Genomic DNA, 56,896 nt, shown 5'->3' on the forward strand with positions numbered 1-56,896 from the left:
GCTATAGCGCAATCAACTTAATAGATTGAGAAATATTATTTATTTCAAACCATGCACCCAACAAAAAGGACGCCTTTAGCGTCCTTGTTTTGGATGTCCACAACCCTGTTCGGGTAAGGACTGGGGTCTTATGAAGCCGATGCCGGATCAGGTATGTGCTTGATGGCGTCGTGCTGATGGTCTTGCATTTTATCTTTATGCTTGATGACCTGGCGATCAAGTTTGTCTACCAGTGCATCGATTGCTGCATACAGATCATGCGCCAGACTTTCAACGTGGATATCTTTACCGCTGATATGCAAATTAATGTCGGCTTTGTGTCGTTTATCCTTTTCCCGGAGCTTGTCCACCGTCAGGATGACGGCGATATCAATGACCTGGTCGAAATGCCGCCTGATACGTTCTAGTTTGGTATGTACATATTCACGAATTGCAGGAGTTACTTCGACGTGGTGTCCACTGATGGTGAGATTCATACTGTGCTCCTATAGTGATGTTACTTGCTGTAACGATACGCCCTCGGCCTTTATTTGCCTTGAGCTAAATCATATATAGCAATTCAAACCGTGATTACAAGGACTAATTACAAAGATTTACGCAAACTGACTGGTGGGATTTTGAGGGCTTCACGGTATTTGGCAACTGTCCGTCGGGCAATTACCATGCCCTGTTCACCCAGCATGTCTGCAATTTTGCTATCAGAGAGTGGGCTTTTCTGGTCTTCTGCTCCTATCAACTGCTTGATGAGTGCACGTATCGCGGTGGAAGATGCTTCACCCCCTGTTTCCGTCGCGACATGGCTGCCGAAAAAGTACTTCAACTCAAACATGCCATGTGGGGTCAACATGTATTTTTGAGTTGTTACACGTGAGATAGTGCTCTCGTGTAATCCTAGTGTATCAGCAATTTCGCGCAAAACAAGGGGGCGCATTGCAACAGCACCATGCGTGAAAAAATTGCGTTGCCTTTCAACTATCGCTTGTGCAACGCGCAATATCGTCTCGAAACGTTGCCGCATATTCTTGATGAGCCAGCGGGCTTCCTGCAATTGTGTACCCAGGCCTGCCTCACCGCGGTTTTGCTTCATGATATTGGCATACATGCTGCTGACCCGCAGCCTGGGCATAACATCCTGATTCAGCATGACTTGCCAGCCGTTATCAGATTTTCTGACGATGACATCAGGTACGACATAGTCTGATTCATCAGCAGCAAAGGCAATGCCTGGACGTGGCTGGCACAGGCGGATAATGGTTTGTGCATCGCGCAAATCTTCATCATCGCAATCAAGAATTTTCTTGAGTTTGGTGAAATCTCTTTGTGCAAATAAAGCCAGTTGTGTTTCAACAATTTGCAATGCCAGCCTGCGCGTCACAAAAGCCACTTTGGGCATGCGCCTGATTTGCAGGGCCAGGCATTCAGACGGGCTGCGTGCACCAACGCCTGCCGGGTCAAAGCTTTGCAACATATTGAGGGCAAACGCCAGCTCTTCTGGTTCTACATAAAGTTCCAGTGGCAAACTGGCATGTATTTCATCTAATGTTTCGGTCAGGTAACCATTATTGTCGAGCGCGTCTATCATCAGCTCGACCAGGGCACGGTCACGCGGTTCGCGCAGGTTAAGACGCATCTGTTCCAGCAGATGCTCACGCAGGGTGATGTGGGCTGCACCCAGTTGCGGGCGGCCATCTTCATCATCGCCAGATTTGCTGCCATGCTGCACGTCATCAAAGCCCCAGTCTTCTTCGCTGGAGGTGGTGCTGTCATTACTGATCACGGTTTCTGCATCAGCCGGGGCTGGTTCTGCAGATTTGTCGCTATCGTCCCTTGCGGCGGGTGCTTCCATACCGGCATCAGCAGAAGTGCTGCTGGTGTTGATGGCACCATCGGCCAGCAGGCGCACGGCGTGATCAAGCGGGTCATCGACGCGCTCAAGCATGGGATTGTCGGTCAGCAGCGTCTCCAGCTCCTGATGCAATTCCAAAGTCGATAACTGCAATAATCGTATTGATTGCTGCAATTGCGGCGTTAAGGCCAGATGTTGTGAGGTACGTAGTTGCAGGCTTTGTTTCATGATGATTCCCGTCACATCCGGAAGTGTTCTCCGAGATAAACGCGACGTACAGATTCATTTTGTATGATGTCGTCAGGCTTGCCGCTGGCGAGTACCGCGCCTTGATTGATGATGTAGGCGTGGTCGCAGATACCCAGGGTTTCACGTACATTATGGTCGGTGATCAGCACGCCGATGCCGCGTTCCTTGAGGAAGCGCACAATGCGCTGAATTTCGATGACGGCGATAGGATCAACACCGGCAAAGGGTTCATCCAGCAAGACAAAGCGGGGATTGGTCGCCAGCGCGCGGGCAATTTCCACACGGCGGCGTTCACCACCAGAGAGTGACAGGGCCTGGCTTTCGCGTATCTTTTCGATTTGCAAATCTGCCAGCAAGGCATTCAGTCTTTGCTCAATCTTTTGGCTGCCCAGGTATTTGCCTTCGCTGTCCTTTTGCAATTCCAGTACAGCGCGGATATTGTCTTCTACCGTCAGTTTGCGAAACACCGATGCTTCCTGTGGCAGGTAAGACAGCCCAAGTACGGCGCGCTCATGAATCGGCAATTGCGACACGTTGATATCATCAATGATGATATCGCCAGCGTCCGATGGCACCAGACCCACAATCATGTAGAACGAGGTGGTTTTGCCTGCGCCGTTCGGCCCCAGCAAACCCACCACTTCACCACTTTTCAATAGCAGCGATACATCGCGCACCACCTGGCGCGCACCATAGCGTTTTTGCAAACCCTTGACGAGCAAGGTGCTGGACTTTGCTGTCATCTTAATTGGCCTGTTTTTCTTGTTTTGGTTGCAGGATGATTTTCAGGCTGCCTGAGCCATCGACGTGCTGGCCACTGGTAGAGTTTGTGCCAACTGCAATATCGTTTTTGCTATCGTAGGACAAATACTCACCTTCTTGTTCCTGGGTAACGCGTTTGCCTTCGAGGTAGCGCACCTTGGCCTTGGAAATGAATTTGACGATTTCGGTACTTTGATTGTATTCAGCACGGTCAGCTTCGCCATCTACCCACAGATCAGGTCCGCCGTCGCGCTTTTGGCGGAAGGTGACCTTGCGGCTGCTACCACCTGTCAGGACTACAAACTGGTCGCCATTCGGCGCTTCGGTAACGACGGCATTTTCTGCTTTAACAATCAGAGTGCCGCGCACCAGGGACACACCCTTGGACAGTCTGCGCACGCTGGTCTTGCCATCACTCTCGCCATAACCGGCTTCGATGATAGTTTCCTTGTTGCTGTCGGCTTTCTCTGCATTGGCAGATACACAAGCCAGACCCAGGAACGCCAGGCTGATTATGCGGGCGATGGAGTATTGAGCATTTTTCATATACATATTCGCTTTCTGAACTATTTGGTTTTAACTGCCGGGGCTGCTTCACGCTTGTTGAGCTGTATGCGGACTTTGCTCAGCAGTGACAGATGTTGCGTAGAATTGTTTGCCAGCATGCCAGTTGCAGTCGATGTGGCTTTACCGGTCGTGATAGAAATCGGCTTGTCTGTTTTGACGATATCTTCATCTGGCAACAACAATAGATAATCCGACTTTACGTGTACAAATTGTGAACTGAGTCCTTCGGGTCTTTCCATGCTGACGTTGTCATATAAATGAACTTCATCATGATCGCGTTTTGGTGTGACCAGCGTGGATTTTTGAGCTACGACAGCCAGGTCGGCACGCAGGTGCAGCGGCGGCCTGTCCTGATCAAAACTATTGATCTGGGGATGTTTGATTTCTATATTGTCCGTGCGTGGCAAATGCACCAGGCTGTCGCCGGTGATGTGGTAATTGGCCTTGCCATTATTCGACAATCGTATGAAATTAAATTTTTCCACGTAATAGTCAGGTGCCGATCTTGCTGAGCTGCGGTTTTGTTCGTCATCCGCATGACGTCGTATGACTTCCATGATCCAGATGGTGCCCATGGTAGTGATGCCCAGCAGGATCACGGCCAGCCAGATGCGGAAGCGGTCTATGGTCATTTGGGGTTTCATGTCAGATATGCTTGTAAAGCCTGTTCATATTTACCCTGAGCGCGCAGGATGAAGTCACAGACTTCGCGCGCAGCACCCTGGCCACCGCTGGCTTTGGTAATGTATTGCACACGCAGTTGTACTTCGGCATGGGCATTCGGTACGCTGGCGGCAAAGCCTGTGCGTGTCAGTATCGGTAAATCGATCACATCGTCACCGATAAAGCCGCATTCTTGCGCAGGAATATCCAGCTTCTCCAGCAGGTCAAGAAAAGCGCTTTTCTTGTCATGGATGCCCTGGCAAACATGGCTGATGCCCAGATCAGCCGCCCGCTTGCTGACAATGGCTGATTGCCTTGCACTGATGATGGCCGTGACGATGCCTGCCTGTTGCAAGAGCTTGATGCCCTGGCCATCAAGCACATTAAAGCACTTCATCATTTCGCCTTCTGGCCCGAGATACAGGCTGCCGTCGGTCAGAATGCCATCCACATCAAAAATCATGAGCCGGACTTTGCTGGCTCTTTCTACCGAATCTACAGAGTTATTCATCAAATCACCTTGGCCCTGGTCAGGTCATGTATATGCAAGGCACCCACCAGTTTGCCGCTGTCGTCAGCGACCAGCAACTGGTTGATGCGGTAAGTTTCCATGACTTCGACAGCTTCTACCGCCAATTGTTCAGGGCGTATGCGACGTGGGGCACGATTCATGACATCGGCAATGCGCAACTGGGTAAAGTCACGTGTGCCATCCATCAGGCGGCGCAAGTCACCATCGGTGAAGATGCCCAGCACTTGCTGCTGTTCATCCACCACGGCGGTCATCGCCATGCCTTTTTTGGTGATTTCCAGCAGCGCAGTTTTCAGGCTGGTTTCCGGGCCGACTTGCGGTATGGCTTCATCAACACGCATGACATCCCTGACATGTGTCAGCAAACGGCGACCGAGTGAACCACCAGGGTGCGAACGGGCAAAGTCTTCTTCGCGGAAGCCACGCGCATCCAACACAGCGACCGCCAGTGCATCGCCCAGCGCCAGCGTGACTGTGGTGCTGGCCGTTGGTGCCAGGTTCAGCGGGCAGGCTTCTTTGTCGACATGCAGGTTCAGGTGGATATCGGCCAGCTTGCCAAGGCTGGATTCCGGATTGCCCGTCATGGCGATCAATTTCACACCCAGACGCTTGATGATGGGCAGGATGGACATCAGCTCTGAAGCTTCGCCAGAATACGAGATGGCGATGAATATATCTTGCTGTGTCACCATGCCCAGGTCGCCATGGGCTGCTTCAGCCGGATGGACAAAAAACGAGGGTGTGCCGGTAGAGGCAAAGGTTGCGGCTATCTTGCGTGCAATATGGCCAGACTTGCCTATGCCAGAAACAACAACCCGACCGTGGCATGCAAGCAACATACTGACAGCGTCAGAAAAGCCTGCAGCATCGCCATTGCCCAGGCGTTTTTGCAGGGCAAGCAGGGCGTCAGCCTCGATTTGCAGGGTTTCACAAGCCAGTTTCAGGGCGCGCTGTGCTGCGACAGCAGCGTCTGTCGTGGGTACTTGTTTAAAAGTTAAAGGTGCATTCAGTTCATTCATGCCGGAAGTATAAACGAAATCCTCAAAGCAAAAACTTTGCCAGTTGTAACGTAATGAATAATGTTTGCCCAAAAGCAGGATAGCAGGGCGATAAATCGGCAATAATAGGCGACATGACAGGACTGGATACTACACTTTTACTGCTGGCCGCTGCCGTCTTGGGCGTGGTCGCTTTCCGCATGCTGCAACTGCCACCCATGCTGGGTTATCTGGTGGTGGGCATACTCATAGGCCCGCACGGTATGGGGGTGGCTGAAGACAGCGCCGTCACGCACGAGCTGGCTGAGTTTGGCGTGGTCTTCCTGATGTTTTCCATAGGGCTGGAATTCTCGCTGTCCAAGCTCATGGCCATGCGCAAGGCGGTATTTGGCCTGGGCATGGCGCAAGTGCTGGTCACGATACTGACCAGTATGGTATTTGGCTGGATAGCCAGTCGCTGGCTGCCAGGCATGTTCCAGATCAGCTGGGAAGCCTCATTTGCCCTTGGTGGCGCACTGGCGATGTCATCGACGGCCATCGTCTCCAAAATGCTGACAGAAAGGCTGGAGCTGGAAAGCCTGCATGGCAGGCAAATCATCAGCGTGCTGCTGTTCCAGGATCTGGCCGTGGTGCCGTTGCTGATACTGGTGCCCGCGCTGGCATCCAAATCACCTGACCTTGGCAAGACCCTGGCGCTGGCAAGTGGCAAGGCTGTCGTGGTATTGATTTTGTTGCTGGTAGTCGGGCAAAAACTCATGCGTGCCTGGTTCCATATCGTCGTCAAACGGCGCTCGCAAGAGTTGTTCATGTTGAACCTTTTGTTCATTACCCTGGGTGCTGCCTGGCTGACCGAGAAAGCCGGTTTGTCGATGGCGCTGGGTGCCTTTGTCGCTGGCATGCTGATTTCAGAGACTGAATACCGTCATCAGGTGGAAGAAGATATCAAACCCTTCCGCGATGTCTTGCTGGGCCTGTTCTTCATTACCGTTGGCATGTTGCTCAATGTGCGGCTGGTGTATGAACAGTTCTGGCTGGTGCTGTTGTTGCTGACCGGGCCGGTCCTGTTGAAATTTGTGCTGATTGCCGCTCTGGCCCGGGCCTTTGGCAGCTCCACCAGCGTGGCCATGCGCACGGGCCTGGGGCTGGCGCAGGCCGGTGAATTTGGCTTCGTCCTGCTGAACCAGGCGGGCGGCTTGCAACTGGTAGACCCGATGCTGGTGCAATTGATTTTGGCATCGATGGTGATATCCATGCTGATCTCACCCTTCATCCTGGCCAAGTCCGATGCCATTGTCATGAAGTTCTCTGCCAATGAATGGATGATGCAATCGCTGGCCCTGACCCAGATCGCCGCGCGCACCATGACCACCAAGAAGCATGTGATCATCGCCGGTTTTGGCCGCAGCGGCCAGAGCCTGGCACGCATCCTGTCTGAAGAAAATATTGATTACCATGCCCTTGATCTTGACCCTGACCGTGTGCGCGAAGCGCAGACTGCCGGTGCAAATGTTTCGTATGGCGATGCCGCAAGGCGTGAAAGCCTGCTGGCGGCGGGTGTCAACCGCGCCTCGGCACTGGTAGTGACTTACACCAGTACCGCATCGGCCCTCAAGGTTTTGCATTTCGTCAATGAAATGAACCCCAGCCTGCCTGTCATTGTGCGCAGCCATGATGATGTAGACCTGGATAAACTCAGGGCTGCCGGTGCCACAGAAGTGGTGCCAGAACTCATGGAGGGCAGCCTGATGCTGGCCTCCCACGCCCTGGTCATGCTGGGCGTGCCCTTGCGACGTGTGGTGCACAGGGTGCAGATAGCGCGTGAGGCGCGTTATGAATCCCTGCGCGGCTTCTTCCATGGTGCCAGCGATGCTGCTGACAGCCCTGAAAGCATGCAAATACGTCTGCATACCGTGGTTTTGACCGATAATGCCAATGCCCTGGGGCAGCGGGTGGCCGATGTCAAGCTGGCTGAACTGGAAGTGGATATCCATACGGTCCGTCGTGGCAAGGCCAGGCTGGATCAAGTCGATGATATCGTTTTACAGAATGGCGACGTGGTTGTTGTCAGGGGAACTTCCGAAGCAGTCGCTAGAGCAGAGCAGCGGCTGTTAAAATAGCGGGTTATTTTTAAAAATTGAAGGACATGCTCGATGTTGAATCCGGCCGAATACATTAAACAACATATACGCACTGTGGAAAACTGGCCACAGGAAGGCGTGATGTTCCGCGACATTACCCCCCTGTTGCAAAATCCTAAAGTATTCCGCGTGCTGATTGATATGTTTGTGCATCGCTACATGGATGAAAAGCTTGACGTCGTGGCTGGCCTGGATGCGCGTGGCTTTATCATCGGTTCTGTCCTGGCCTATGAGCTGAACCTGGGTTTCGTCCCTATCCGCAAGAAAGGCAAGCTGCCTTTCCATACTGTCTCCGAGCAATATGAGCTTGAATACGGCAGCGCAACGGTAGAACTGCATTCCGACGCCTGCAAAAAAGGTGACCGTGTCGTCCTCATTGATGACCTGATCGCCACTGGCGGCACCATGATGGCAGGCAAGAAATTGCTGGAACGCCTGGGCGCAACCGTAGTAGAAGGCGCAGTCATCGTTGACTTGCCCGAACTGGGTGGCTCAAAAATCATCCAGGACAGTGGCCTGCCATTGTTCACAGTCTGTAATTTCGACGGCCATTGATAGGCTGGCTGATATTTAGCTGATATTTAGCTGATATTTAGCTGGTATTTACTCACATGCATCAGTTTCACATTGCCAATGTAGACCCAGCCTTGCCCGAGGCTGCGGCTTTACTGGATGAACTCTGTGTCCGCCTGGCTGAAATTACCGGCAGCAGCGGGCGTTCCTCCTTTGATGCTGAGGATGTGCGCGTGCCGGGTGCCTTGTTTGTGCTGGCCCGTAATGCTGATGGCAAGGCAGTGGGCTGCGGTGCTTTTCGGCCCATGGGTGAAGGCGTGGCGGAAGTCAAACGCATGTATGCGCAGGTAGCAGGTGTCGGCCTGGCTGTATTGACGCATCTGGAAGCTGCTGCCAAAGAATATGGCTATCTGAGACTGCGTCTGGAAACCCGTCTGGTTAACCAGCGCGCTGTTGCCTTTTATGAAAAACATGCTTATTACCGCATCCCCAACTTTGGTAAATATGTGGGCAAGGCAGAGGCAGTCTGCTTTGAAAAACAACTGAATCACCCTGAAAACCAGTCCTGACAGTGATTTTACTGATTTCTTTGCTTATTTATTTAACAATGCAAGAAATCAGCAAAAATGCCGGAGCTGCGCTATACTTCAATTCTTCCAAGGAGCGTTGCGACGAGAACTACGAGTTTTTGCCAGGCTTGGGATATCCATAACCGCGCTCACGTTACTTTTTTCATCAGAAAGGAGGGCGTGATGAACGCCGTCGTAACAAACACATCCAATACTTCCCAAGATTTTTTTGTTGCTGACCTGAGTCTGGCTGACTGGGGCCGCAAGGAAATCCGCATTGCTGAAACAGAAATGCCAGGCCTGATGGCTATCCGTGAAGAATTCGCGGCTACCCAGCCTCTGAAGGGTGCACGTATCACCGGTTCCCTGCACATGACTATCCAGACTGCCGTGTTGATCGAAACACTGCTGGCCCTGGGCGCAGAAGTGCGCTGGGCATCTTGCAATATCTACTCCACACAAGATCACGCAGCCGCAGCGATTGCTGCTGGCGGCACACCAGTGTTCGCTTTTAAAGGCGAAAACCTGGATGAATACTGGGATTTCACCCACCGTATTTTCGAATGGAAAGACGGCGGCTATTCCAATATGATTCTTGATGATGGCGGCGATGCGACATTGTTGCTGCATCTGGGCACGCGCGCAGAAACAGATATTTCTGTACTGGCCAACCCAGGTTCAGAAGAAGAAATCTGCCTGTTCAACGCGATCAAAAAACACCTGGCGATTGATGGCACCTGGTATTCCAAACGCCTGGCAGAAATCAAGGGCGTGACAGAAGAAACGACTACTGGCGTACACCGCCTGTACCAGATGCACAAAGACGGCAAACTGGCTTTCCCTGCTATCAACGTCAATGACTCCGTCACCAAGTCCAAGTTCGACAACCTGTATGGCTGCCGTGAATCCCTGGTCGATGGCATCAAGCGTGCAACTGACGTCATGATCGCTGGCAAGGTCGCCGTTATCGCCGGTTACGGTGATGTAGGCAAGGGCTCTGCGCAAGCCATGCGTGCCTTGTCTGCACAAGTTTGGGTAACTGAAATCGATCCTATCTGCGCATTGCAGGCTGCGATGGAAGGCTACCGCGTCGTGACCATGGAATATGCTGCTGAACACGGTGACATTTTCGTGACCACAACAGGTAACTACCACGTCATCAGCCACGCACACATGCTGAAGATGAAAGACCAGGCCATCGTTTGCAACATCGGTCACTTCGATAATGAAATCGACGTTGCCGCATTGAAGCAATACACCTGGGAAAACATCAAGCCACAAGTTGACCACGTGATTTTCCCTGACGGCAAGCGCATCATCTTGCTGGCAGAAGGCCGTCTGGTTAACCTGGGTTGCGGCACTGGTCACCCATCCTATGTCATGAGTTCTTCTTTCGCTAACCAGACTATTGCGCAAATCGAATTGTTTGCTAATACTGCGAAATATCCAGTCGGCGTCTACACTCTGCCTAAACACCTGGATGAAAAAGTCGCGCGTCTGCAATTGAAAAAACTCAATGCACAACTGAGCGTGCTGACAGAAGAGCAGGCTGCCTATATCGGCGTGAATCAAAACGGCCCTTACAAGCCAGATCACTACCGTTATTAATCCACGATAGCGCCTGTCCGGGTTTGCAGCTTGCAGTTTGAAGCTTGCGTACCCGGGCGGGTGTGCAATGAAGCTGTATCTTGTGGCTACAGCTTCATCCCTCTACAACAGGAGCATGTATGCGTTTACTGGCAACCTGGTTGATCAATGCGCTGGCTTTGCTGGCTATTCCTTATCTCATTTCCTCAGTACAGATCGACAGCTTTGCTACGGCACTGGTCGTGGCAGTCGTGCTGGGCCTGGTGAATACCATCATCCGTCCCATCGTCGTGATACTCACTCTGCCGGCGACGGTATTGAGCCTGGGCTTGTTTATCTTTGTCATCAATGGCTTGCTGTTCTGGGGCGTGGCAAACATGGTGGATGGCTTCCATGTCACCGGCTTCTGGGCTGGAGTAGGCGGGGCATTGTTATACAGCGTGATCTCCTGGGCACTTTCGACCTTATTGTTGCAAAATAAAAAAGATGAAGACGCCTAATTTCAGCATAGAATTTTTTCCGCCCAAGACGGCGGAAGGCACGGAAAAGCTGCGTGTCACACGCGCCAAACTGGCCGAACTTAATCCTAAATATTTCTCTGTCACTTTTGGTGCCGGTGGCACTACCCAGCAGGGCACGCTCGATACCGTGACCGAGATACGCCGCGAAGGCCACGACGCCGCGCCGCATCTGTCCTGCGTTGGTGGTACGCGCGAATCGATACGGGCCATCCTGAATGATTTCAAGGCCAATGATATCCGTCGCCTGGTGGCATTGCGCGGTGACTTGCCCAGTGGCTATGGCATGGGAGGTGAATTTCGCTACGCCAACGAGTTGGTGGAATTTATCCGCGCCGAGACTGGTGACTGGTTCCATATCGAAGTGGCAGCCTATCCTGAAATGCATCCACAGGCACGTTCGCCGCAAGATGATCTGAACAGCTTCGTGCGCAAGATGCAGGCGGGTGCCAACGCTGCGATTACCCAGTATTTTTATAATGCCGATGCCTACTTCCGTTTTGTTGAAGAAGCACGCAAGGCAGGTGTCACAGCACCTATCGTGGCAGGCATCATGCCCATCACAAATAGCACGCAGCTACAGCGTTTCTCTGAAATGTGCGGCGCAGAAATCCCGCGCTGGATACGTTTGAAACTGGCCAGTTATGGCGACGATACTGCATCCATCAAAGCCTTTGGCCTCGATGTGGTAACTGCTATGTGTGAACGTCTGCTGGCAGGTGGCGCACCTGGCTTGCATTTCTATTCCTTGAACCAGGCGGCAGCGACAACAGCTATCTGGCAAAGACTGGTTTAGTAGAGGCTGCTCATTGCAATACTATCCCCGTCAGAAATGATCTGCCGGGGATTTTTTTACTTCAGGGTTTTTGCAGTCATGGGAATCTACTTCGCTATTCTTTTCCTCTTCATTGCCGTAGCCTGGACGTTCTGGTCTGTAGTGGAACTTTTCAGGGCCAGTCAAAGCGTGCACTGGCCCACTGTGCAGGCGAAAGTCAGGGTGTGCAAAGTACAAAGATATTTCCATGCCATGACGGGTTACAAAGATAATATAGGGCAGGCATGGAGTTTCCAGATGCTGTATGACTACAGCGTCCACGGCCAGGCTTATCAGGGATACCGGCCATTTTTCTGTGGCGGGCCGAGCAAGCGGGTTGCCAGGAATATTGTCGCCAAATATCCTGAGGGCAGTACTATTACCATCTCCTACCACCCAGAAAAGCCTGGCCTGAGTGTATTGATCCCCGGGGTGACCCGCTTTGCCTGGGGTACGCTGCTTGCGGGCCCCTTGTTGCTGGTGCCAGCTTATATTGCCTGGCGGCTTTTCTAAGAACCTGCTTACGATCTTAAGCGCGAGCGCAATGGGAGTCCACACGGGACTCATGTACTGCTCTTCATCCCGCTGACGCTCGTTACAGATCGTAAACAGGTTCTAACGCAAACCCAGCCACAGTCCTAAAGGTACGAATAGTACGGCGGCGGCATTGCCGAGCAAAACGATAGACGCAACCTTGTCAGGTTCCTGTTTGTACTGCTCTGCCACCATGAAGCAAAATACTGCCGGTGGCAGTGCCGCAAACAGATACATCTGGCCACGCTGGGTTGCCGTCAGCGGCAAGATAAATTCCAGTATCCCGGCTACCAGCAAACCTGCCAATGGGCAGACGACGGCACCTGCCATGCCTATGCGCCAGCTGGCAAAATTGATGTCCAGCATACGCACACCAAGCGCAAACAGCATGATGGGTATGCAGGCATCACCTGTCATTTTCAAGGCCAGGAAAAGCGTGGGCTGTAATGGAATATGGAAGACCGCAAACAGCATGCCCGCCGCCATTGCCAGCATCATGGGGCTCAGCAAAAAGCGCCAGGGATTATCCTGATGATCGGGATGACCATGCTGGATGATGCGTATGCCCACCGTGAAATATACCAGGTTGCAAGCCATGAACAGTGCCACCGCCGCCGACAGGCCGCCAGTGCCAAAGGCCAGAGCTGCCAGTGGTAAACCCATATTGCCGCAATTGTTATACATCATCGGCGGCACAAAACTGCGCACGTCATAACCCAGTAAACGCGCCACCGGCCAGGCCAGCAAGCCTGATCCCAGGGCAATCAGGACACCTGCCAGTATCAGCCACAGATTGTGGGCCACATCAAATTCCTTGCCTGCCAGCGCAGTGAAAATCAGCAGGGGGCATAGCACGTCCATGCTGATACGGTTGACCGACACCATATCTGCCGCCGCTGCCGGGCCCTTGCGCCGTGCATAGGCATAACCCAGACCTATGATAATAAACACAGGAAGGATAATGGAAAGTATGCGTTCTATCATGCTTGGGTTTGCCAGGAAAAATGAGGGGATGGTTTTAGAAGCTGTTTGCGATCTGTAGCGAGCGTGCGTCAGCGGGGTCAGCGTCACAAAACCGCAGCGCAAAAAGCGGAATGTACTTGAGTACATGAGCATTTTGAGCAGCGCATGAGCCCCGCGTGGACTCTAGTTGCGCTCGCGCAGTAAGATCGGAAGCAGGTTCTTAGTTCTTTTCACAAGAGTGTAGCTCTTTTGCTCTCCTTGCGCTGTGGCAGAAAACACAGATGACAAGATTTCATGTGAGCCGGATTAGCCATGGCTTGATCCACGTCAAGAGCAGACTTGCCAGTTTTCTTACAATAAAGCTTCACAGCGTATTTACACCTAAGGCATGCGGGGCTCAATTGGCGATAGAACTTTTTAATGATGGCAAACACATCTGCGTGATGTTCAATGATCTGCTGGATGACACTGCAGACCACGCCGTCCAGGCCAACCAGTTTCTTGTTGTATCCGATGGCGAGGGTGCCTTGATCGACCCTTCCGGTAACCTGACTTACAACGCGCTGCTGGTAAGCCTGCACAAGTATCTGCCCAAGAAAGACCTCAAGTACCTGTTTGCTTCGCACCAGGATCCAGACATCATAGGCGCACTCGACAAGTGGCTGATGGGGACGAATTGTGACTTGTATGTCTCCAAATTATGGTCGCGCTTTGTCCCGCATTTTTGCAATTTGAACCGTGCAGAAGGCCGCATTGTCGGCATCCCCGATGAAGGCATGCCGGTGCGTTTGCGCGACACCATCATCCATGCCGTGCCTGCACATTTCCTGCATGCAGAAGGCAATTTCCAGTTCTACGACAGCAAATCAAAAATCCTGTTTTCTGGCGACGTCGGTGCTTCCATGGTCGATGCGCATGACATAGAATCGGCCATCACCACCAAGGCACAATTCCTCGATCATGTGCATACCATGAGTGGTTTCCATAAGCGTTATATGGTGTCCAACAAGGTGTGCCGCCTTTGGGCAAATATGGTCAGGAAGATGGATGTGAATATGCTGGTGCCCCAGCATGGCCGTTACTTCCAGGGGCGTGAAGCAATCACGGCGTTTCTTGACTGGATAGAAAACCTGCAATGCGGTATCGATCTGTTCACGCAGGAACACTACCGCTTCCGTGGGTAAGCAGACGAATTGCTTTTGTAGGAGCGGCTTCAGCCGCGAATGCGTGATACGGCAAGAATGTTCGCGGCTGAAGCCGCTCCTACGACGGAAATGAAGCCTGACTAGGCTTTACCGGTTTTGAGCACTGCATAATTGAGTGGCAGGGCCGTGGTGTTCTTGATGACTTCCATCACAAAGCTGGAGCTGACATCCTGCAAGTCAGCCACTTTCACCAGCTTTTTATACACCTGATCAAAGCCTGCCATGTCAGGCACATAGACTTTCAGCAAATAGTCTATCTCGCCACTCATGCGCAAAATCTCGACAATTTCAGGGATGGCACTGACACCGGCAATAAAGCGCTGCATCCACTTCTCATTATGCTGGGCTGCCTTGAGTGCCACCATGACTGTCAGACCCAGGTTCAGCTTGACTGGATCACACAGCGTGACCTGCTGCTTGATCACGCCATCCTCCTGCAGTTTTTGCACACGCCGCCAGCAGGGCGTGACTGACAAATGCACGGCCTGAGCCAGATCAGCCAGTGCAATTGATGCATCTTTCTGCAAAATATTCAGGATTTCTAGATCAATTTTGTCCATATTTTTCAATTTATAGGAAATTTTTCTAAAAATAGCATGAATTCTTGAATAATTTGGTAAAAAATTCTTTCTGCCTGTTGTTAGCATCTGTCCTGTACTACCCCTCATGCAATCAAGGTCTTTCACAGATTGTTTATGTTGGGGGTAAAAAATCAGCAAATACAGAAACGGATGTTTTATGAACTTAGTCGAAACCCAATTGCAAACTGCCACCCGTCTGACTCATGCCGGTCGCAAAGGCAAGGATCATGCGGCCTTTGTCAATCCATCCGTGGTGCGTGCGTCGACCATGCTGTTTCCTGATGTGACCTCTTTGAAAAACGCCTGTGGCACACGCCGCGCTTATGGCCGCCACGGCAATGAAACCACACAGGCACTGGAGCAAGCCCTGTGTGCAGCAGAAGGCGCTGCTGCCTGCATGCTGACGCCTTCAGGCCTGTCCGCCGTCACCACTACCTTGCTGGCCTTGCTGCAACCCGGTGATCATTTGCTGATGGTGGATACGGTGTATGACCCTACGCGCCTGTTTTGCGAAGGTATGCTCAAGAAAATCGGCGTCACAACCACTTATTACGACCCGCTGGTTGGCCGCGGCATTGCAGAACTCATGCAATTCAATACCAAGGTGGTGTTTGTTGAATCACCAGGCTCCCTGACGTTTGAAGTGCAGGATATTCCCGGCATTGCCGCTGCTGCCCATGCGCGTGGCGCTGTCGTCGTGTCTGACTCTACCTGGGCCACACCGATAGGCTGGGATTCATTTGATCTGGGTATCGATGTCTCCATCCATGCTGCCACCAAATACATCGTTGGTCATTCCGATGCGCTGATGGGTGCGATCCTGACCACAGCTGCGCTGGAAGAGCGCATACGTGATACCTATCGCCAACTGGGCATGACCATAGGCGCAGATGATGCGGCGCTGGCCTTGCGTGGTTTGCGCACCCTGGCAGCCCGTCTGGCAGCACACAGGGAAAGCGCCCATGTCGTGGCACGCTGGTTACAAGAGCAGCCAGAAGTGGCAGAAGTCTTGTATCCGCCTATGCCAGGCAGCCCTGGCCATGAATTATGGAAACGTGATTTCAAGGCGGAATATGCCTGCGGCCTGATGGGTGCAGTTTTCCGTGCCGACGTCACAGAACAACAAGTTGCCGCCCTGATAGACCGCACCCGTCTGTTTGGCATAGGTTTTAGCTGGGGTGGTTTCGAGAGCCTGATCTTGCCGACCAGCCCGGCATCGTATCGCACAGTCAATGCCGATAAATGGCAGGCACCCATGTTACGCCTGCATGTGGGCCTGGAAGCAGTACAGGATTTACTGGCTGATCTTGAGCAAGGCTTTACTGCCCTGCGCAAAAATCAGGAGATGGGGCGCGAACGTGCTTATCTGAAGGCTGTGATCTGAAACTGCCTTAACCGTTCACCCACTGTATTGCCTTCCTGAAAATGCCGGAAGGTGGAGGAGTAAAGGCTTCGGCATTGCTGGTAGTTGGTTCATCCGGTTCCAGATGACGCATCATGCTTAATGTGTGTTGCTGGCGTATCAGGCCCTGGCGGTTGATGGTGGCGATGGTGTTGGCAATTTTACCGGCGGCATCGTCAAGATCGAATTCATAGAATTCTTCACCGCGTTTGCCACGGCGCTGTTGCTGAAAGGTTTTCAGGATTTCATCTAGCGCCTGGCCGCAGTCCTTGGTATGCAACTCGAACACGCATTCATAGACGCCAGGTATCAATTGTTGCTGGTCACGATTGAGTTCCATGGCCTTGGAGACGCCAGAACGGCGGGTAGCACCGATCTTGTACAGACCCTGGCGCAAGCCATCGTTTTGCAAAATGTAGATAGTGCCTGGCGTGCCATGCATGAATTGCGGCTCGCGCGGCAAAGTCCTTTGAGGGCGGTAGGAAGTAGTCATCTCTTAACCTGACATTTTGTAAAGGGATGAAGAAGAGTCTACAAAATATGTACCTGGTTTCAGGCGCGGAATAAGAGGGTGCTTTGCACTCTGTTTGTGGATTAAAAATCTGGATTAGAAGTTTGGCAGTATTGAATTACCACCATCCTGTTTGCTTCCCGCTCAGGATCTTCAGCCCGTTGGCCCTGGTCAGCGGGCTTTTTTTATAGTGTTCACGCTTTGTCATGCGCTTGTCATGTCCAGCTACTACCATGCGCCAGTCCTGAAAAGTTTTACCTCCAAAGGTCGGGATACTTGCCCGCAGAGCGATCTGCGGGCTTTTTCTTAGTGCTGGTGATCTGGTTTTGTCCAGTTTGGGCTACTGTGTTGTTGTCGTAGCTGGTAGCGGTGCCGCCGCTGCCGGTGCATCCCCCATGTCCAGCGTGCGTACCCCTGCACCATTGAGGAATTCATTGAACATCCAGTCACCCTCGGCATTGCTGATGCCTTCGGGTATGGCACGGGCTACTTCAGGCTTGCCAGCCAGTGCCACGCGCATGCTGTCTATCCAGATAGGCAGGGCAAGGGTAGAACCAAATTCACGGCCACCCAGGCTCTTGGGATCGTCATAGCCCATCCAGGCTACTGCCACCACATTGCCTGCATAACCGGCAAACCAGCCGTCGACAGCTTCGCTGGTGGTGCCAGTCTTGCCCGCCAGGTCGCGACGGCCCAGTTTCGCCGTGGCGCTGGCACCAGTGCCGCTGCGCACCACTTCACGCAACATCAGGTCAGTGATATAGGCATTGCGTGCGTCAATGACGCGTGATTCTTCCTGGGCCTTGGCAGGCGGTTTGTTTTCAAACAGTACGACACCTTTGCCATCCACCACCTTGCTGATCAGCCAGGGGCTGACGGCATAACCGCCATTGGAGAATACTGCATAGGCCGACGCCAGTTGCAGCGGCGTTACTGAGCCAGTACCCAGGGCCATGGTAAGGTTGGCCTGGTGCTTGTCCTTATCAAAACCAAAGCGCGGCAGCCAGGCCTTGGCCTGATCGACGCCTATGGCTTTCAGTATGCGTACCGATACCACGTTCTTGGATTGCGCCAGCGCAGTGCGCATGGTGATGGGGCCATCATATTTGCCATCATCATTGCGCGGGTCCCAGCGCAGATTGCTGTCCGATGTTTCCGAGAGTTGCACGTCATTGATCAGGGTGCCGGGATAAAAACCTTTTTCCAGCGCAGCAGAATAAATGAAGGGTTTCAGGCTGGAACCAGGCTGACGCCAGGCGCTGGTCACATGATTGAATTTCTTGCGGTTGTAATCAAAACCACCCACCATGGCGCGGAAAGAACCATCGTCTGCATTCAGGGCCACGTATGAACCTTCAACTTGCGGGATTTGCGTGATGGTCCAGCGTTTCCCGGCATCCTGCATGACCCGTATCACGGAACCAGGGCGTATCTTGATGCCTGCCTTGGCCTTGTCGGTCAGCGCAGCAGCGGCAAAGCGCAAGCCATCGCCAGTGATTTCTATGCTGTCACCGGATTGCAGTTCCGCCTTGACGATCTTGCCGGATGCCTGGGTCACCACAGCCGCCAATATCTTGTCATTGTCAGGATGCTTGCGCAAGATCTGGTCTATCGCATCGTCGCGCTCATCTTCATCGGCAGGCAATTCTATCTGGGCTTCAGGACCATCATATCCATGGCGCTGGTCATACGCCATGATATTGCGGCGCACGGCTTCATACGCAGCATCCTGCTCTGCCTTGTTGATGGTGGTGTAGACCTTGATACCCTTGGTGTATGTGTCTTCTTTATATTGCGCAAAAATACTCTGGCGTACCATTTCTGCGACATAGTCAGCATGGGCATCGAACTGCTGACCTTTGACGACCTTGATTTCTTCTTTGGCCGCAACTTCCATTTGCGCTTGCGTGATGAAGCCATTCCTGACCATGTTTCTCAGGACCAGTAATTGTCTTTGCTTGGTCTTTTCAAAATTGACGGCAGGATTATGCCTGACCGGGTTTTGCGGCACACCTGCCAGCATGGCAGCTTCTGCCAGCGTCAATTGATCGAGCGATTTGCCAAAGTAGGTTTTGGCCGCACTGGAAAAACCATGACTGCGCTGGCCCAGGAAAATCTGGTTCATATACAGTTCCAGAATCTGGTCCTTGCTCAGTGCGTCTTCGATGCGGTAAGTCAGCAGGATTTCTTTCAGTTTGCGCGGCAGTGACTTTTCATTACTCAGAAAAAAATTGCGTGCCACCTGCATGGTGATGGTTGATGCACCCTGATGAAAACCGCCACGCAAATCTGCCAAGATGGCGCGGGCTGCACTGCGGAAAGAAATGCCACCATGCTCATAAAAACGCTCATCTTCAATCGACAGGATGGCATTCTTCATGACAGCAGGAATCTGCTTGATAGGCACAAAATCGCGATGCTCTTCACCAAACTCACCGATCAGGGCATTGTCAGCGGTGTAGATACGTAATGGTATTTTGGGACGGTAGTCAGTCACTGCTTCCAGTGTTGGCAAACCAGGCGCGACGACAAAAAATATAAAGGCCAGGCCTGCCAGAAACAGGGTGGTACAAAGGCTGAGGCCAAACACTATCCACTTCTTCATGCTATTCCTTACTCTTCCAGGGTTTGCAGCAAATACAGGCGCTGGTATATGCCCTGATTTACCTGCATTAATTCTTGATGATTACCTTGCTCTGCCAGCTTGCCGTGGTTCAGCACGATGATGCTGTCGGCATCGCGTATGGTAGAAAGCCTGTGGGCAATCGCGATGATGCTGACCTTGCCGCGCAATTCTGTCAGCGCAGTTTGTACTACCTGTTCGGTTTCACTGTCGATATGCGAAGTCGCTTCATCCAGGAACAGGATGCGCGGCTTGCCTGCCAGTGCACGGGCTATTGCCAGCAATTGTTTTTGTCCAGTGGACAGGCGAGCACCACCTTCACCCAGTGGCGTATCGTAGCCATTTTCCAGTTGCAAAATAAAATCATGGACATGTGCCGCCTTGGCCGCAGCGATGATATCTGCCTCACTGATGTCACGCCCCATGGCGATATTTTCACGCGCATTGGCTGCCAGCAAAAATGGTTCTTGCGGCACCAGCCCGACCTTTTCACGGAAGTGCGCATCCGTGATGCTGGCCAGCGGCTGGCCATCGACTTCCATGCGGCCAGACTGAGGTGTATAAAAACGTAGCAAGAGACTCAGCAGGGTGGATTTGCCACTGCCAGTATGGCCGACGATGCCATAAAAACTGCCCGCAGGGATATCCAGGCTAAAGTCATGCAAGACTGGCCGCGCAGGGTCATAACCAAAATTCACTTTGTCCAGCGTCAGATGGCCCTCAGTAATGCGCGCATCGCTGCTGGCCTGTACATGCTGGTGTTCATTGAGCAGCTTGTTGACACGCGCAGCAGAAACCACGGCTTGCTGTATCTGGCCAAATTGCAGGGTGATCTGTATCAGCGGCTCCACGACGCGGGCGATGTAGCTGACAAAGGCATACAGCACACCTATCTCCACACCAGAAAAACTGCGCTGGCTGAAAGTGAAAATCACCACCACCAGCAACAGCGAATTCATCAGGTCCAGTGCCGGGCGCAACAGCCAGGCATTGGCGCGCAATTCATCCAGCCTGGCGGCGTAATGCAATTGATTGGTTTTGGCAAAGCGCTCACCAAAGCGGCGTTCGGCATTGCTTGCCTGCAGCGTGCTCATGCCATTGATGCTCTCTGCGACCTGGGCATTGATTTCACTGCGCAACTGGCGCGCCTTGCTGACGGCTGGCGCACTCCAGCGCTGGTAAAACCAGACGATGATGATGACTGCCGGTATCAGCATGAGGACGATGAGCATCAAACGCCATTCCAGCAGGGCCATGGCAGTAAGTGCACCAAGAACGACGATGGAACTGTCGAGCATGACGAACAGCACCTGCACATACAGATTCTTGACTGATTCAGTGTCATTCGTCACGCGGCTTACCAGTTGCCCGGTAATCGCCTTGTCAAAGAACGCCATGGGCAGGCGCAGTACATGTCCATACACTTGTTCACGCAAGCGCCGTACTGAACGCATGGCCACGCCAGCCAGCCGTGTCAGTTGCAGGTAGCGCAGCCAGGTCGCGCCCCAGCCCGTCAATACATAAGCTGCCAGCAGGGCGATGACCATGCCCATGTCCATCTGGTGCGGTAACAGGTAACGGTCTATGAAAGCCTTGCCCAAAAACGGGCCAACCGCTTCCAGGGCAGCGGCGATCATTAAAAAGAAGACGCCCAGCCAGACATGGCGTTTTTCATCGCGGGCTGCGTGCAGCAGCAAATGCACTGCCTGTTTTTTCTCTGACATGGCAGCGGGTAATTGTTTGGTATCAGGCTGCATCCAGGCTTGCTTCCAATTGTTGATAACGCCATTGCGTTGCATACCAGCCATTCAAATCCAGCAAGGCCTGGTGATTGCCCTGTTCTATGATTTTGCCTTCGCGCAAAACCAGGATGTGATTGGCTTCCAGTACCGCACTCAGGCGGTGGCTGACGATGACGGCACTGCGTTCAGGATGTTCTTGTCGCAGCTCTGCCAGATGTTGCAGGATATGCGTTTCGGTTTGCGTATCGACTGCTGACAGGGCATCGTCAAGCAATAATAAAGGGCTGGCCGTCAACAGGGCACGGGCAATGGCCACGCGCTGTTTCTGGCCGCCAGACAGGGTGACGCCACGCTCGCCTACCAGCGTGTCATAGCCATGCGGGAAGCGTTGTATATCATCATCCACCGATGCCAGTTGTGCGGCCTTCATGACCTCGGCACGGCTGGCGGCAGGATTGCTGAGCGAGATATTGTCAGCAATCGAAGCCGAGAACAAAAACGGTTCCTGCGCCACCCAGTTGATAGACAGGCGCAGGGCCTGCAATTTATAGTCTGCCAGCGCATGTCCACCCCATTGCACCAGGCCTTGCTCAGCTTCGATCTGGCGCAGCAACAGGCGCACCACGCTGGATTTGCCTGAGCCGGTAGGGCCAACTATGCCCAGGGTCTGGCCCGGCGCAATACGCAGGCTGATGTCCTGCAAGGCTGGCCTGGTCTGTCCAGGGTAAACAAAGCTGACCTTGTCCACAACCAGATCACCGGCAGGTGGCGTGCCCAGCTTGCCCTCGTCATTAACGCTGAGTTCCTGCGTCAATACCGGCTCCAGCCGCGCCCAGGCCGCCTTGCCGCGTTCCAGCAGCGACAATACCCAGCCAGCAGCAAACATAGGCCAGATCAATTGGCCCAGATACATGGAAAAGCTGGTCAAGGCACCGATGCTCATTTCACCATGCCAGACCAGGTAACCACCAACACCCAGCGTCAGCGCACCTGCGGCAGTCAGTGAAAGCCCTACTGCAGGTTCATAGGCAGCTTCCCAGCGTTGCGCATTCAGGCTGGCTGCGGCAGCGTTTTCTGCCAGTTCGGCAAACTGCGCGGCGCTGCGTTGTTCCAGGCCCAGGGCGCGCAGGGTGCGCACGCCGGATAAGGTTTCCTGCACCTGGTCATTAAGTTTGCTGAAGCGGTCAAGGGAATCGCGTGAAGCGTCCTGTATATGATGGGTAATGTGCTTGAAGGCCCAGGCCATGAAAGGGAAGGGCAGCAGGGCCGCCAGTGCCAGCCGCCAGTCCACGCCCAGCAACATCATGCCTATCACCAGGGCAAAGGTCATGCTGCCATCAAAACCGGCCAGCGCAGCTTCACCTGCTGCCAGTTCTATGGCGTCAGCATCATTGGTGCCCAGCGCCATCAGGTCGCCAGTTCTTTGTTGCTGGAAGAAGCGCGAACCCTGCACACTAAGACGCTCATACAAACGGGTACGCAATTGCATGCCCAGTTGATAAGAAGCGGTAAATAATTGCGTGCGCCAGCCTACCCGCAGGAAGTAGATAGCCAGGCCCATGCCCAGCAGCCAGGACAGTTCCCACATCAGGGCTGTGTTGTCAAAACGACCCGCCACCATGCCATCGATAATCATGCCGACACGGCGTGGTATCAAGACCGTCATGACGGCAACGGCAAACAGCATCAGGCCAGCACTGATGTATTGACGCCAGTGCTGGCGGATAAATTGCGCTAAAAGCTGGTACAGACTCATGGAAGGTTCAGACCAATAAGACAGAAAATGGTTGCATGCATCAAGTCTTTGACTGATGGCAAAGCGAGAAATGATACAGTATCCTTGGATCCAGGCTTTGTTCACCGTAACTTTGATTGCTGTAATGTTAACTGTTGGGTGTGCATTGATGACACATTGATTTCACTTGGATACCTCAGGCAATTTAAGTACTACAATGAAAACGATCATAGTATTTATCCATAAACATGCAATTTCATCCCGAAGACCAGCCAGGAAAAGCAGTTTGTGCCGACTGGCAAATCAGTTTTAACGGCCAGCGCATGCTGTACGAGCAAGTCAGACCCTGCCTGGCTGGTCTGCTACGTGCACAGCATGTGGATGAAGATATCGTCGATGATGTGCAATTGATTGCAGAAGAAGTGCTGGTAAATGTCCTGAAGTATGGCGCACCCGAGCAAGACCCTGCATTAATCAAACTGGATGTGCATCTGCAAGAGCGCGAGATCGTGCTGGATATGGTGGATAATTCCTATGCCTACAATCCCGGTCACGGCCTCAACCAGCCTGATCTGGACATGGATTTTGCTGATCGCCCCCTTGGTGGCCTAGGCCTGTATCTGGTGAATGCCCTGGCTGATCATATTGATTACAGTTATGCACACGGCCAGAATAATTTGCACATACGTAAATTTCTCGTTAAACCCTGAACACCTGCAAGTCAAACGATAGAGGACACACAGTGTTAGAAATTTCCATCGATGAAACGCAACTGCCTACCGCCAGAATAGACCTGGCTGGCAGCCTTGACACCAGTACCGCCGCCGACCTTGAACAGTTTTTTACCCGCAGTGTCAGTGAGGACGTCAAAATCCTGGTCATGAGCATGGAAGCACTGACTTTCATCTCCAGCGAGGGTTTGCGGGTGCTCGCCAAAATACGCAAGACCATGCGCAATCACGGCGGCACGACTTACTTTGTCAACCTTAGTCGCCAGGTGCAAAAGGTATTTGAAATCGTGCGGGCTGCGCCCTTGAATGAGATATTTACCAGCACCGCCGAGCTGGATGCCTACATGGCTGATATGCAGCGCAAGGCAGTTGAAGATTAATAGGACTTACGCAAAACCGCCCCAGCTGCGTTGCAGCGCCTAGCCGTACTAAAGTACTGTCTTCGTCGCTGACGCCTTGCTGGGACAATTTTGCCTAAGCCCTAATTTAAATAAAGCATAAAACGCTGATACTGGCATCAGCGTTTTGTTTTTATGAAAAGCAAAAACGGAAATTTTTTGTAATTTTAGAATTGAATTCTTGGCAGATCTGGAAACCTAGAGGTTTACTTCTCCCGCAATTGCCTCAGAGCACTATATAATTCGCAACCTCATTATTGTAGTCTCCATGCTTGTTGCAAAATAATCCGGCCTGATTGCGTCGGCCCCTGGTATTACCTATACTCAGGCAATGTCTGCGCGCTTCATGAGCGCGACACTAGCCCATCTTTTGCAACAGCCTCCAAACAAATGCTTCTTACATGCTGAAAAAGCATAAGGAAATCATATGAAATTGCGCTGTATTCTCCAGGCTGGCGTTTTTGCGTCGGCTGCCGTTATTGCACAGGTGTCAGTGGCTGACACTTTTGATCGTATCAAAAAAAGCCAGACCATCAATATCGCTTATCGCGAAGCTGCATTACCATTTTCTTATTTGTCAGAAAACAAAGCCCCTATCGGTTATACGATAGATATCTGCACAAAAATGGTCGATGCACTCAAGAAGGAATTGAAGCTGCCACAATTGAAAATCAATTTTATTCCCGTGACAGCAGATAACCGCATCCAGGCCATGACTTCAGGCAAGACTGATATGGAATGCGGTTCTACCAGTAATACTGCAGAACGCCGCAAGGAAGTCGATTTCACCATACCGCATTTCTTTTCCACTCTGCGCATGATGGTCAATACCAGTTCAGGTATCAAGAACTGGCCAGACCTGAAAGACAAGAAAGTCGTTTTCACCAAAGGCACGTCAACTGATAAATTCGTGCTGGAGCGCGACAAGGTGCGCGCCCTGCATATGAAACTGGTCGAGGGCAAGGATCATAGTGATTCCTTCAACATGCTGGAAACCAGTCAGGTCGATGCCTTTGCCCAGGATGAGGCCATCCTGTTTGGCTTGAAAGCCAAGGCCAAAGACCCGTCCAAACTGACTATCGTTGGCGACCCTCTGGCTTCAGAAGCCTATGCCATTATGCTGCCAAAAGGTGATGCCGCATTCAAGAAAGCCATTGATGCCGAGATGGGCCGCATGATGGCAGATGGTGAAATCACCAGGCTGTATGAAAAATGGTTTACCAAACCCATACAACCCAAGAATATGAACCTGGCCTGGCCCATGGGTTCTTTGTTGAAGGAAACCATACGCTTCCCTTCCGACAAGGTAAATTAATACGCTGCATCATGAAACAAAAAAGCCCGTGGTTCAAACTGAACCACGGGCTTTTTTGTTTGCAAGAGGCTGATGCAGGTAAACCCCGCCAGCCTCCCGTATTTACTTAGTGCACTTGCACAGCATCATTGTCACGCTTGAGCATATTCCACAAGAAGGTATAAGTGATCGCACTCATGTCAGCACGTTGTGCATTGTTGGCTGCACCACCGTGGCCACCTTCTATGTTTTCATAGTACCAGACGTTCTTGTGACCCTGGTCCATCATCTTGGCTGCCATCTTGCGCGCATGGCCAGGATGTACGCGGTCATCACGGGTAGAGGTGATGAACAGTACATTAGGATAAGTCACACCTGCCTTGACATTCTGGTAAGGAGAATATTTGGAGATGTAATCCCATTCTGCAGGCACATCAGGATTACCATATTCACCCATCCATGAAGCGCCGGCCAGCAACTGGTTGAAGCGACGCATATCCAGCAAAGGCACCTGGCTGACCACGGCATTGAACAAGTCAGGACGCTGAGTCAGGGCAACACCGGCCAGCAAGCCGCCGTTACTGCCACCCATGGCACCCAGATGTTTGGGGCTGGTGATCTTGCTGGCGATCAGGTCTTCTGCCACGGCTGCAAAGTCATCATAGGCGCGTTGACGATTTTCTTTCAATGCCAGTTGATGCCAGCGTGGGCCAAACTCACCACCACCGCGGATATTGGCGACGACATACACACCACCCTTATCCAGCCAGCTCTTGCCCAGGCCACCAGAATAAGAAGGAGTCAGGGAAATCTGGAAACCACCGTAGCCGTACAGCAGGGTAGGATTGTTGCCGTCGAATTTCACATCCTTGCGACGCACGACAAAGTAAGGCACTTTGGTGCCATCCTTGGAAGTCGTGAATTTTTGTACTGTTTCATAAGCACCGGCTTCAAAGAAGCTTGGTGCTGATTTCAACAGTTCACGTTTGTCATTGCCAGCATGCGCCATCATGTAGACGCTGGGGGTCAGGTAATCAGAATAGCTGATCAGGTAATCATCAGAATTTTCTGCATCTATACCACTGACGCCAACTGCACCCAGGGTAGGCAGGCTGACCTGACGGGAAGACCATTTGCCACCGTTGAATTTCCATTCTTTCAGGCTGCTCTTGACGTTATCCAGAGTTTGCAGCAACAGGTAATTTTTCGTGACAGTGGCACCCGTAAACGAGGTCGTGTCGCTAGGCTCGAACAAGACCGTGAATTCACGGTTACCCTTCATGAAGGCATCAAAGTCTATGGCCAGCACACTGCCGGATGCGTAAGTCTTGCCGCCCACAGTCCATGCTTCACGTGGGGTGATGATTGCTTGCTTGTCAAAGAAACTCACATTGCTCTTGGCGGGAACATCAAGCTTGGTCAGCTTGTCGCCTTCTTTCAGGTATTGTTCTGAGGTGTAGAAAGTGATCTGACGATTGACCAGCTCCCTGTGTATGCCTTTATGGTCACTGGAATAAGCGCCTACCGCCATATCGGTCTTCTGGCCTTCGAACAGGGTCTTGGCAGCAGACAATTCCGTGCCGCGTTTCCATTCTTTAACTACGCGTGCATAGCCAGAATCTGTCAGTGTGCCAGCACCAAAGTCAGTTGCTACAAACAGGGTGTCTTTATTGACCCAGTCCAGGTTCATTTTTGCTTCTGGCAGGCTGAAGCCATCTTTGACGAAGGACTTGCTGCCCAGGTCAAATTCGCGGGTGACCACGGCATCAGCGCCACCGCGTGACAATTCGATCAGGCAACGGTCATATGCAGGTTCACGGCATACGCTGGCCTTGTAGACCCAGTTTTCATTTTCTGCTTTTGCCAGTGCATCAACATCCAGTACCACTTCCCATTTAGGCTGGGCTTTCTTGTATTCTTCCAGCGTGGTTTTACGCCAGACACCACGCGGGTGTTCTGCATCCATCCAGAAGTTGTAGACAGCGTTGCCCATTTTGCGTATGCCAGGGATACGGTCCTTGGAATCCAGCACGACTTGCAAGTCCGTTTTCAGCTTGGCAAAACCTGCATCATTGTCGAGCTTGCTACGGGTGACCTTGTTCTGGTCCTTGACCCAGTTCAGGGCCTTTTCACCAGTGACGTCTTCCAGCCACTGGTGTTTGTCTTCTGCCTGGGCGATTGCCAGGCCGCTTGCACCTACCATGCACAGTGCCGCGATCAGTTTTAATTGTGGTTTCATTGCTTTCCTTATTGTTGGACAGGCTGTCTCAGCCTGGTATTTTTCTCACGGAGGGGAAATAGGGTATAAGGCCTGGCTATCTGGCTGGCCTGATGATGGACTCCGTGAGCAGGCATTTAGTTCAGCGCGCCCGTCAAGGATTCTAAAGCCATGTTTTCCGATAGTGCGACGTCATTTGCGGCGGGAAGCAAAACTAAGTTTTGCTTTTTCGGCAAAAACTGCTGAAGTCGCTGGATTGGTGTATTTTTAATAATTTGTTGAAAACGATATAGACTGTTGCCGCCTTTGTTTTTTACCGGCTCAGGCATTCCCGCGCTGCAGGCTCAACACAAAACTCACGCCCTGTTCCACATTCTGGACACTGATAGTCCCGCCCATCTTCGCCATATAAGTCTTGGCCACAAACAAGCCCTGGCCGCGGTTGCCATTCGCGCCAGAGTCATGCTGGTCTGACACACCGTATTCAAATATCTTGTCGATCAGATCGTCGGCGATATGCGGGCCATCATTGTGGATAGTGATGGTCGCCGCCGTTTCAGTATTCTGTAACTGGATACTGATAGCACTGCCAGGCTTGCGGTAACGTTCTGCATTGCGCAAGACATGGGTTACCACATCTTCCAGCGAATACTCATCTGCCTTGACCATGACGACATCATCCGTGCCCTGATAGCTGACATCCGGTATGCCCACCATGGGCGCATTGTCTGCGACGTTTTTCAGGAACATGGTGATATCAATTTCACTGACTTGCAAGACTGTCGATTGAAACGCCTCGCTGGGTGAGGCGCTGCCATACAGCACACGAATCGCCTGCTGCATGCGGCTGATGTAACGGTTGCTCTGGTCTTCTGTATTGCCATGCAGGGCCATTAAAGACTGTAGCGGCGACATGATTTCATGGCCGACTGCATGCCACATCTCTTTCTCCTGTTCCGTGCGTATGGTTTCGCGTTCCACGTCTTCTTTTACGCGCCTTAGCAAGTCATGCAGGCAACTGGCCAGCACACCCAGTTCATCCGGGCTGCGCAAATCGCTGACATCAAACTGCTCAAGCTCGCCCGCACCCTTCATGGTCTTCGACAGTGACACGGCACGCCTGGTCAGCAGGGTGATGCGCCGTATGATGCTGACCTCAATCAACAGCCAGGCCAGCGTCAGCGCCAGCAGCATCGCACCAACAAACCAGGACACCCTGCTGGCAACCACGCTCAGGCTCTTGCTGACGCTGCGCACATCGCCCTTCAGCAATACTTCATAATTCGCCAGCGGTGTGCTGATGGTTTCGCGGCTCTCCAGCGGAATATCATATTCGTCAACCGGCAGGCGGCGTATCAGGCGCGTCAAGACATTCCATGATTCATCGCTTTGTTCAAATGCACCGATGAGGTTGATCAGGTCGTCCTTGTTCTCCTTGCTGTTCTGGCCATCGCGCTTGCGTATGATCAGGGTTTCACCTGGCAAGAGATTGTCCTGCAAGTCCTTCAAAGAAAACGGCGTGACGGTAGGTGCATTCTTGCTGTCGAGCAGGGCAGTGTCAGAATCCGGTGGCAATACGGACAGGCTGACTTCCATCTGGTCCAGGTCTTGCGGTGGCCAGACCGGGCGTTTTTTTTCAAACAGGGCTTCCTGTAATACAGGTATGGGCAGGCGCAGTGAGAAGAAAGTATTTTTCTGGCAGTCAGCATCCTTGTCATCCTGGTCTGCCTGGTTGCAAATTGCCTGTTGCCAGGCCCAGCCACGGAAGTCTTTCACGGGCCGTACGTTCGGCTTGTTGGCTTCGCTTTCATTGAAGCCTGTCCAGCGTCCGCGTACGCCCTGGTTTTGTCTGGCTGGCGCTATCTCTTCTTCAAATGGTGCTATCCAGCGGTAAGTCTGGCCGCGCAGGCTGACACTGACTTTCAGCCTGTGCGCCTGTGTCAGGCTTTCATTGCCACGCTTGTGCGACACCAGCTGGCTGCTATTGAAATTGCCCGCGATATAGATAAAGCCGCCTGCCCAGGGGTTATTGCCTATACCGCTACAGAGTGCTCCTGCGCTGCCATACTGCACCAGGCAGCCCGACATGGCGATGGCTTGCTGCACCTTGTTCTGGTCATCAAAATCAATCGCAGAATAAGGCAGCAACAAGGGACGTAAGGAAGCACGCTGGTTTTCTGCAGGCGGATTCAGCAGCGCCAGTTGTCCGGCAGGGTGGCGCAGGGTGGCCGATATCTGCAAGCGGGTTTTATTGAAATTACTTTGATAATTGTTATAGCTGAGCTGCTTTTCCTGCTGCAGGACAGACAGCGCCAGACCCACGGTTGCCAGCGCCAGCAAGAGAAAAACGCCGCGAAATAAAATCCGCAGCCGGTAAGTCGCCAGCAGGAACTTGCCCATCTCAGCTTCTGCCCGCGTCGTCATCCACCCACCTGAAACCGCGCATGGGGACGTTTTCTATGCATTCAAAGTCGGCATCAATTTCACGGAAGGCATCGCGTATCGTCGAGACATGCTTGCGTATATTGTCGCGGTTGCGTCCGCTCTTGACGACCTCATACAAGTCTTCATACGACACCACCTGGCCGCGGCGGGCAAACAGGGCTGCCAGTATGCGTTGCGCAGTCAGCGGCAGATTGATGCGCTGGCCGCGCCAGATAGGGGTGCGCTGGCGCAAGGGGTCCATACTGAGCTGGTCGGCCACCGGGGACTTGGCCGCTTCTTTATAAGCAGCTGTCTGGCTTTCTTTATGCTGCTTGCGCTCCTTGACCGAACGCAGGATTTCCAGAAAGGTTTCGATGAAATCGGCTTCTTCAAAGGTGGCCTTTTGCAGGTAATCCCAGGCATCCAGTGCCTTCATGATGCTGCGGTAGATAGTGGCTGGCATGGCCGACACCACCAGCACCGGCGTGGCATGCTGCTTGTTGATGGCATTGATGATGGCAACCCCGGCATGGCGCTCACGCCCCAGCTCTATATCGAGCACCACCAGGTCATAGTTTTCGCGTGCGATGGCTGCCTCGGCATCATCGCGGCTGAACCACTGGTCTATCTGTATGCCCGGCTTTGCCGCTTCTATCCAGGTTTTTAACTGATTGCTGGTGGGCAGATCGTCTTCGATGACAGCTACTTTGACCACGGTTTTCTCCTGCAGGAATCTCAATATCCGCAGTATCTACGCTTTTCGGGCAAAAGTCATACCGTGGCTGTGAGTTTTTCTTCACACGCGGCAAGGCTTATTCCGGATACGGAATAAATAGCTTGCCACAGTGATATTTCTGCCCCCGCCCCAGCATTGTATGTTCCGTGGCCTACAGCGCATGATGTGTTTCAGGGAAGCAGCAAATACTGCTGCACCGACCCTAAGAACCTGTTACTACTCATTGGAGAGCTATCATGTCTGACCGTATCAAATCCCTGGTACAAGCCGTAAGATCCACCTTGTCTTCCGTTTTCAGTAAAAGCGCGTCGGGAATCAAGGCGGGGGCCAGGGTCACGTCAGAATCTGGTCTCACCAGTAAAGTTACTTTCAAGCGCCTGGTGGTCCTCAGCCTGGTTGGTGGTGCTATCTATGCCATCAGCACCCACCCGCCAATCAAGCATATTTCACGTGGTGAAGTCGGTGTACGTATCAATCAACTGACTGGCCATGCTGATCAGGTGCGTGATGGTGCACTGATAGTCGTGCCTGGCCTGCATGAACTGCGTCTGTTTAATCTGCAAGACCAGATATACAGGCCAACCCGCAGCAGCCGCGCTGATGGTGATGCGCCTTTCCAGTCGGTGGAAGGCTTGTCGCTTGGCGTAGACCTGAGCATACGGTATGCCGTTGACCCGACCAAGCTGACCAATATGTCCACCAGCCTGCCAGAAAACATCAATAACGACATCGTTGAACCGGCAGTACAGGGCGTCATCTACAAGGCATTCACCTTGTATACAGTACGCGAGATATTTTCCAGCAAGCGTGCAGAAATCCAGAAGCAGATAGAAGCTGAGTTAAAACCCAGGCTGGCTGCTGACGGCATCATCTTGCGCAGCGTCATGATGGGCAAGGTTGATCTGCCAGCCAACTACAAGCGTGGCATGGAAAAGCTGCTGGCCGAAGAACTGGAAAGCGAAAAAATGCGCTACACCCTTGAACTCAAAGACAAGCAAGTCAAACAAACTGCGCTGGAAGCCGATGCCGACAAGATCAAGCGCGAAAAAGCCGCCGAGGCTGCAGGCAATGAACAAATCATTGCAGCAAGAGCAGAGGAAGAAGCCATGAAGCATGTCCTGCCTTTCAAGCAAAAGCAGATAGAACAGCGCAAGCTTGAAGCCGAGGCAGAAAAAGTATCCCGCATCAAAACCTCGGAAGGCACGGCCCAGGCACGCATCATCGAAGCCCAGGGTGAGGCTGATTCACGTCGCAAACTGGCTGATGCCGAGGCCTACAGGCAAGACCTGGTAGGCAAGGTCACCAGCTCGCAAATGGAGCGTGATGGAGCCCTGCTGACCAAGCACCCGCTGCTGATACAAAAAACCATGGCCGATAAATTGTCTGACAAGATTTCCGTCATCATTGCCCCCCCACCGGCTGATGGTGGTTTCATAGGCGCAGCCTTGCTGGGTGCTGGCAAAAACAATAAACCTGCACAGCAAAAAACAGGTACAGAAACCGAAGCAGAAACCGCCAACGAAAACAAGGAAAGCCAATAATCATGTTTGCTACTTTAGCTGCTGTCGCCGTGCTCGCTGTTGTCACACAAGACCAGGCACAATTGCGTGCTGCCCCCAAGGATGGCGCGCAACAACAAGCCATACTCTGGCAGGGCGACAGCCTGGAAATCCGCGGTGAAAAACTCGACTACCTGCAAGTGTATGACCACAGGCGCGAACGTGCTGGTTATATCAAGGCTTCACAAGTGCGCCTGGTGTCCATGCAGCCTGATGATGCCCCGGATGCCTTCGCCGTCATCCGCTTCCTGCGCGATACACCGGGTGCAGAAGCAATGGGCATCAGCTATACCGCTGCCTACCTCAAGGCAGCGCCAACAAAAAACATCAGTGCAGAAGCATTTGATGCGCTTGGCAGCATGGCAGAACGTCTGGCAAAACGTGCTTCCAGTAAACAGCCCAAGCAAAACGAAGCCACCATTGCCGCCCATCTGGAAGTGGTCGCCAATTACGGCATCAACATCAAGGGTTATGAACGCGAAGGCCGTATGCAACTCTGCTATGACGGCGAAGCCTTCCGCCGTGTGCTGGCCATGAATGCCACACCCGATCAGAAAGCCCGCGCCGCCCTGGCATTGACCAGGCAGGATTGCATAGACCCTGCCATGCGCCCTGGAGAGCGCTATGCTCTCGATCAATGGCGCGCCGATGTGCTCGACCGCGTCAACACCACCAGCCTGCCCGAGTACCTGAAAAACCGCATGCGCATGCGCAAGGCCAGCGTCTGGTCCAGCATTGCCTTCCAGCGCGCCCGCAAAGGCGAAAGGGTAGATGATGCCGCCAACCGTGCCCTGACAGAACTGGCAGCCGTCAATAAAGAAGAATTCACTGACGAAGACGTCAATGCCTATGCCGACGCTGGCGTGCGCGTAGGCACCACCCGCTGGGCAGCAGAACCTGCCGCCGCCCCCACACCGGGCCTGAATATCATCACCGCCCCGGGCCAGCCAGGTGAAACCTGCGTCATGCTGACAGATGCCAAGCACGATGCCAAAACACCTCTGGCAAAACGTTGTACCTATAGCGTGGTCTGGGCCGCATCTGCCCGTGCCAATGCACAAAACAGTGCGCTGACGCTGGCCGTACAACCCATGGAAAGCTGGCGCGAACTCTGGTTATTCCACCAGACCAGCCAGGGCTGGGTCATCGACATCCTGCCACCTGCCAATAGCGACCCTGAACTTGGCTATGCAGAATTTGCCGGTTGGGTGCCAGGTACGAACAAGATGCTGGTTGCACGCGAAGCCAGAATCGAAGGCCGCTTCAAAAAGAGCTTTGAAGTCGTCAGCATGGATAGCCTGCAAGTAGAAAATGGTGCTGACAAGCCAGGGTCTTTGAACGTGTTCTACAAGTGGCAAGACCCAGCATGGAAGAGGCAGACCATCAGTTTGCGTTGATTTAACCGTCCGATAAAACAAGCAGGGCCGTAGCAAGAACTTGCTACGGCCCTGCTTGTTTTAAGTATGACTTTTTCAGCGCGCGCGATTCTAGCAAAGCTAAATCAAATAGTGGTAATAATTGACTTAAATATATTTTTAACTGTTTTTAACATTAATGGAAGGCTTTCATTTATGCTTTCAATAATGCCACTTACCACGAGCCTGGCAGTTACATAGCTGACCTTGTCATTGTTTAAGAAAAGAGTATGAATTCAAAGCAAACACATAATATCCGCAACAAGAAAATGATGTTTTATGGGCTTATCTTCTGCAATATTTCTGTGCTGATTTACTATGTGACGCAAGCGATTCTGACCAAGGCACCGCTACTGGCATTTTGGCTGCCAGCTCTGGCTTTCGTGGTTTTTTATGCCTACGTTGGCTTCAAGGAGCATGAAAAGCTTAATGCCAGGACTCTGCCTGCAGAACCGGAATCCATAGGATATGGCCTGCTCTTTCTTTTTGCGATCATTTTTTTACTGGCAGTCAAAAACTGGAAAGACTCACCCATCAATATAGCGGATGCATTCATGCTTGCGGTTTTGCTTAGCTATATAAAAGATTACACGATCAAGCTGCTGGCGATGCGCAAGTTTTCTGATTTTCAGACATAGACAGTATCAGAAGAAAAATCGTAAGCACGATAAATTATCAAGTCATTTCTGAAGAAAGCAGTCTTGGTTCCTGGATTTGACTCAATGAAATATCAAGGAAATTTTTTCAATCACGACCATTTTATTTGCCGGTCCATTTTATGTTTTATATTGTCGGTATTTCTGGCGCCATCCACATACGCTGAACCAAGAAAAATAAATACTACCCCTGAATTTGCCGGAGCCACAGAAAAATTCTTGCAGGCTAACTGTGTTCATCCAAATCCTTGTGGCTGGATTTCTGTTGATAAGCATACTCTCAGGTTTCACGGCAATGTCATTCTGAAAAAATCATACGCCGAATTTATGTCGCTGTACAAGAAAGGCATTACCAAACGCCTGGTGTTTAACAGCCTTGGTGGCGACGCAGTTGACTCGTACAAGATAGGCAAACTCATACAGGACGATGATCTGGAAATAGAAGTCGATGGATACTGTCTTTCGGCATGTGCGAACATCTTTTTCTTGTCTGCAAAAAAACGAAGTATCAATGGCATACTTGGATTCCACGGCGGCATTGCCAGGTTTTGGCTAGGAAAGACGAGCTGGGACCGATTTAATCCTTTTTACATGCTTGCCTACGCATGGGCAAAGAAACGGGATGAAGATTATTTTTCAGGGAAACCAAAAATGCTCGATTTTATTAATAAGACCGACAATCAAACTTTTGGGTGGTATATCCCGACCAAGTCTGAGATCGAAGAGTTATCTGGGAATGCGATCAATGGCAATTTTGATTTTCGCCTGGCTTGCTGCTGAAGTCGAGCCAGGAAACAGAAAAAAACATGCTCTTTAAAGATAGTCTATGGAAAGCGAAATGCACCAGTGCGGCAATTTCCATTCAGTAAAAATATTTCTAAAAAATTTACATATATTAATTAATTTGAATCACATGTCCTTGAAAATATACACGCAAGTCGCGATCACATTACTGCTCACCGCATTGTCAGCCGCGACAATGGCGGATGATAATTCGCCTGCACAAAATAAGGTGCCTGCAAAATTCCTATTTGCAGGCAATATTGGTCTGTATTTGGGTGATATTGATGAAACGGTCAATGAGTTCATTTCTGCTGCCGCAGACAAGAAAATAGATAGGCTCGTCATTACTTCCAGAGGTGGAAATGTGCACTATGGCATCCTATTCGGACACTGGGTATATGACAATCAGGTTGATGTCGAAGTCAGGAGTTTGTGCATGTCTTCATGTGCAAATTACATATTTACAGCGGCAAGGAAAAAGACCATCCACTCTTCGTCCCTGGTAATCTGGCATGGAAGTGCTGAACAAAAGAATTTTCTGGAAAAGATAAAAAAATATGATGAGTACTTGGCATTGTCGCTAAGTGGAAAAGCATCCAGAGAACAAGCAGAGTATCTGGAAAATGAAAAATTGCGCTATGAAAATTCTAGTCGACTGCTGTCTGAGCAAAGGCAATTTTTTAAAAAAATCAATGTCAATGAGTATGTAACCAGGTTAGGCCAGGAGCCTGTGCATTCAGGGAACGAATGGGTTGCGACTGTCGCTGTCATGAACAAGATGAATATCCAAAATATTTCAGCACCTGAAGGCTATGCCGAAACCGATTATCTGAAAAAACTGCACCCCGACAAGATCCCCCGCTTGATTTCATTTGGCCTGGACGAGCGAGAAGAAATTAAAAAATTGGAGTAGTTGGAAAGCGACTTTCATTTGTGAATCTCCATTATGGATATCGTTTATTGAGTACCACTGTGGCTGAGTGCGCGCTGTCTTTTCAAGGTATGGTTTGTGTAAGACTTGTAATCATCAGGGATGGTCAATGAAATTACTATGTTTGCTGGCTCTCATTCTTTCTTGTTATGTAGGCGCTGCTGATGCGCAGACTACGCAGGTCAGGTATCGCATATCAGATTCCTTGACTCTGGATACCTACCGGACTTTTGAAGCAGCATTAAAACTCAATCCTGCTATTCGTGAGCTGGAATTTTTCAACTCCAACGGTTCAAGTGGCTATGCTGATTCCATCGTCAATTTATTCCAGCTCAAGATTGATGAATTGAAATTGCATACCTATGCCCGCGGTTTTTGTGATTCCACTTGTGCCTTCATTTTCTTGATGGGACATAAACGCACTCTGTTAAACGGCACGGAAGATAATCCAACCATCCTCAAATTGCATCCCATTTTTAATGCGAGCATGAATGAAGTCGTGAGTTTTTCTACTGATAAATACATTCAGGAGATAAGCAACCGCAGCGCTAATAAAATCACTCAGGAAGTGTTGAAGAAAATGTACCTGACGACTGACAGGCATGGTGGAATCATCATCAAACAGAAGCCTGGTGCTGATGGTAAATACATTTATTTTCAAGCCAGATATGGCGATCAATTGCAGGCCATGTCCAGTCAGAGTTTGATTGAACTTGGTATAGACACTGAAGAATAACGCGGGATGTGATCCAGACTATGAAAAAACTTATCTGTTACGTCTTGCTGGTGTTTTGTTCCACAGTATTTGCACAAGAAAATAAAACACGTTACATCATGACGAGTTTTTTGACTGCAGAAAAAATCCAGGATCTGGAAGCACAGTTACAGGCACACCCGTCCATGCGGGAAATTGAAATTGTAAACTCCTATGGTATCCATAAGAATGAAATCGCATTGACCAATAAGATGCTGGCTTTGATAGACCAGTATCAATTGCATACCTTTGCCAGAGGGAATTGCGCATTTGCCTGCGCCACGATTTTCTTATATGGGTATGAACGCACCTTGTTGCCCAGGCTTGAAGGCGGGACGACCCGCCTGATATTGAGACCACTCACGTCCAGGGATAGTGAATTTTTGAAAGAGCAGACGGAAGAATTTTTCAATAAAATTGTTGCCCGCAGTGGCGGGAAAATACCCCAGGATTTTTTACTCTGGTTATACCGCGTCAAGGATGATTTTGGTGCCATCCATATATTGAGCAAGGCTAATCAACAGAATCACAGCATACTGTTCCAAAGTGCAGGGCAGGGGAAATTTGAGGTGATCAGTGATCTCAATGCTGGAGATATGGGCATAAAAGTACAGCGTTGAAATACCATTCGCTATGAAGCTTGACAATTTCCGGGAATAAAAACAGATGAAGACGCTAGTAAGGAATTTTCTTGCCAATGTATTTCTGACTCTTGCATTCGCAATTATGCTTGGTCTTATCGCTGTGCTCTCTGAGCTGGATGAGAAAGCGACTAACTCACTCCTGGTGGTGGCAGTGAGTATGACTTTCGTCACCTATTATATTTTCTGTGAAAAAGATTTACATGTAAAGACCGGGGCCTATCCTGTTTTTCGCTATGCGGAAGGCGATTCGCGCTGGCCCGAGCTGGTTTATCCTGTTTTGATGTTTGCCGTCATTGTCCTGGTTTTATACTGGAATAATGTCATCTCGTTCCAGCAGACATATGCCATTCATTATCAATCCCTGTTGTTGACTTTGGGAGCAGCGGCCGCAGAGGAAATATTTTTTCGTGGCTATGTGCTGGCAGGTTTAAAAAAATACATGCGGCTGGAATGGGCGATATTGATATCCAGTGCATTGTTTTCACTGGCCCATCACTCTGGGAATATAGTAAATTTGCAGTACGCTCACCATTTCATGTTTGCGGTAGCGATGGCTGCAGTCACAGTCAAGTATCGCTCATTGTTATGCGCCATCGTTTTTCACTTTATTTCGAATTATTCAATCGGCGTGCGCATGGATTATTTTTCTGAAGCCTACAATGGCCAGGGTTTTTTCCAGTTTCATGACAGGGCTGCATCGATATTTTATTTGCAGGTGTGCATTGCTGTGTTTCTGGTGCTGAGCTGCTGGATAGCGAAGAATTACTATGCCACTCTTAAGCTTAAGCCTTAAGAGAAAGAAAAGCTGGTGGCCTGATCGGTCAGTGCCGATTAATTTTTTGCTGTCTTCAGCGGCGCTGCCACGTTTTGACGTATCCACGTCTGCATGTCTTGCCAGATGCGTTGTACTTCAGCGTCCGGTGGCATCTGCGTGGCATTCGGTAATTCTATAGTAACGACAGGGATGTCTTTGTGGATGCCGCTATAGTTACCGAGTGAGCCGGGGTAGACGCCGACACGGTTATAGATCAGGCGGCCAAAGCGGTTCGGTGGTGTGGCCGGGCCGTCAAAATCCAGCACGCCAAAAGGCGCGTGCACCGAGATGATGACGTCGGGCTTGTACCTCTCTATGGTTTCATAGACCCAGCGGCTTTCTGGCTCCGAGATGGGGGCTTTGCCTGGGTAGCGACGTGGGTCGCTGCGGGTTACGCGGGCCCAGTAGCTGGGCGCTTCTTTTTGCCAGTTCGGGGTAGGAAAATTGCGGTTCAGGTCTATGCCGCGGGCATTCATGCGGCGTGGTTTTGGGGCTAGCAAGCCATCAGGATTCACCACAGGAGCTATGCGCCAGTTGAATTCCAGCGGGCTTTTTTGCATGGCTTCCATCCATTTGAACACGACGGAAGAAGCCGTTTGTTCATCGCCGTGTATGCCACCCAGCAGCAGCACGCGTATGGCTTGCGGGTGCTTGGCATCAGCCTTTATATCGCGGAACAATACCGGGAAACCATTGAGAGAATTGGCACCAGTGGGGCTGAGCTTGCTGTTCTTGCAGTCAGCCAGGCTGACCTTGGGCAGGCGCGCTACCAGGGGTGTACACCAGTCGCTGATGGTTTTGGGTTTTGCGCCTGACTTGGCCGGAAGAGATGGTGCAACTGAGGCAGATGAAGGTGTTGGCGTAGCAGACAGGCTGTTTGCAGATGGCATGGCCAACAGGCCAGCCACCGCAAACAAAGCACCGAGTTTTTTGCAGCGAGATGCGCAGAACTTACTTCTAAAAAGAACAACCGGCATTCTTGCTTCTACTCCCAGTGCTACCTATTACTTAAAACAATCAAGACATTACAATCCGGCAGCGGCACGCAGAATTGCTGCCTTGTCGGTACGTTCCCAGGTGAATTCTGGCTCTTCACGACCAAAGTGGCCGTAAGCTGCTGTCTTGGAATAGATAGGGCGCAGCAAGTCCAGCATCTGGATAATGCCTTTTGGACGCAGGTCAAAATGCTCGTTCACCAAAGCGGCGATCTGGTCGTCAGGGATGACGCCTGTGCCTTCAGTGTAGACAGTCACGTTCATCGGGCGCGCTACACCAATCGCATAAGCTACCTGTATCTGGCATTGACGGGCGATGCCGGCAGCGACGATATTCTTGGCGACATAACGGGCAGCATAGGCAGCAGAACGGTCAACCTTGGTAGGATCTTTACCAGAGAAAGCGCCACCGCCATGAGGGCAGGCACCGCCGTAGGTATCAACAATGATCTTGCGGCCAGTCAGGCCACAATCACCTTGTGGGCCGCCGATAACGAAACGGCCAGTCGGGTTGATGAGGAATTTGGTATCGCGCAACCATTCTTTCGGCAAGACTGGCTTGATGATTTCTTCAATGACAGCGTCAATGAAAGACTGCTTCATCTTGGTTGAGGTTTCGCTTTGGTCAGGGTGATGCTGGGTGGACAGCACGACAGTATCGATACTATGCGGTTTGCCATCGACATAACGCATGGTGACCTGGCTCTTGGCATCAGGACGCAGGAAAGGCAGGCGGCCATCCTTGCGCAATTGTGCCTGGCGTTCTACCAGACGGTGCGCGTAGTAAATTGGCGCAGGCATCAGTTCTGGTGTTTCGTCGCAGGCATAACCAAACATCAGGCCCTGGTCACCAGCACCAGTGTTGAGGTGATCATCAGACGCCTGGTCTACGCCCTGGGCGATATCGTTGGATTGCTTGTCATAGGCAACCAGTACCGCGCAACCCTTGTAGTCAATACCGTATTCAGTATTGTCGTAACCAATGCGCTTGATGGTGTCGCGTGCTACTTGTATGTAATCAACGTGGGCATTGGTAGTGATTTCACCAGCCAGAACCACCAGACCGGTATTGGTCAGGGTTTCAGCGGCAACGCGGGAACGTGGATCTTGTTCAAAGATCGCATCGAGAATTGCATCGGAAATCTGATCGGCGACTTTGTCCGGGTGTCCTTCGGATACCGATTCAGAGGTGAAAAGAAAATCATTAGCCATCGCAGGCTCCTATAAAAAATTGACCGTAATAAATGTGCCGCAGTCGGAAGAGTCCTGCGACGCTTTAGCGAGTTTTATTAACCGCCTCGCAAGTTGTCTGTTAACTCGGCGGTGACCAGCTTTATATAATCAAGCCAGCCAATGTGTGATATTTTACGCTCGTTCTGCATAGTCTGTCGAATATACCCTTATTATTATACTGATAATTGAGCAGCATCATGCTTGTCACTTTGTTTCGTTTCCTTTCCATTTTTCCATTGTCGGTCTTGCATTTTTCCGGAGCCGCACTGGGCTGGATAGTTTATTTGCTGTCAGGATCGTATCGCCGTCGCCTGAAGCAGAATATCAGCCGCGCCGGTTTTCCCGGCCATTTGCATGAGGCTGTGCGCGAGGCTGGCAAGAATATCCTGGAGCTGCCCTTCATCTGGTGCGCCAAACCAGAGCGCGTGTTGAAGACTGCAACCATAGAAAACTGGGAACTGGTGCAAACTGCGCTGGATGGCAAAAAAGGCGTGATCTTTTTGACACCTCATCTGGGTTGTTTTGAAATTGTCGCCCAAAGCATCGCGGTACGCACCCGTCTGACTGTCCTGTACCGGCCACCCCGCCAGGCAGCCTTAAAACCCTTGATAGAAGGCGCCAGGGCGCGTGATAACCTCTTGCTGGCACCCGCGAATCTGTCTGGCGTGCGCATCATGGCCAAGGCCCTAAAAAAAGGCGAGGCCATAGGTTTGCTGCCCGACCAGGTGCCACAGGAAGGTGAAGGCGTCTGGGCCAAATTCTTTGGCAAGCGCGCCTATACCATGACTTTGTCTGCCAAATTGCATGGCATGACTGATGCCCCCATCATCCTGACTTATGCTGAACGCCTGCCCGGCGGGCGCGGTTATGTGATCCGTTTCGTGCCTTTTGAAGAGGAACTGGGCACAGACCCGGTGGCCCAGGCCAGTGCCATCAATCGTGGCATGGAAAAATTGATCGCCCGCTCACCTGCGCAATATTTCTGGAGTTATAACCGCTACAAGAAGCCGGATGGCGTAGATGCGCCTGAGTCCCGTTTTGACCAGGGGCAGGCATGAGGGCAGTGCTGGGCTTGATGTGGGTGTTGCACTGGCTGCCTTTGCCGGTGCTGGGGCGTCTGGGTGAGGGCGTGGGCAGCTTGCTGTTCATGCTGATCAAGAAGCGCAGGCATATCACGCTGACAAATTTATCACTGTGCCTGCCGCAACTCAGCGAAGCTGAACGTCTGGCCATCGCAAAACGCCACTTCCAGGTGTATGCCCGCAGCGTGCTTGAACGCGGCATATTATGGTGGGCTTCAGAAGCGCGCCTCAATCGGCTGATACAGATAGACCCTGCCGTGCCCATGGCAGCAATGGCCGATGGCCCGACTATTTTGATGTGCCCGCATTTCGTCAGTCTTGATGTGGCGGGCGTGGCAGTCATGCTGGAATCATCGCTGTGTTCGATTTATACCCAACAGCGCAGCAAAGTGTTTGATGAGGCCTTGCGCAAGGGACGTTCGCGCTTCAGGCCGGTAAAATTGTTTTCCCGCGCTGAAGGTGTCAAGCCAATTATCCGTGCCATGCGCGAAGGCTTGCCTTTCTTTATGCTGCCGGATATGGACTTTGGGGCCAAGGATGCCGAGTTCGTGCCTTTCTTTGGCGTACCCGCGGCAACATTGACAGCCGTGCCAAGAATTGCTGCCACTACCCGTGCCAAGGTCATCCCCGTCATCGCCACGATTTTGCCTGACTATAAAGGCTGGAAAGTGACTTTCCACGAGCCATGGCAAAATTATCCGGGTGAAGATATCGTGGCGGCTACACGGTATATGAATGCCTTCATTGAGCAGGAAATCCTGAAGGCGCCAGCCGAATATTTTTGGGCACACAAGCGTTTCAAAACCCGCCCTCCTGGTGAGCCCAGCGTTTATTGATACATTTCACTGATGTATTTTACTGAGGTGCACCAGTGACGGCTCGCGCCGTCACTTCCAATTCTTGCTGTAACCATTCCAGAAACGCCAGACGGCGCTGGTCTTCATCAAAGGGCAGGGCTGACAGCAAGACGTAGTCAGTGCCGTCTTCCATGAAAGCATGGGGTGCGATGAGTTGCCCGCTGCGGATTTCATCTTCCACCATATAGGCCGATGCCATGGCGACACCCAGGCCAGCGCAAGCTGCCTGCAGGCTCAGGTAAAAATGTTCGTAGGTCGCCCGGCTTTTACTACGTGCAGTTTGTCTGCTGAGCTTTTGCCATTGCGGCCATGCATCGGGGCGGGTTGCTGTGTGCAGCAGGCATTGCTGATTCAGTTGCAGTTTGCCTTGTTTCAGTAGGCCTGGTGTGCAGACCGGGGCGATCAATTCACGGGCGACTTTGGCTGCATGGTAGTTTGCATCCCAGACAAAATCATTGCGCCGCAAAGCCAGGTCTATATGCCCGTGCCGCAAATCGACAGGACCGCCAGCAGCGAATAAATGAATCTCCAGCTCAGGGTGTAACTGTCTGAATTTACCCAGGCGCGGGATCAGCCAGCGCATGGCTATCGTTGGTTCGCAAGAGACCACCAGTGGCTGATCATCGGTCTGCCTGAGTTGGCGCAAACCTGCTTCCAGTTGTCGCATGATGTCAGTGCAAGTGCCTTGCAGGCTCAGCCCGGCGCGTGTCAAAAAGATGGCGCGATTGCGGCGTTCGAACAATTCCAGGCCCAGGTTTTCTTCCAGTTGCTTTATCTGGCGGCTGACTGCACCGTGAGTCACATGTAATTCTTCCGCAGCCTTGACCAGGCTCAAATGGCGTGCGGCGACTTCAAACACGCGTATCGCATTCAGAGAGGGTAGGTGATTTGACATTTGTGAGATTTTCTCAATGATATATCTGAGTATATATCGATTTTTATAATTGATGCTGTGCTTCAGAATACAAGCATGTGTGATTTTTAATCACAATTAAATATTTCTTATGCTGAGGAAAAAAATGACAGAACTCATTGCCGTCGCCATCATCACCATTCTGGCTGTCATCAGCCCTGGTGCTGACTTTGCCATGGTCACCAGGAACAGCTATCTGTATGGTCGCCGTGCGGGCCTGCTGGCTGCCAGCGGCATTGCACTGGGTGTGCAAGTGCATGTGATGTACACCATGTTGGGTGTGGGGCTGTTGATTGCCAAATCCCCCAGCCTGTATTTCGCCATCAAGATCATCGGTGCGATTTATTTGATTTATATCGGTTACCAGACTTTTTTTGCCCGCGCTGTCGTGAATGCAGAAGCCGGAGAAGGGCAGTCTTTGAATAATCTGGCGGCCTTGCGTGCAGGTTTCATGACCAATGCCTTCAATCCAAAAACCACTTTATTTGTCCTGAGTACTTATACCCAGGTCGTGCAAGTTGATACCAGCCTGCTGGCACAATTTGGCTATGGTTTGTTCATGTCAGTCGCACACTGGATATGGTTCAGCCTGGTTGCCCTGTTTTTTTCAGATCATCGCCTGCGTGCAGGTATGCTTAGGCAGCAAGTGATATTGAATCGTTTTATTGGCGCTGTGCTGGTCATTCTGGGTGTATCACTTGCCAGTTTGCCGGCCTTGCATTCGTGATTACTGATTTGCTATCAGTTGACGAAATCCAGATGCGCGCCTACAATTCGTCACAGGTGCTAAGGGGCGCCTACCCGCAAAAGAGGCTCTCACCCTGCAAATGCACATCCAGATTAATGTGATAATTGCCATGTTTCGTTTGACGTCAGCGGGTCGTCGATAAGCGAACTGGAGTTCATCATGTTATCGTCGTATTACCCTTCATTGTTCATCAAACAACAGCCCACATTGACTGGAGCTGCAGCATGAACGCACTTACTACAGAAATCAAAACACGCGCCCGTTTATTGCAAAAACTGCTGGAAACACGCAATACCGCAGCCAGCAAACGCGCCCTGATCTTGAGCCGCCAGCGCCAGTGGGAAATCCCCGAGAGCTGGCAACTCAAGCACTGCATGAACCTGGCCGCAGCCGATGCCGGTTTCCAGAACTGGGAACATGCCCGCATCGTCCTCGGTGGCGAAGCCAAACCTGGTGAAGACATGGGTGACTTCTGGCACGGTCCTGAGGTGTCTGTCTTCATCAATCACTGGTATGCCAGCTATGTCGAAGCACAGGCGCAATTGCAGGCGAATGAAGCCGGTTATCTGCTGCCTTACCGCAAGCAATACCTGGTTGTCACCAGTGACTATTTGCAGGCAATGGGTGTCAGTGCTGCTGCTGAATATTGGGACTCTATCGGGCGTGATCTGGTGCAGGGCTATGGCAGCGCAAGCTGGCTGAACCTGGCGCAGCAACGTCTGCAAACCAGCCGCACAGAGCGTTTCAAGGCGAACTGGGATGCTACTCAGATCATGCTGGATTTGCAGTCCACCGAAATCGAGGCTGAGCGCGTGATGAAGTCTTTCGTCAAGGATGGGCGTCTGGTGAGTATTCCTGAACAGCGTAAAAAACGCCTGGTGATTTTGCGCTGGCTGGTGGAGCAATTACAGTTTGAGCGGCGTTACGTTGAGGCTGATATCAACAGCTTCTTGCTGCAGTTTCATTCTGATTTTGCGACTTTGCGGAGGGAGTTTATTATGAATGGCTTGATGGAGAGGGCGGAGGGGGAGTATTGGAGGGTGTGATGGGCATCTTGGTATTTTGATGCATCTCGACTAAACGACTTTTTATACTTACCTGGCTGTCAGGTCTTCAATTAGACGGCAGTAAGATTAACGTCATTCCTGCGTAGGCAGGAATCCAGAGGCGTTAGTTGCTTTGCCGTACTTTGATTAAAACGATTGCCCTTCGTAGAACCAAGCCGGGTCTCGGCCCGGCAGCCGAATTCCTTTCTTTGCTTCGCCAAAGAAAGGAATCAAAGAAAGGCGACCGCAGACTTGCCCTTCGGGTGCTTGCGCTACGCTCCAGCACAATTTGTGCATCACAAAAAATGGGAAAGCTTCGAAACTCGCTACGCTCAAACAACGAAGCTTTCTGATCCATTTTCTGTGATGCACAAATTGCTACGTCCCAAGCGGGTTGAGTCAAAGTCAAAAACAACGTCAAAAACAAATTCAAAAACAGGAGCTACGTCACCACGACCGCAGCTCTCATTTTCGCGGTCAAGCGCTCACCGATTAGACCTACCTCACACCAGCCTGCAAAGGCAAGCTGACACTTACAGCCAAGCCCCCACCTTCACGATTGGCAAATCCTACTTTCGCATGCAGTTGTATAGCCAGTTGCGCGACGATAGCCAGGCCCAGGCCAGCGCCACCAGTTTCACGGTTGCGGGAAGATTCGAGTCGCACAAAGGGTTGCATGACGGCTTCCCATTGGTCTTCGGGGATGCCGGGGCCGCGGTCCTGTACAGTGATGACGGCATGTTGCTGGTCGCTGGCCAGGATGACTTCTACTTCGCTGCCAAACTTCAGGGCATTGTCGATGAGGTTGCCGAGCAGGCGGGACAGGGCCAGGGGGCGGGTTTGCAGGGTTTGGTTGCTATTGCCATGCAGGCTGACTTGCTGACCAGTGTCGCAATAGTCCTGTACCAGGCTGCCTGCGAGTGCGTCGAGATTGATTTTGCTGCTGGCTTCCTGGTCGGTTTGCAGCTGGTTTTGTACCTTGGCATAGGCCAGGCCCTGTTCCACCAGTTTTTGCATGGCTTGCAGGTCAGCCTGCATTTTGTCTCTATGGTTATCGTCTTCCATGAGTTCGGTACGCAGGCGCAGGCGGGTGATGGGGGTTTGCAGGTCGTGGGTGATGGAGGCGAGGATTTGCATGCGTTCTGCCAGATAGGTGTCTATGCGTTTTTGCATGTTCTGGAAGGCAGTCGCTGCACGGAATACTTCTCGCGGCGCACGGGCAGGGAACTGTGGTCTGGCACCCGGCTTGACCATCGCATCGGCAGCGTCGGCCAGCATCGCCAGTGGGCGTGTCGCCGTCCTGACGGCAAGCCAGGTTGCCAGCATGATGATGGCGAGCTGTACGCAGAGTAGCGAGAACATGTTCCATTGTATGGTGTATGGCGTTGCAGTCAGGCGCACGGTGAGCGGCGCGTCATCGCTCAAGGACAGATGCAATTGCAGGATTTTTTTATCGTTTTCAGTACGTACGCTGATTCTGATTTTTGCCGGATGCTCCAGATTATTTTTTATTGCCTCTATTGCCTCGTTGGCAATGTCGAGGTCTATGTTGTCCTTGGCATCAGCGGGGGCGGCCTGCAAAGTATATTCATAGTTGTTGCGGGCAAGTTTGTCCAGCCAGCCCTGACGTTCACTGACTGGCAGCCGGTCAAGAAATGAAATCGCGTTGGCGACATCCTTGCCTACCGAATAGACCATATGATTTTTCCTGACCTGCATCTTGTCCCATTGCGAAGACGCAAACGAGAGTGCGTAGGCCATCAGCAGGGCACTGAGCAAAATCAGGCATAGACGACCAAACAAGGTGTGCGGCCAGTGCGGGCTTTCTATGATGTGCATCAGGCTTCCCCTTGTGCAGTGACTTGCGCACAAAATACATAACCCTCACTGCGCACAGTCTTGATATAGCGTGGCTCGCGGGCATCGTCACGCAAATGCTGGCGCAAGCGGCTGATGAGTAAATCGATGGAACGCTCAAACAAGTCTGCATCGCGGCCCTGGGTCAGGTTCAGTAGCTGGTCACGATTCAGCACTCTTTGCGGATGTTCTACCAGGACTTGCAGCAGGCGGTATTCAGCCCCGCTGAGTGTCACCATGACACCGTCTTTATCGAGCAGATGACGGGCCAGGGTATCGAGTTGCCAGTCACCAAACTGCAGCATGGCGGGTGGTTTTTGTTCACGCAGCTTGGGCGGCAGCATGCGTGTGCGGCGCAAGACTGCCTTGATGCGGGCCAGTAATTCTCTCGCGGCGAAAGGTTTGGTCAGGTAATCATCGGCACCCATTTCCAGACCGACGATGCGGTCAGTCTCTTCTGCCCGTGCGGTCAGAAAAAATATGGGAATGACTTTGTGTGGGCCAGAGCGCAATTCACGGCACAGGCTCAAACCGTCTTCACCCGGCATCATGATATCAAGCACGATGAGGTCGATGGCACTGCCTTCGAGCAAGGCACGCATTTGCTTGCCACCCGCAGCCGTGCTGACCTTGTTGCCATTCTTCCGCAAATACAGGGCCGTCAGTTCGCGTATTTCTGCATCATCATCGACGATGAGGATGTGATCCGGGGATTCTGTGTTTTCCATAGGCTGGGCTGGTTGTGTGCTAGTTGCGCATTCTTGATGATTTATTCGATAGTGCTTTATAGCCCAAATTGCGGCAGGGGCAAAATCTTTTGTATCCCAGTGTATCTGAGCGCCGTTGATACATGGTCAGATGCAAATATGGCATTTCCTGACATGTGCCAGATACCTTGCTCTTGTCTAATGAGTCTGCCGTGATGAATTCATCACCTCGACAACTCAAGGAGAACTGACATGAAAAAGCAAATGATCGTTATCAGCACTTTCGCCACGATATTGATGACTGCCTGGTCTGCCCAGGCGCAGCAAGCAGGTTTGTCTGATTATTATCTGGCACCGGTGGAGGCTGAAATTCAGGCCAATAATCATGCCAACAGCAAGGCTGGCGCAGTCGCAGGCACCTGGCTGACACAGAGTGGTAACCTGGAAGTAGAGATCGGTCAATGCGGCCAGGCCTTGTGCGGCAAGGTCAGCCGTGTACTGGAAACATCTGCTGCACCTGCAATGGGCAAGACCATCATGGAAGGTTTTACTCCTGTCCAGACTGCGCAGTCCACTCAGTCGACCACGTGGTCAGGCAAGATTTTTAACCGTGCTGATGGCCAGACTTATGATTGCCAGATGCGCATGCTGAGCTCAGGCGAGCTGGAAGTCACGCCCTACAAGGATAGTCCCGAAAATGGCCGCAGCCAGGTGTGGACCAGGGTGTCGAATACCGTCACTGCGCAAAAATAAAATTGGGAGCATCGATTGATGCTCCCAATTCATTTTTCACTATCAATCTTCAATAGCAATTCGGACTTACGGCAGTAACTCAACTTCACCCGGCAATAGGGTATTGGCTGGCAAGGCATCGAGTTGTTTCAGGCGCTCATAATAAGGCGTGAAATCCGGTGCCGTGCCATCAAACAATTGCTGGAAATTGTCGATGACAAAATAGGTTTCCTGGAAGCTATCTATCTTGTACAGGGTTTGCAGGCAGCGTTCTATTTCAAGATGGATATGGCGTGAAGGCGTGCCCGGCTTCAGGCAATATTCGACCTCGCCGCCAGATGACAAAATGCCCGCGCCATAGATGCGCAAACCCTTGTCAGTCTTGATCAGGCCAAACTCTACCGTGTACCAGTACAGTCGCGCCAGATAATCCAGGCCGCCCAGCTTCATCGCCTTCAGGCCACCCTTGCCATACAACTGCATATAGTCAGCAAAGACTGGATTGAACAGCAGCGGCACATGACCGAAGTAATCATGGAAGACATCGGGTTCAACGATGTAATTGAATTCTTCCGGCTTGCGCAACCACACGGTGATAGGGAAGCGACGGTTGGCCAGGTGTTCAAAGAAAGTCAGTTCAGGGATCAGGCCGGGCACGGCAACGATGCGCCAGCCAGTAGCGGCGAACAATTCTTCTGAAGTACGCTCAAATTTTGGTATGCCACCCGAGGCATCCATCTTGTGCAGGGCTGCTATGAACTCATCGCAGGCACGGCCAGGCAAGAGTTCCATCTGGCGCTGGTAGAGCTTGCGCCACAATTCATGTTCTTCTTCTGTGTAGGCGTCCCAGTCCTGGGCGACGACGTATTGCTCGTCGGCTTTTTCATAATTGCCACGCAGGGCTGCACCATTCGATTTTTCAGCAACGGTGGCCAGGAAGTCGTCGTTGCTGACGGTAGTGTCAGCAGTAGCGGAAGTAGCGATAGTATCCATATTTTTCAGCGAAAAAGGCCGGCATCAGATGATGGCCAGCCTCCTTCATATCTCCATTAGCTGTTAGCGAAATCAGGCAGTTGTTTCGTCTTTGATGACGCCACGACGGATCTGATCAAGCTCAATAGATTCAAACAGAGCGCGGAAATTACCTTCACCAAAACCCTGATCGCCCTTGCGCTGGATGATTTCAAAGAAGATAGGGCCGATGACTGTGGTCGTGAAAATCTGCAACAGCAATTCACGTGATGTTTCTGTGCTCTTACCATCCACCAAGATGCGCAGCTTGCGCAATTCTTCCAGGTTTTCACCATGGCCAGGCAGGCGGCGGTCTACCAGATCATAGTAAGTTTCTATGGTGTCCTGGAATACCACGCCATTGGCTTTCATGCCGCCAACGGTGTCATAGATATTGTCTGTACCCATGGCGATATGTTGTACGCCTTCGCCGTGGTACAGATCCAGGTATTCAGCGATCTGGGATTTGTCATCCGAAGATTCGTTGATAGGAATACGGATTTTGCCGCATGGAGAAGTCATGGCTTTGGACTTCAGGCCTGTGTGTTTGCCAGCGATATCGAAGTAACGGATTTCGCGGAAGTTGAACAGGGTTTCATAGAAATCTGCCCATTCTTTCATGCGGCCACGGTGTACATTGTGGGTCAGATGATCGATGTAAGTCAGGCCTTTGCCAACAGGGTTGGAATCCACGCCTGGCAATGCCACGAAGTCAGCATCATAGATACTGATATTGCCGATGGCACCTGCATCTGCGCCATCTTTACCATGCCAGCGGTCAACGAAATAAATCAGGGAATCACCGATGCCTTTGATGGCAGGGATGTTGAGTTCCATAGGGCCGGTTTTATTGTCGAAACCCCAGGCACCCAGTTCCAGTGCGCGCTTGTAGGCAGCATTGGCATCCTTGACGCGGAAAGCAAATGCGCAAACGGACTGGCCATGTTTACGGGCAAATTTTTGTGCGAAAGAATCAGGTTCTGCATTGATGATGAAATTCACGCCGCCTTGACGGTACAGGGTGACATCCTTGGTGCGATGTTTGGCAATCGCGGTAAAACCCATGGTGACGAATAATTCGCCCAGTGCTTTTGGATCGGGTGCTGCGTACTCGATAAACTCAAAGCCATCGGTACCCATAGGGTTTTCCCAAGTTTGGAAAGTCATGCCTGTCTCCTCAGTGTGATCATCAGTATTGCTGCATCGGGCTAGTTTTAAGTCTGGCTTTGATGTAGCTCAAGCTCTCAGTATAGTCTGCGAAACGCGCCATATAATTGCAAAATAACCCAATGATTCATCGATTTGAGCAATAATATTGCTTATTTTATTTGATGTTGGGCATATTATGCTTGAAGTTGAACTGGACAAGATAGACCGCAAGATACTGGCGATTTTGCAGGCAGATGGCAGGCTGACCAATCAGGAAGTGGCTGAGCGCGTCAATCTCTCGCCGTCACCCTGCCTGCGCCGCATCAAGCGCCTGGAAGACAGTGGTGTCATCCGCAAATATGTCGCCTTGCTGGAACCCGCCAAGATAGGCCTGGGCTTGCTGGCTTACGTCAATGTGCGGCTGGAAAAGCATAGCGATGCCCCGGGTAAGGGGGCGTCACGCTCACCGCGCGATGACTTCTCGGCCTCGGTAGGCCAGTGGCCAGAAGTGGTGGCCTGTTATGCCATGACAGGGGAAATGGATTATCTCTTGCGCGTGCATGTGGAAGACATGAACCATTTTTCACGCTTCATGATGGAGACGCTGCTGCGTCACCCTGCTGTGCTGGATGTAAAGTCCAGCTTTGCCTTGCAGCAGATTAAGGATACGACGGCTTTGCCGGTGGTTGTGGGGGTATAAGGGCTAGGTGTTTGGATGAGTGTGATTGCTGCGATATCCTTAATATAATCAGCCGTCAAATCGTCGCTCCTGCGCAGGCAGGAGGCTACCGGGCTGGCGCTCCAGCGGCGTTCGTTGCATTGCCGTACTTTGATTAAAACGATTGCCCTTCGTGGAGCCAGGCCGGGTCTCGGCCCGGCAGCCGAAATACTTTCTTTGCGTCGCCAAAGAACGTATTCAAAGAAAGGCGACCCAGGCGTAGCCGCCCCTGCGGGGTTCCCGTTTGTGCAGTACAAAAAATGGGAAGATCCGAAACTCGCCTGCGGCTCAGACAGCGGCTCTTCTTTTTCCATTTTCTGTACTGCACAAACGGCGGCTACACATGGGAACTGCAAAAATTCAACAACAACACCCAAAGTCAAAGTCAAAAGCAACGTCAATACGACTTGCACGCAGATTTTTTTGATATTGGTTACTAGACAATTGAGGCGCAGAGAAATTAAATTTTGCTTTTCTCCTGAATTTCTCTGTGACTCTGTAGTACCTCTGTGTTGAGAGGTCTGATGATGTTCAAACCAGTCTGAAAACTTACTTCGACTTACCCCGTATGCCTGGCAAATGCCTCAGCCATTTTGCCGCAGCGCGGGTATTTGCCTTGATGCTGTAATCGATGGCGGCAGCCTGCTCCTGCATGGCTTCTTTGAGCACGCTGGCGGCGTCTGCTGGCATGAGTTTGAGGTAGGCATCGGCTTCGCCATAGGCGCGGTGGATTTCCATGCCGGCTTTTTTGGCGATATGTATCATGGTCTGGTTTGAAGACAGGCAATGCATGTACAGGGTGTCAACATCGTCATTGCGACAGTGGATGGCTCCGCGTTCAAACAGTTTCGAGCCTATGCCCTTGCCACGTGCGTTGCCAGAGACTGAGACGCCAAATTCTGCCACTTTGTCCTTGTTGCTATGTTCATCATCTTCACTGCGAGGGGCGTAGGCGAGATGGCCGACGCCCACTGCATTGAAGCTGTGGCTGATAACGCCAAACACCTTGTCGCGGGAGAAATCTATGCCGTCTACATATTTTTCTACCATCGCATCTGGCAAGTAGGTGCCGAAGCGCAGTAAGCGGTCACTTTCTTCAAGGCCAAGAAAGTGTTTCATGATGCGATGCCTGTCCTTTTCTGATAATTCCTTGACGAAAATAGTAGGTTTGGAGGGCTTGTTGGAGGAATCTAGCAAGTGTTTGGGATCTTCAGGAAACATATCAGACGCATTCATATCAGCTCCTTATGGGTAGCTTTTTGTGCACTGCACAATGCATTGTAGGTGATCTGCCCTGATTATTCCAGAAAAGCCCGGTTTTTGAGAATAAACCTTCTATTCCGCGCAGTGAAACCGGTATTTTCATGTCATTTGTTTATGGCTTCCAGTGCAGCTATCCTGGCTGCCCGTATTGCCACCGGGATTTGTGCTGGATTGCTGGTGTACAAACTGGCAATCTCACCGCCATTGACTTGTTGTACCACCTCCAGCGCCTTGCTCAGAATGCCTTGTGGTGGATATGGCTGTTCAGGCTCTGCATACAGGCTGGCTGCTGCATGCAAGAGTTCAAGGAAACGCTGGGGTTTACGGTAGGCATCGCAGCGTCCCAGCAAATCGACAGTGTCTGCCGCAGACAAGCTAGCTGCGTCCTTGATACATAAATGTTCACGTGCCAGCATGATGGCAAGGTCACGGCATTCTGCCGGGACCTTCAGGCGCTGGCAGATGCCATCAACGAGCTTGCCTGGCAAATCATGCAAGAGCACGGCATAGCGCAGATGCAGGGCCAAATTTGCCTGGGCACTGGCATCGATTAATTGCATGAGACGCTGCATTTGCGCTTCTGGCAAGGCATCAATTTCTGGTAACAAACGCTGCAAGGCTCCACAACTGCGCAAGACTGCAAACATGCGTGAGGGACGCACCTCCATCAGGCCGCGAGAAATTTCCTGCCATACCCGTTCTGCAACGAGGGCATCAACTTCACCTGCAGCCACCATGGTTTGCATCAGTGCTGTGGTTTCCTGCGCTACGCTGAAATCTTGTGGAGGCGTGGCAAAGCGGGCAGCGAAGCGGGCCAGGCGCAAGATGCGTACCGGGTCTTCACAAAATGCCATCGATACATGGCGGAATATGCGGTCCTTCAGATCCTGCAAGCCGCCATAGGGGTCGATGATATTGCCATCATCATCCTGCGCCATGGCATTGATGCTGAGGTCGCGGCGTATCAGGTCCTGTTCCAGCGTGACTTCAGCATCGGTATGAAATACGAAACCCTTATAACCGGCTGCAGTCTTGCGTTCAGTGCGGGCCAGTGCATATTCTTCATGGGTTTTGGGATGCAGGAATACCGGGAAGTCCTTGCCCACCGGCAGAAAACCTTGCGCCAGCATGTCTTCAGGGCTGGCACCTACGACGACGAAATCGCGGTCTTGTACAGGGAAACCCAGCAAGGCGTCGCGTACTGCACCGCCAACGATGTATGTCTTCATTGATGTCTTATGCAGTGCTAACGCTCAATCGTCGTGGCGGTTGTCATGGCCGGGCATGAATTCGGTTTCCATCAGGGCTTCCCTGACCCACATGGCGACAGCGGGGTGCGCGATGACACGGTCCACATAGGCTTGCAATGCCGGTGCCAGCGATACACCGTAGGTGCGGAAGCGCATGACGACAGGGGCAAAATAGGCATCCGCAATAGAGAATGGGCCGAACAGAAATTCATGCGCGCCATACAGGGCCAGGCAATCTTCCCAGATTTCACTGATGCGGCCTATGTCAGCTTGCGAGCCTATGGTACGGCCTTTGCCAAACAGGTCGGCGCGGATATTCATGGGCATGTCAAAGCGCAGCGAAGAAAAGCCGGAATGCATTTCGGCACAGATGCTGCGTGCTGTTGCCCTGGCCGCCACATCTTCTGGCCACAGATTAAGTATCGAGAATTGCTCAGCCAGGTATTCACAAATTGCCAGAGAATCCCAGACAGTGATTTCACCCGCCAGCAAGACCGGCACACGACCGGCAGCAGAATATTCAGCGATGCGGTTGGTGGTATCCGGCTGGTTCAGCAGTATGCGTATCTCTTCAAACGGGATACCGAAGGCCTTCATCAGCACCCAGGGACGCATGGACCAGGAAGAATAATTTTTATTGCCTATCACCAGTCGCAAACCAGCGCGGTGCTGGTCCAGCAAGGCGGCCAGGGCGGGTTGCATTTCAGTATCTTGCATGATGTGTATGCTAAAAGCGCTTAAAGATTGGCAGGAATATCGGATTCAGTGGCCGTCATACCCTTGGGTACGACCACGCCCAGACGCTTCTTCAGTGACTGTGGTTTTTTCTCGAACAGGGCGGCATAGTAAGTCGCATTCGACAAGACGTTTTTGACATAGCCACGGGTTTCATTGAAAGGAATAGTCTCGGCAAAGATTGCCCCTTCCACAGGGCGCGTCAGTTTGGAACGCCAGGCACGCGGACGGCCAGGGCCAGCATTATAGGCAGCCGATGCCAGCGCCTGTGAACCACCCAGGTCAGTCAATACCATATTCAGATAATTTGTCCCCAGGGCGATATTGGTTTCCACATCATTGACCTGGGTAGGTACAAAATTACCGAGGCCAATTTTCTTGGCAACATAACGCGCCGTCGCCGGCATCAATTGCATGAGACCAGAGGCACCCACATGCGACTTGGCATTCATGATGAAGCGTGATTCCTGGCGTATCAAACCATATACCCAGGCCATATCCATACCCAGTGCCTGGGTAGTCTTGTACATGCTGTCATTGAATGGGGTAGGGTAGCGCTGGCTGAAATCCAGTTCGCCCTTGGTGCGGTCCGAGGTATTTACCATGCGGTCCAGCAAATTGTTTTGCCTGGCCAGTTCAGCCGCAGCCAGATGCTGGCGCTCGCTCATCTTGCGCAGTTCCCAATTCCATTCACGCGTGCCTTCAAAGCGCAAATTCATGGCATAGAACTTCAAGGCTCTTTGCAGGTTGGGATTTCTTTCCATCGGGGCCAGTTCTTCTGGCGTCACGGGTTTGACGGTGCCAGGGACACCTATTTTCTGCCCTTGTTCTTCCAGTGCCAGTTGCCCATAGAAATGCAATTGATCGGCGATGCTGGCAAATTGTGCTCGTGCCTCTTCCTGCTTGCCTTCGGCTTTTAAGGCGCGGCCATACCAGTAGACCCAGGCAGGGTCTGCCTTCAGGCCGGCGGGCATGGCGGCGATGCTGGATTTCACCAGTTTCCAGTCACCTTCGCGCAAGGCAGTGCGGGTGCGCCATTGATAAGATTCTTGTGTCAAAGGCGCGCCTTCGGCTTTTTGCCAGTAAGCCAGTGCTTCTGGCTCCAGCTTTTGCGCGGCTTGCATGGCAATCTGCGCCCAGCCCAGGGCTTTTTCATTGTCAGTGAATAAATTTTTGTGGCGGTTCAGGGTTTCTGCTGCCTGCTCGTGATCAGACTTTGCCAGACGTCCCAGGGCGATCAGGTAAAGCTCATGGGCTGCATGTCCGGCATCCGGGGCTCTCTTGAGCATTCCAGCTGGTTTGTCGACGGCTTCTGCAACTTGTTTTTCGGATACATTCAGCAATTTACCCAGACGCTGCGCCAGAGGCAGGGCACCGTTTTCTGCGGCCATGCGCATTTGCGCCCACAAATCTTCCTGGTTGAACTGTCCGTTCGTTGTCAGGTAAGTCACCAGCGCATAGCAACCTTCGCCATAGTCACGCGGGCTATTGAGCAAATTGCGCGCTTCATTAGCTACCTTCTGTTGCTTTACTGCCTTGGACAGCAAGGAATAGCACCGCAACTGGTTATCATCAGCCACCACGAATTGTGGATATTGCTGGTCAAACAAGTCCCATTCACCACGCCTGCCCAGCAGCAAGAGCCAGTCATTGCGCAGGCGGTCAGCAATGGCACTGCCTTCATACTTGCTGATAAAGTCACGGAATTCGCTATTGGTGGTTTTTACCAGCCGTGCGCGCAGGCGGTAATAATCGACATAGGAGGGGATGTCATAATTCTTCAGCGATGCCGCATGTTGCTCGGTGCTGGCGACGTCTTCGTGGAAGGCGGCATCACGCAAGGCCATGAAGCGGTCATCATCATTGGCAATCAGGCTCTTCTTCGCGGGCGCAGCCCAGGCGAAGGGACTTGTTGCGAATCCTGCTAAGATCATCAGGCCCAGACCAGCTAAACTTTTTTTCACAGACATCTTTTGACAGTTTGAGATTACATTTCTGACAGTATGACACAGCCCAAGAATAGCGAACACAAAGTCAGCATGGAAACAGCACCAGGCCGCGCTGAATTACGAAAAATTTTGCGACAAAAACGTCAGTCCATCCCCCCAGAAGATAAAGCCTTGCTGGATGCTGAATTGGGAAAGCAATTACTAGCGTGGTGTGAGCATCATACGCCAGCCAGCCTGGCAGT

General features: G+C 51.8%; 55 protein-coding genes and 1 riboswitch (1 of these 56 cut by a window edge). Of the genes, 27 read left to right on the forward strand and 28 right to left on the reverse strand.

Annotation, left to right across the window (positions count from 1 at the left end; genetic code table 11):
* Nucleotides 1-128 precede the first annotated feature (128 nt).
* The 7 genes from hpf to DFR42_RS15730 all read right to left on the reverse strand — a co-directional run bounded on the left by hpf (nt 129) and on the right by DFR42_RS15730 (nt 5,638).
* Entirely contained in the window at nt 129-476 is a 348-nt protein-coding gene (gene hpf, locus DFR42_RS15700; protein ID WP_110255966.1) for a ribosome hibernation-promoting factor, HPF/YfiA family, read from the reverse strand.
* Nucleotides 477-583: 107 nt separating this feature from the next.
* Nucleotides 584-2,074, reverse strand: coding sequence for an RNA polymerase factor sigma-54 (locus DFR42_RS15705; RefSeq protein ID WP_110255967.1), 1,491 nt, complete (start codon nt 2,072-2,074; stop codon nt 584-586).
* 11 nt (nt 2,075-2,085) lie between these two features.
* Entirely contained in the window at nt 2,086-2,838 is a 753-nt protein-coding gene (gene lptB, locus DFR42_RS15710) for an LPS export ABC transporter ATP-binding protein (protein ID WP_110255968.1), read from the reverse strand.
* Between the two features lies 1 nt (nt 2,839).
* Complete coding sequence (gene lptA / locus DFR42_RS15715) at nt 2,840-3,403, reverse strand: lipopolysaccharide transport periplasmic protein LptA (RefSeq protein WP_170133547.1); 564 nt, start codon at nt 3,401-3,403, stop codon at nt 2,840-2,842.
* Between the two features lie 20 nt (nt 3,404-3,423).
* Nucleotides 3,424-4,068, reverse strand: a complete 645-nt coding sequence (lptC, locus tag DFR42_RS15720; protein WP_110255970.1) for an LPS export ABC transporter periplasmic protein LptC — start codon at nt 4,066-4,068, stop codon at nt 3,424-3,426.
* On the reverse strand, nt 4,065-4,598 hold the full coding sequence (locus DFR42_RS15725; RefSeq protein WP_110255971.1) for a KdsC family phosphatase: 534 nt from the start codon (nt 4,596-4,598) through the stop codon (nt 4,065-4,067). Before DFR42_RS15725 ends, lptC begins: the two co-directional genes overlap by 4 nt.
* A complete protein-coding gene (locus DFR42_RS15730) occupies nt 4,598-5,638 on the reverse strand; it encodes a KpsF/GutQ family sugar-phosphate isomerase (RefSeq protein WP_110256243.1) in 1,041 nt (346 codons plus the stop codon). Before DFR42_RS15730 ends, DFR42_RS15725 begins: the two co-directional genes overlap by 1 nt.
* A 113-nt stretch (nt 5,639-5,751) precedes the next feature.
* Between DFR42_RS15730 and DFR42_RS15735 the strand changes: the two genes are divergently transcribed.
* The 7 genes from DFR42_RS15735 to DFR42_RS15765 all read left to right on the forward strand — a co-directional run bounded on the left by DFR42_RS15735 (nt 5,752) and on the right by DFR42_RS15765 (nt 12,269).
* Entirely contained in the window at nt 5,752-7,734 is a 1,983-nt protein-coding gene (locus DFR42_RS15735) for a monovalent cation:proton antiporter family protein (RefSeq protein ID WP_110255972.1), read from the forward strand.
* A gap of 33 nt (nt 7,735-7,767) precedes the next feature.
* The gene (locus DFR42_RS15740) at nt 7,768-8,310 is read left to right on the forward strand and encodes an adenine phosphoribosyltransferase (protein WP_110255973.1); all 543 of its coding nucleotides are present in this window, start codon (nt 7,768-7,770) and stop codon (nt 8,308-8,310) included.
* Nucleotides 8,311-8,366: 56 nt separating this feature from the next.
* A complete protein-coding gene (locus tag DFR42_RS15745) occupies nt 8,367-8,837 on the forward strand; it encodes a GNAT family N-acetyltransferase (RefSeq protein ID WP_110255974.1) in 471 nt (156 codons plus the stop codon).
* An 83-nt stretch (nt 8,838-8,920) separates the two neighbouring features.
* A riboswitch (S-adenosyl-L-homocysteine riboswitch) is annotated at nt 8,921-8,995 on the forward strand.
* A 25-nt stretch (nt 8,996-9,020) separates the two neighbouring features.
* Nucleotides 9,021-10,445: an adenosylhomocysteinase gene (ahcY, locus tag DFR42_RS15750; RefSeq protein WP_110255975.1), complete on the forward strand. Its 1,425-nt coding sequence runs from the start codon at nt 9,021-9,023 to the stop codon at nt 10,443-10,445.
* Nucleotides 10,446-10,564: 119 nt separating this feature from the next.
* Nucleotides 10,565-10,924, forward strand: a complete 360-nt coding sequence (locus DFR42_RS15755) for a phage holin family protein (protein ID WP_110255976.1) — start codon at nt 10,565-10,567, stop codon at nt 10,922-10,924.
* Nucleotides 10,911-11,738: a methylenetetrahydrofolate reductase [NAD(P)H] gene (gene metF, locus DFR42_RS15760; protein ID WP_110255977.1), complete on the forward strand. Its 828-nt coding sequence runs from the start codon at nt 10,911-10,913 to the stop codon at nt 11,736-11,738. The genes DFR42_RS15755 and metF overlap by 14 nt, the downstream gene beginning before the upstream one ends.
* A 78-nt stretch (nt 11,739-11,816) precedes the next feature.
* Nucleotides 11,817-12,269, forward strand: coding sequence for a DUF3592 domain-containing protein (locus DFR42_RS15765; protein WP_170133548.1), 453 nt, complete (start codon nt 11,817-11,819; stop codon nt 12,267-12,269).
* Between the two features lie 102 nt (nt 12,270-12,371).
* On the opposite strand, the gene DFR42_RS15770 is transcribed toward DFR42_RS15765, so the two are convergent.
* On the reverse strand, nt 12,372-13,274 hold the full coding sequence (locus DFR42_RS15770) for an AEC family transporter (protein WP_110256244.1): 903 nt from the start codon (nt 13,272-13,274) through the stop codon (nt 12,372-12,374).
* Between the two features lie 380 nt (nt 13,275-13,654).
* Between DFR42_RS15770 and DFR42_RS15775 the strand changes: the two genes are divergently transcribed.
* Entirely contained in the window at nt 13,655-14,437 is a 783-nt protein-coding gene (locus DFR42_RS15775; protein WP_110255979.1) for an oxygen-binding di-iron domain-containing protein, read from the forward strand.
* Between the two features lie 101 nt (nt 14,438-14,538).
* Here the strand turns inward: DFR42_RS15775 and DFR42_RS15780 are convergent, their stop codons facing one another.
* Nucleotides 14,539-15,018 (reverse strand): Lrp/AsnC family transcriptional regulator, encoded by a 480-nt coding sequence (locus DFR42_RS15780; RefSeq protein WP_110255980.1) that lies wholly within the window; start codon nt 15,016-15,018, stop codon nt 14,539-14,541.
* A 178-nt stretch (nt 15,019-15,196) separates the two neighbouring features.
* On the opposite strand from DFR42_RS15780, the gene metC reads away from it, so the two are divergent.
* A complete protein-coding gene (gene metC, locus DFR42_RS15785; RefSeq protein WP_110255981.1) occupies nt 15,197-16,423 on the forward strand; it encodes a cystathionine beta-lyase in 1,227 nt (408 codons plus the stop codon).
* Between the two features lie 7 nt (nt 16,424-16,430).
* Here metC and DFR42_RS15790 read toward each other — a convergent pair whose 3' ends face one another.
* From DFR42_RS15790 to DFR42_RS15805, 4 genes are all read right to left on the reverse strand, one after another.
* Entirely contained in the window at nt 16,431-16,934 is a 504-nt protein-coding gene (locus tag DFR42_RS15790) for a GIY-YIG nuclease family protein (RefSeq protein ID WP_110255982.1), read from the reverse strand.
* A 358-nt stretch (nt 16,935-17,292) separates the two neighbouring features.
* Complete coding sequence (locus DFR42_RS15795; RefSeq protein WP_110255983.1) at nt 17,293-19,557, reverse strand: penicillin-binding protein 1A; 2,265 nt, start codon at nt 19,555-19,557, stop codon at nt 17,293-17,295.
* 8 nt (nt 19,558-19,565) lie between these two features.
* Nucleotides 19,566-21,374: an ABC transporter ATP-binding protein gene (locus DFR42_RS15800; protein ID WP_425450884.1), complete on the reverse strand. Its 1,809-nt coding sequence runs from the start codon at nt 21,372-21,374 to the stop codon at nt 19,566-19,568.
* Nucleotides 21,322-23,073 carry an ABC transporter ATP-binding protein gene (locus DFR42_RS15805; protein WP_110256246.1) on the reverse strand — a complete coding sequence of 584 codons (1,752 nt, stop codon included), beginning with the start codon at nt 23,071-23,073 and terminating at the stop codon, nt 21,322-21,324. The genes DFR42_RS15800 and DFR42_RS15805 overlap by 53 nt, the downstream gene beginning before the upstream one ends.
* 227 nt (nt 23,074-23,300) lie before the next feature.
* Here DFR42_RS15805 and DFR42_RS15810 point away from each other — a divergent pair, with 227 nt between their 5' ends.
* From DFR42_RS15810 to DFR42_RS15820, 3 genes are all read left to right on the forward strand, one after another.
* Nucleotides 23,301-23,762, forward strand: a complete 462-nt coding sequence (locus DFR42_RS15810) for an ATP-binding protein (RefSeq protein ID WP_110255984.1) — start codon at nt 23,301-23,303, stop codon at nt 23,760-23,762.
* A 32-nt stretch (nt 23,763-23,794) separates the two neighbouring features.
* A complete protein-coding gene (locus tag DFR42_RS15815; protein WP_170133549.1) occupies nt 23,795-24,163 on the forward strand; it encodes an STAS domain-containing protein in 369 nt (122 codons plus the stop codon).
* A gap of 445 nt (nt 24,164-24,608) precedes the next feature.
* On the forward strand, nt 24,609-25,496 hold the full coding sequence (locus tag DFR42_RS15820) for an amino acid ABC transporter substrate-binding protein (RefSeq protein WP_110255986.1): 888 nt from the start codon (nt 24,609-24,611) through the stop codon (nt 25,494-25,496).
* A 106-nt stretch (nt 25,497-25,602) separates the two neighbouring features.
* On the opposite strand, the gene DFR42_RS15825 is transcribed toward DFR42_RS15820, so the two are convergent.
* The 4 genes from DFR42_RS15825 to DFR42_RS15840 form a co-directional block, all read right to left on the reverse strand.
* Complete coding sequence (locus DFR42_RS15825) at nt 25,603-27,714, reverse strand: prolyl oligopeptidase family serine peptidase (RefSeq protein ID WP_110255987.1); 2,112 nt, start codon at nt 27,712-27,714, stop codon at nt 25,603-25,605.
* A gap of 116 nt (nt 27,715-27,830) precedes the next feature.
* Nucleotides 27,831-28,022, reverse strand: coding sequence for a hypothetical protein (locus DFR42_RS15830; protein WP_110255988.1), 192 nt, complete (start codon nt 28,020-28,022; stop codon nt 27,831-27,833).
* Nucleotides 28,015-30,117, reverse strand: a complete 2,103-nt coding sequence (locus DFR42_RS15835) for a sensor histidine kinase (protein ID WP_245936991.1) — start codon at nt 30,115-30,117, stop codon at nt 28,015-28,017. Before DFR42_RS15835 ends, DFR42_RS15830 begins: the two co-directional genes overlap by 8 nt.
* The gene (locus DFR42_RS15840; protein ID WP_110255990.1) at nt 30,095-30,832 is read right to left on the reverse strand and encodes a response regulator transcription factor; all 738 of its coding nucleotides are present in this window, start codon (nt 30,830-30,832) and stop codon (nt 30,095-30,097) included. Before DFR42_RS15840 ends, DFR42_RS15835 begins: the two co-directional genes overlap by 23 nt.
* Nucleotides 30,833-31,089: 257 nt before the next feature.
* On the opposite strand from DFR42_RS15840, the gene DFR42_RS15845 reads away from it, so the two are divergent.
* The 8 genes from DFR42_RS15845 to DFR42_RS15880 all read left to right on the forward strand — a co-directional run bounded on the left by DFR42_RS15845 (nt 31,090) and on the right by DFR42_RS15880 (nt 38,388).
* Nucleotides 31,090-32,394: an SPFH domain-containing protein gene (locus tag DFR42_RS15845; RefSeq protein WP_110255991.1), complete on the forward strand. Its 1,305-nt coding sequence runs from the start codon at nt 31,090-31,092 to the stop codon at nt 32,392-32,394.
* Nucleotides 32,391-33,809 (forward strand): hypothetical protein, encoded by a 1,419-nt coding sequence (locus DFR42_RS15850; protein WP_110255992.1) that lies wholly within the window; start codon nt 32,391-32,393, stop codon nt 33,807-33,809. The genes DFR42_RS15845 and DFR42_RS15850 overlap by 4 nt, the downstream gene beginning before the upstream one ends.
* A gap of 248 nt (nt 33,810-34,057) precedes the next feature.
* On the forward strand, nt 34,058-34,465 hold the full coding sequence (locus DFR42_RS15855) for a hypothetical protein (RefSeq protein ID WP_110255993.1): 408 nt from the start codon (nt 34,058-34,060) through the stop codon (nt 34,463-34,465).
* Between the two features lie 84 nt (nt 34,466-34,549).
* Complete coding sequence (locus tag DFR42_RS15860; protein WP_110255994.1) at nt 34,550-35,263, forward strand: hypothetical protein; 714 nt, start codon at nt 34,550-34,552, stop codon at nt 35,261-35,263.
* A gap of 133 nt (nt 35,264-35,396) precedes the next feature.
* Entirely contained in the window at nt 35,397-36,179 is a 783-nt protein-coding gene (locus DFR42_RS15865; RefSeq protein ID WP_110255995.1) for a hypothetical protein, read from the forward strand.
* 127 nt (nt 36,180-36,306) lie between these two features.
* Nucleotides 36,307-36,933 carry a hypothetical protein gene (locus DFR42_RS15870; protein WP_110255996.1) on the forward strand — a complete coding sequence of 209 codons (627 nt, stop codon included), beginning with the start codon at nt 36,307-36,309 and terminating at the stop codon, nt 36,931-36,933.
* Between the two features lie 20 nt (nt 36,934-36,953).
* The gene (locus tag DFR42_RS15875) at nt 36,954-37,571 is read left to right on the forward strand and encodes a hypothetical protein (RefSeq protein WP_110255997.1); all 618 of its coding nucleotides are present in this window, start codon (nt 36,954-36,956) and stop codon (nt 37,569-37,571) included.
* Between the two features lie 106 nt (nt 37,572-37,677).
* On the forward strand, nt 37,678-38,388 hold the full coding sequence (locus tag DFR42_RS15880; protein WP_170133550.1) for a CPBP family intramembrane glutamic endopeptidase: 711 nt from the start codon (nt 37,678-37,680) through the stop codon (nt 38,386-38,388).
* A 38-nt stretch (nt 38,389-38,426) separates the two neighbouring features.
* Here the strand turns inward: DFR42_RS15880 and DFR42_RS15885 are convergent, their stop codons facing one another.
* Nucleotides 38,427-39,299 carry a M14 family zinc carboxypeptidase gene (locus tag DFR42_RS15885; RefSeq protein ID WP_110256247.1) on the reverse strand — a complete coding sequence of 291 codons (873 nt, stop codon included), beginning with the start codon at nt 39,297-39,299 and terminating at the stop codon, nt 38,427-38,429.
* Between the two features lie 135 nt (nt 39,300-39,434).
* Nucleotides 39,435-40,616 carry a methionine adenosyltransferase gene (metK, locus tag DFR42_RS15890; RefSeq protein ID WP_110255999.1) on the reverse strand — a complete coding sequence of 394 codons (1,182 nt, stop codon included), beginning with the start codon at nt 40,614-40,616 and terminating at the stop codon, nt 39,435-39,437.
* Nucleotides 40,617-40,834: 218 nt separating this feature from the next.
* On the opposite strand from metK, the gene DFR42_RS15895 reads away from it, so the two are divergent.
* Nucleotides 40,835-41,695: a lysophospholipid acyltransferase family protein gene (locus tag DFR42_RS15895; protein WP_110256000.1), complete on the forward strand. Its 861-nt coding sequence runs from the start codon at nt 40,835-40,837 to the stop codon at nt 41,693-41,695.
* Nucleotides 41,692-42,555 (forward strand): LpxL/LpxP family acyltransferase, encoded by an 864-nt coding sequence (locus tag DFR42_RS15900; RefSeq protein WP_110256001.1) that lies wholly within the window; start codon nt 41,692-41,694, stop codon nt 42,553-42,555. The genes DFR42_RS15895 and DFR42_RS15900 overlap by 4 nt, the downstream gene beginning before the upstream one ends.
* A gap of 19 nt (nt 42,556-42,574) precedes the next feature.
* On the opposite strand, the gene DFR42_RS15905 is transcribed toward DFR42_RS15900, so the two are convergent.
* A complete protein-coding gene (locus DFR42_RS15905; protein WP_211324324.1) occupies nt 42,575-43,471 on the reverse strand; it encodes a LysR substrate-binding domain-containing protein in 897 nt (298 codons plus the stop codon).
* 124 nt (nt 43,472-43,595) lie between these two features.
* Here DFR42_RS15905 and DFR42_RS15910 point away from each other — a divergent pair, with 124 nt between their 5' ends.
* A complete protein-coding gene (locus tag DFR42_RS15910) occupies nt 43,596-44,216 on the forward strand; it encodes a LysE family translocator (protein WP_110256002.1) in 621 nt (206 codons plus the stop codon).
* Between the two features lie 245 nt (nt 44,217-44,461).
* Nucleotides 44,462-45,283, forward strand: a complete 822-nt coding sequence (locus DFR42_RS29530; protein WP_211324325.1) for a DUF2087 domain-containing protein — start codon at nt 44,462-44,464, stop codon at nt 45,281-45,283.
* Between the two features lie 498 nt (nt 45,284-45,781).
* Here the strand turns inward: DFR42_RS29530 and DFR42_RS15920 are convergent, their stop codons facing one another.
* Nucleotides 45,782-47,122, reverse strand: a complete 1,341-nt coding sequence (locus tag DFR42_RS15920) for an ATP-binding protein (protein WP_110256003.1) — start codon at nt 47,120-47,122, stop codon at nt 45,782-45,784.
* A complete protein-coding gene (locus tag DFR42_RS15925) occupies nt 47,122-47,868 on the reverse strand; it encodes a response regulator (RefSeq protein ID WP_110256004.1) in 747 nt (248 codons plus the stop codon). Before DFR42_RS15925 ends, DFR42_RS15920 begins: the two co-directional genes overlap by 1 nt.
* 231 nt (nt 47,869-48,099) lie before the next feature.
* Here DFR42_RS15925 and DFR42_RS15930 point away from each other — a divergent pair, with 231 nt between their 5' ends.
* Nucleotides 48,100-48,600, forward strand: a complete 501-nt coding sequence (locus DFR42_RS15930) for a DUF2147 domain-containing protein (RefSeq protein WP_110256005.1) — start codon at nt 48,100-48,102, stop codon at nt 48,598-48,600.
* 66 nt (nt 48,601-48,666) lie between these two features.
* On the opposite strand, the gene phhA is transcribed toward DFR42_RS15930, so the two are convergent.
* Together phhA and hppD are read right to left on the reverse strand one after the other, a co-directional pair.
* Nucleotides 48,667-49,572, reverse strand: coding sequence for a phenylalanine 4-monooxygenase (phhA, locus tag DFR42_RS15935; RefSeq protein WP_110256006.1), 906 nt, complete (start codon nt 49,570-49,572; stop codon nt 48,667-48,669).
* Between the two features lie 72 nt (nt 49,573-49,644).
* Nucleotides 49,645-50,757 carry a 4-hydroxyphenylpyruvate dioxygenase gene (gene hppD / locus DFR42_RS15940; protein ID WP_110256007.1) on the reverse strand — a complete coding sequence of 371 codons (1,113 nt, stop codon included), beginning with the start codon at nt 50,755-50,757 and terminating at the stop codon, nt 49,645-49,647.
* 178 nt (nt 50,758-50,935) lie between these two features.
* On the opposite strand from hppD, the gene DFR42_RS15945 reads away from it, so the two are divergent.
* A complete protein-coding gene (locus tag DFR42_RS15945; protein ID WP_110256008.1) occupies nt 50,936-51,439 on the forward strand; it encodes an Lrp/AsnC family transcriptional regulator in 504 nt (167 codons plus the stop codon).
* 567 nt (nt 51,440-52,006) lie between these two features.
* Here the strand turns inward: DFR42_RS15945 and DFR42_RS15950 are convergent.
* The 4 genes from DFR42_RS15950 to DFR42_RS15965 all read right to left on the reverse strand — a co-directional run bounded on the left by DFR42_RS15950 (nt 52,007) and on the right by DFR42_RS15965 (nt 56,675).
* Nucleotides 52,007-52,693 (reverse strand): GNAT family N-acetyltransferase, encoded by a 687-nt coding sequence (locus DFR42_RS15950; RefSeq protein WP_110256009.1) that lies wholly within the window; start codon nt 52,691-52,693, stop codon nt 52,007-52,009.
* A gap of 131 nt (nt 52,694-52,824) precedes the next feature.
* Complete coding sequence (locus tag DFR42_RS15955) at nt 52,825-53,949, reverse strand: multifunctional CCA addition/repair protein (RefSeq protein ID WP_110256010.1); 1,125 nt, start codon at nt 53,947-53,949, stop codon at nt 52,825-52,827.
* 24 nt (nt 53,950-53,973) lie between these two features.
* Entirely contained in the window at nt 53,974-54,687 is a 714-nt protein-coding gene (locus tag DFR42_RS15960; protein ID WP_110256011.1) for a glutathione S-transferase family protein, read from the reverse strand.
* A 20-nt stretch (nt 54,688-54,707) separates the two neighbouring features.
* Nucleotides 54,708-56,675 (reverse strand): lytic transglycosylase domain-containing protein, encoded by a 1,968-nt coding sequence (locus DFR42_RS15965; protein WP_110256012.1) that lies wholly within the window; start codon nt 56,673-56,675, stop codon nt 54,708-54,710.
* 33 nt (nt 56,676-56,708) lie between these two features.
* Between DFR42_RS15965 and DFR42_RS15970 the strand changes: the two genes are divergently transcribed.
* Nucleotides 56,709-56,896, forward strand: partial view of a 5-formyltetrahydrofolate cyclo-ligase gene (locus DFR42_RS15970; protein WP_110256013.1) — the 5' portion only. It continues 391 nt past the right edge of the window; 188 of the gene's 579 nt are visible here — the first part of the coding sequence; its start codon is at nt 56,709-56,711; its stop codon lies beyond the right edge, outside the window.

The sequence above is a fragment of the Undibacterium pigrum genome (assembly GCF_003201815.1).
Taxonomy (GTDB): Bacteria; Pseudomonadota; Gammaproteobacteria; order Burkholderiales; family Burkholderiaceae_D; genus Undibacterium; species Undibacterium pigrum.

Excerpts from the sequence above, each read along its gene's own strand:
- DFR42_RS15755 (WP_110255976.1), top strand. The coding sequence starts at position 10,565 with ATGCGTTTACTGGCAACCTGGTTGATCAATGCGCTGGCTTTGCTGGCT.
- DFR42_RS15805 (WP_110256246.1), bottom strand. The coding sequence starts at position 23,073 with ATGAGTCTGTACCAGCTTTTAGCGCAATTTATCCGCCAGCACTGGCGT.
- DFR42_RS15790 (WP_110255982.1), bottom strand. The coding sequence starts at position 16,934 with ATGACTACTTCCTACCGCCCTCAAAGGACTTTGCCGCGCGAGCCGCAA.
- DFR42_RS15800 (WP_425450884.1), bottom strand. The coding sequence starts at position 21,374 with ATGCAACGCAATGGCGTTATCAACAATTGGAAGCAAGCCTGGATGCAG.
- DFR42_RS15925 (WP_110256004.1), bottom strand. The coding sequence starts at position 47,868 with ATGGAAAACACAGAATCCCCGGATCACATCCTCATCGTCGATGATGAT.
- DFR42_RS15885 (WP_110256247.1), bottom strand. The coding sequence starts at position 39,299 with ATGCCATCTGCAAACAGCCTGTCTGCTACGCCAACACCTTCATCTGCC.
- DFR42_RS15910 (WP_110256002.1), top strand. The coding sequence starts at position 43,596 with ATGACAGAACTCATTGCCGTCGCCATCATCACCATTCTGGCTGTCATC.
- DFR42_RS15780 (WP_110255980.1), bottom strand. The coding sequence starts at position 15,018 with ATGGACAAAATTGATCTAGAAATCCTGAATATTTTGCAGAAAGATGCA.
- DFR42_RS15950 (WP_110256009.1), bottom strand. The coding sequence starts at position 52,693 with ATGAATGCGTCTGATATGTTTCCTGAAGATCCCAAACACTTGCTAGAT.
- DFR42_RS15770 (WP_110256244.1), bottom strand. The coding sequence starts at position 13,274 with ATGATAGAACGCATACTTTCCATTATCCTTCCTGTGTTTATTATCATA.
- DFR42_RS15945 (WP_110256008.1), top strand. The coding sequence starts at position 50,936 with ATGCTTGAAGTTGAACTGGACAAGATAGACCGCAAGATACTGGCGATT.
- metC (WP_110255981.1), top strand. The coding sequence starts at position 15,197 with ATGAACTTAGTCGAAACCCAATTGCAAACTGCCACCCGTCTGACTCAT.
- phhA (WP_110256006.1), bottom strand. The coding sequence starts at position 49,572 with ATGGATACTATCGCTACTTCCGCTACTGCTGACACTACCGTCAGCAAC.
- DFR42_RS15820 (WP_110255986.1), top strand. The coding sequence starts at position 24,609 with ATGAAATTGCGCTGTATTCTCCAGGCTGGCGTTTTTGCGTCGGCTGCC.
- DFR42_RS15930 (WP_110256005.1), top strand. The coding sequence starts at position 48,100 with ATGAAAAAGCAAATGATCGTTATCAGCACTTTCGCCACGATATTGATG.
- DFR42_RS15955 (WP_110256010.1), bottom strand. The coding sequence starts at position 53,949 with ATGAAGACATACATCGTTGGCGGTGCAGTACGCGACGCCTTGCTGGGT.
- lptA (WP_170133547.1), bottom strand. The coding sequence starts at position 3,403 with ATGAAAAATGCTCAATACTCCATCGCCCGCATAATCAGCCTGGCGTTC.
- DFR42_RS15730 (WP_110256243.1), bottom strand. The coding sequence starts at position 5,638 with ATGAATGAACTGAATGCACCTTTAACTTTTAAACAAGTACCCACGACA.
- DFR42_RS15855 (WP_110255993.1), top strand. The coding sequence starts at position 34,058 with ATGAATTCAAAGCAAACACATAATATCCGCAACAAGAAAATGATGTTT.
- DFR42_RS15905 (WP_211324324.1), bottom strand. The coding sequence starts at position 43,471 with ATGTCAAATCACCTACCCTCTCTGAATGCGATACGCGTGTTTGAAGTC.
- DFR42_RS15920 (WP_110256003.1), bottom strand. The coding sequence starts at position 47,122 with ATGCACATCATAGAAAGCCCGCACTGGCCGCACACCTTGTTTGGTCGT.
- metK (WP_110255999.1), bottom strand. The coding sequence starts at position 40,616 with ATGGCTAATGATTTTCTTTTCACCTCTGAATCGGTATCCGAAGGACAC.
- DFR42_RS15860 (WP_110255994.1), top strand. The coding sequence starts at position 34,550 with ATGAAATATCAAGGAAATTTTTTCAATCACGACCATTTTATTTGCCGG.
- hppD (WP_110256007.1), bottom strand. The coding sequence starts at position 50,757 with ATGACTTTCCAAACTTGGGAAAACCCTATGGGTACCGATGGCTTTGAG.
- lptC (WP_110255970.1), bottom strand. The coding sequence starts at position 4,068 with ATGAAACCCCAAATGACCATAGACCGCTTCCGCATCTGGCTGGCCGTG.
- metF (WP_110255977.1), top strand. The coding sequence starts at position 10,911 with ATGAAGACGCCTAATTTCAGCATAGAATTTTTTCCGCCCAAGACGGCG.
- DFR42_RS15870 (WP_110255996.1), top strand. The coding sequence starts at position 36,307 with ATGAAATTACTATGTTTGCTGGCTCTCATTCTTTCTTGTTATGTAGGC.
- ahcY (WP_110255975.1), top strand. The coding sequence starts at position 9,021 with ATGAACGCCGTCGTAACAAACACATCCAATACTTCCCAAGATTTTTTT.
- DFR42_RS15825 (WP_110255987.1), bottom strand. The coding sequence starts at position 27,714 with ATGAAACCACAATTAAAACTGATCGCGGCACTGTGCATGGTAGGTGCA.
- DFR42_RS15830 (WP_110255988.1), bottom strand. The coding sequence starts at position 28,022 with ATGCCTGAGCCGGTAAAAAACAAAGGCGGCAACAGTCTATATCGTTTT.
- DFR42_RS15810 (WP_110255984.1), top strand. The coding sequence starts at position 23,301 with ATGCAATTTCATCCCGAAGACCAGCCAGGAAAAGCAGTTTGTGCCGAC.
- DFR42_RS15880 (WP_170133550.1), top strand. The coding sequence starts at position 37,678 with ATGCTTGGTCTTATCGCTGTGCTCTCTGAGCTGGATGAGAAAGCGACT.
- DFR42_RS15900 (WP_110256001.1), top strand. The coding sequence starts at position 41,692 with ATGAGGGCAGTGCTGGGCTTGATGTGGGTGTTGCACTGGCTGCCTTTG.
- DFR42_RS15965 (WP_110256012.1), bottom strand. The coding sequence starts at position 56,675 with ATGTCTGTGAAAAAAAGTTTAGCTGGTCTGGGCCTGATGATCTTAGCA.
- DFR42_RS15865 (WP_110255995.1), top strand. The coding sequence starts at position 35,397 with ATGTCCTTGAAAATATACACGCAAGTCGCGATCACATTACTGCTCACC.
- DFR42_RS15745 (WP_110255974.1), top strand. The coding sequence starts at position 8,367 with ATGCATCAGTTTCACATTGCCAATGTAGACCCAGCCTTGCCCGAGGCT.
- DFR42_RS15740 (WP_110255973.1), top strand. The coding sequence starts at position 7,768 with ATGTTGAATCCGGCCGAATACATTAAACAACATATACGCACTGTGGAA.
- DFR42_RS29530 (WP_211324325.1), top strand. The coding sequence starts at position 44,462 with ATGAACGCACTTACTACAGAAATCAAAACACGCGCCCGTTTATTGCAA.
- DFR42_RS15895 (WP_110256000.1), top strand. The coding sequence starts at position 40,835 with ATGCTTGTCACTTTGTTTCGTTTCCTTTCCATTTTTCCATTGTCGGTC.
- DFR42_RS15835 (WP_245936991.1), bottom strand. The coding sequence starts at position 30,117 with ATGACGACGCGGGCAGAAGCTGAGATGGGCAAGTTCCTGCTGGCGACT.
- DFR42_RS15765 (WP_170133548.1), top strand. The coding sequence starts at position 11,817 with ATGGGAATCTACTTCGCTATTCTTTTCCTCTTCATTGCCGTAGCCTGG.
- DFR42_RS15725 (WP_110255971.1), bottom strand. The coding sequence starts at position 4,598 with ATGAATAACTCTGTAGATTCGGTAGAAAGAGCCAGCAAAGTCCGGCTC.
- hpf (WP_110255966.1), bottom strand. The coding sequence starts at position 476 with ATGAATCTCACCATCAGTGGACACCACGTCGAAGTAACTCCTGCAATT.
- lptB (WP_110255968.1), bottom strand. The coding sequence starts at position 2,838 with ATGACAGCAAAGTCCAGCACCTTGCTCGTCAAGGGTTTGCAAAAACGC.
- DFR42_RS15795 (WP_110255983.1), bottom strand. The coding sequence starts at position 19,557 with ATGAAGAAGTGGATAGTGTTTGGCCTCAGCCTTTGTACCACCCTGTTT.
- DFR42_RS15705 (WP_110255967.1), bottom strand. The coding sequence starts at position 2,074 with ATGAAACAAAGCCTGCAACTACGTACCTCACAACATCTGGCCTTAACG.
- DFR42_RS15735 (WP_110255972.1), top strand. The coding sequence starts at position 5,752 with ATGACAGGACTGGATACTACACTTTTACTGCTGGCCGCTGCCGTCTTG.
- DFR42_RS15845 (WP_110255991.1), top strand. The coding sequence starts at position 31,090 with ATGTCTGACCGTATCAAATCCCTGGTACAAGCCGTAAGATCCACCTTG.
- DFR42_RS15960 (WP_110256011.1), bottom strand. The coding sequence starts at position 54,687 with ATGCAAGATACTGAAATGCAACCCGCCCTGGCCGCCTTGCTGGACCAG.
- DFR42_RS15875 (WP_110255997.1), top strand. The coding sequence starts at position 36,954 with ATGAAAAAACTTATCTGTTACGTCTTGCTGGTGTTTTGTTCCACAGTA.